Annotated in this window: 50 protein-coding genes and 1 tRNA gene (2 of these 51 running past the window's edge); 31 read left to right on the forward strand and 20 right to left on the reverse strand. The window is 32.2% G+C overall.

What is annotated here, in order from left to right:
• Both H2650_RS03890 and H2650_RS03895 read left to right on the forward strand, forming a co-directional pair.
• Positions 1–670, forward strand: partial view of a Y-family DNA polymerase gene (locus H2650_RS03890; RefSeq protein ID WP_188049436.1) — the 3' portion only. The gene continues 605 nt to the left of window position 1, outside the view; the window shows 670 of its 1,275 coding nt (coding positions 606–1,275); its start codon lies off the left edge, out of view; the stop codon is at positions 668–670.
• Positions 661–1,101 (forward strand): LexA family transcriptional regulator, encoded by a 441-nt coding sequence (locus H2650_RS03895; RefSeq protein ID WP_188049437.1) that lies wholly within the window; start codon positions 661–663, stop codon positions 1,099–1,101. The genes H2650_RS03890 and H2650_RS03895 overlap by 10 nt, the downstream gene beginning before the upstream one ends.
• Positions 1,102–1,197: 96 nt before the next feature.
• On the opposite strand, the gene H2650_RS03900 is transcribed toward H2650_RS03895, so the two are convergent.
• From H2650_RS03900 to H2650_RS03930, 7 genes are all read right to left on the reverse strand, one after another.
• Positions 1,198–1,521, reverse strand: a complete 324-nt coding sequence (locus tag H2650_RS03900) for a hypothetical protein (protein WP_188049438.1) — start codon at positions 1,519–1,521, stop codon at positions 1,198–1,200.
• On the reverse strand, positions 1,509–1,706 hold the full coding sequence (locus H2650_RS03905) for a hypothetical protein (RefSeq protein WP_188049439.1): 198 nt from the start codon (positions 1,704–1,706) through the stop codon (positions 1,509–1,511). The genes H2650_RS03900 and H2650_RS03905 overlap by 13 nt, the downstream gene beginning before the upstream one ends.
• 172 nt (positions 1,707–1,878) lie before the next feature.
• On the reverse strand, positions 1,879–5,055 hold the full coding sequence (locus H2650_RS03910) for an efflux RND transporter permease subunit (RefSeq protein ID WP_188049440.1): 3,177 nt from the start codon (positions 5,053–5,055) through the stop codon (positions 1,879–1,881).
• 45 nt (positions 5,056–5,100) lie between these two features.
• Entirely contained in the window at positions 5,101–6,168 is a 1,068-nt protein-coding gene (locus H2650_RS03915; protein ID WP_188049441.1) for an efflux RND transporter periplasmic adaptor subunit, read from the reverse strand.
• 4 nt (positions 6,169–6,172) lie between these two features.
• Complete coding sequence (locus H2650_RS03920) at positions 6,173–7,537, reverse strand: TolC family protein (protein WP_188049442.1); 1,365 nt, start codon at positions 7,535–7,537, stop codon at positions 6,173–6,175.
• Entirely contained in the window at positions 7,537–8,133 is a 597-nt protein-coding gene (locus tag H2650_RS03925) for a TetR/AcrR family transcriptional regulator (RefSeq protein WP_188049443.1), read from the reverse strand. The genes H2650_RS03920 and H2650_RS03925 overlap by 1 nt, the downstream gene beginning before the upstream one ends.
• 132 nt (positions 8,134–8,265) lie before the next feature.
• Positions 8,266–8,787 carry a YceI family protein gene (locus H2650_RS03930; RefSeq protein WP_188049444.1) on the reverse strand — a complete coding sequence of 174 codons (522 nt, stop codon included), beginning with the start codon at positions 8,785–8,787 and terminating at the stop codon, positions 8,266–8,268.
• Between the two features lie 265 nt (positions 8,788–9,052).
• On the opposite strand from H2650_RS03930, the gene H2650_RS03935 reads away from it, so the two are divergent.
• Positions 9,053–10,027: a polyprenyl synthetase family protein gene (locus H2650_RS03935; protein WP_188049445.1), complete on the forward strand. Its 975-nt coding sequence runs from the start codon at positions 9,053–9,055 to the stop codon at positions 10,025–10,027.
• An 88-nt stretch (positions 10,028–10,115) separates the two neighbouring features.
• Positions 10,116–10,469 (forward strand): hypothetical protein, encoded by a 354-nt coding sequence (locus H2650_RS03940; protein ID WP_188049446.1) that lies wholly within the window; start codon positions 10,116–10,118, stop codon positions 10,467–10,469.
• A 56-nt stretch (positions 10,470–10,525) separates the two neighbouring features.
• Here the strand turns inward: H2650_RS03940 and H2650_RS03945 are convergent, their stop codons facing one another.
• Positions 10,526–11,068 (reverse strand): hypothetical protein, encoded by a 543-nt coding sequence (locus H2650_RS03945; RefSeq protein WP_188049447.1) that lies wholly within the window; start codon positions 11,066–11,068, stop codon positions 10,526–10,528.
• 118 nt (positions 11,069–11,186) lie between these two features.
• Here H2650_RS03945 and H2650_RS03950 point away from each other — a divergent pair, with 118 nt between their 5' ends.
• Together H2650_RS03950 and odhB are read left to right on the forward strand one after the other, a co-directional pair.
• Entirely contained in the window at positions 11,187–13,961 is a 2,775-nt protein-coding gene (locus H2650_RS03950) for a 2-oxoglutarate dehydrogenase E1 component (protein WP_188049448.1), read from the forward strand.
• Positions 13,962–14,121: 160 nt separating this feature from the next.
• The gene (gene odhB, locus H2650_RS03955) at positions 14,122–15,351 is read left to right on the forward strand and encodes a 2-oxoglutarate dehydrogenase complex dihydrolipoyllysine-residue succinyltransferase (protein ID WP_188049449.1); all 1,230 of its coding nucleotides are present in this window, start codon (positions 14,122–14,124) and stop codon (positions 15,349–15,351) included.
• A 60-nt stretch (positions 15,352–15,411) separates the two neighbouring features.
• Here the strand turns inward: odhB and H2650_RS03960 are convergent, their stop codons facing one another.
• The 6 genes from H2650_RS03960 to H2650_RS03985 all read right to left on the reverse strand — a co-directional run bounded on the left by H2650_RS03960 (position 15,412) and on the right by H2650_RS03985 (position 23,530).
• Positions 15,412–15,852, reverse strand: coding sequence for a retropepsin-like aspartic protease (locus H2650_RS03960; RefSeq protein ID WP_188049450.1), 441 nt, complete (start codon positions 15,850–15,852; stop codon positions 15,412–15,414).
• A gap of 336 nt (positions 15,853–16,188) precedes the next feature.
• Positions 16,189–18,720 carry a CHAT domain-containing protein gene (locus tag H2650_RS03965; protein ID WP_255462789.1) on the reverse strand — a complete coding sequence of 844 codons (2,532 nt, stop codon included), beginning with the start codon at positions 18,718–18,720 and terminating at the stop codon, positions 16,189–16,191.
• Between the two features lie 176 nt (positions 18,721–18,896).
• Entirely contained in the window at positions 18,897–20,849 is a 1,953-nt protein-coding gene (locus H2650_RS03970; RefSeq protein ID WP_188049452.1) for a PKD domain-containing protein, read from the reverse strand.
• 230 nt (positions 20,850–21,079) lie between these two features.
• On the reverse strand, positions 21,080–22,060 hold the full coding sequence (locus H2650_RS03975) for a hypothetical protein (protein ID WP_188049453.1): 981 nt from the start codon (positions 22,058–22,060) through the stop codon (positions 21,080–21,082).
• A 101-nt stretch (positions 22,061–22,161) separates the two neighbouring features.
• Entirely contained in the window at positions 22,162–23,208 is a 1,047-nt protein-coding gene (locus H2650_RS03980) for a hypothetical protein (RefSeq protein ID WP_188049454.1), read from the reverse strand.
• Between the two features lie 16 nt (positions 23,209–23,224).
• Entirely contained in the window at positions 23,225–23,530 is a 306-nt protein-coding gene (locus H2650_RS03985) for a hypothetical protein (RefSeq protein WP_188049455.1), read from the reverse strand.
• Positions 23,531–23,702: 172 nt separating this feature from the next.
• On the opposite strand from H2650_RS03985, the gene H2650_RS03990 reads away from it, so the two are divergent.
• From H2650_RS03990 to H2650_RS04020, 7 genes are all read left to right on the forward strand, one after another.
• The gene (locus H2650_RS03990) at positions 23,703–24,287 is read left to right on the forward strand and encodes an RNA polymerase sigma factor (RefSeq protein ID WP_188049456.1); all 585 of its coding nucleotides are present in this window, start codon (positions 23,703–23,705) and stop codon (positions 24,285–24,287) included.
• A gap of 2 nt (positions 24,288–24,289) precedes the next feature.
• A complete protein-coding gene (locus H2650_RS03995; protein ID WP_188049457.1) occupies positions 24,290–25,012 on the forward strand; it encodes a tol-pal system YbgF family protein in 723 nt (240 codons plus the stop codon).
• A gap of 170 nt (positions 25,013–25,182) precedes the next feature.
• Positions 25,183–25,950 carry a TatD family hydrolase gene (locus H2650_RS04000; protein WP_188049458.1) on the forward strand — a complete coding sequence of 256 codons (768 nt, stop codon included), beginning with the start codon at positions 25,183–25,185 and terminating at the stop codon, positions 25,948–25,950.
• Between the two features lie 65 nt (positions 25,951–26,015).
• Positions 26,016–27,152, forward strand: coding sequence for a 1-acyl-sn-glycerol-3-phosphate acyltransferase (locus tag H2650_RS04005; protein ID WP_188049459.1), 1,137 nt, complete (start codon positions 26,016–26,018; stop codon positions 27,150–27,152).
• On the forward strand, positions 27,142–28,170 hold the full coding sequence (locus H2650_RS04010; protein WP_188049460.1) for an asparaginase: 1,029 nt from the start codon (positions 27,142–27,144) through the stop codon (positions 28,168–28,170). The genes H2650_RS04005 and H2650_RS04010 overlap by 11 nt, the downstream gene beginning before the upstream one ends.
• A gap of 60 nt (positions 28,171–28,230) precedes the next feature.
• Positions 28,231–28,315 (forward strand) — tRNA-Ser (locus H2650_RS04015).
• Between the two features lie 389 nt (positions 28,316–28,704).
• Positions 28,705–29,406, forward strand: a complete 702-nt coding sequence (locus tag H2650_RS04020) for a porin family protein (RefSeq protein ID WP_188049461.1) — start codon at positions 28,705–28,707, stop codon at positions 29,404–29,406.
• Here the strand turns inward: H2650_RS04020 and H2650_RS04025 are convergent.
• On the reverse strand, positions 29,401–30,006 hold the full coding sequence (locus H2650_RS04025; protein ID WP_188049462.1) for a hypothetical protein: 606 nt from the start codon (positions 30,004–30,006) through the stop codon (positions 29,401–29,403). The genes H2650_RS04020 and H2650_RS04025 overlap by 6 nt on opposite strands.
• A 222-nt stretch (positions 30,007–30,228) precedes the next feature.
• Between H2650_RS04025 and H2650_RS04030 the strand changes: the two genes are divergently transcribed.
• The 7 genes from H2650_RS04030 (at position 30,229) to H2650_RS04060 (ending at position 40,078) form a co-directional block, all read left to right on the forward strand.
• Entirely contained in the window at positions 30,229–32,673 is a 2,445-nt protein-coding gene (locus H2650_RS04030) for a bifunctional UDP-N-acetylmuramoyl-tripeptide:D-alanyl-D-alanine ligase/alanine racemase (RefSeq protein WP_188049463.1), read from the forward strand.
• 94 nt (positions 32,674–32,767) lie between these two features.
• Entirely contained in the window at positions 32,768–33,184 is a 417-nt protein-coding gene (gene mscL / locus H2650_RS04035) for a large conductance mechanosensitive channel protein MscL (RefSeq protein WP_188049464.1), read from the forward strand.
• Positions 33,185–33,383: 199 nt separating this feature from the next.
• Positions 33,384–34,379: an aspartate-semialdehyde dehydrogenase gene (locus H2650_RS04040; RefSeq protein WP_188049465.1), complete on the forward strand. Its 996-nt coding sequence runs from the start codon at positions 33,384–33,386 to the stop codon at positions 34,377–34,379.
• 77 nt (positions 34,380–34,456) lie between these two features.
• Complete coding sequence (locus H2650_RS04045) at positions 34,457–34,804, forward strand: hypothetical protein (protein WP_188049466.1); 348 nt, start codon at positions 34,457–34,459, stop codon at positions 34,802–34,804.
• Between the two features lie 127 nt (positions 34,805–34,931).
• Entirely contained in the window at positions 34,932–37,139 is a 2,208-nt protein-coding gene (locus H2650_RS04050; protein ID WP_188049467.1) for a TonB-dependent receptor, read from the forward strand.
• 138 nt (positions 37,140–37,277) lie between these two features.
• A complete protein-coding gene (locus H2650_RS04055) occupies positions 37,278–39,380 on the forward strand; it encodes a prolyl oligopeptidase family protein (RefSeq protein WP_370566803.1) in 2,103 nt (700 codons plus the stop codon).
• Between the two features lie 383 nt (positions 39,381–39,763).
• Positions 39,764–40,078, forward strand: coding sequence for an HPF/RaiA family ribosome-associated protein (locus tag H2650_RS04060; RefSeq protein WP_188049469.1), 315 nt, complete (start codon positions 39,764–39,766; stop codon positions 40,076–40,078).
• Positions 40,079–40,223: 145 nt separating this feature from the next.
• Here the strand turns inward: H2650_RS04060 and H2650_RS04065 are convergent, their stop codons facing one another.
• Complete coding sequence (locus H2650_RS04065) at positions 40,224–41,813, reverse strand: murein L,D-transpeptidase (RefSeq protein ID WP_188049470.1); 1,590 nt, start codon at positions 41,811–41,813, stop codon at positions 40,224–40,226.
• A 516-nt stretch (positions 41,814–42,329) separates the two neighbouring features.
• On the opposite strand from H2650_RS04065, the gene H2650_RS04070 reads away from it, so the two are divergent.
• From H2650_RS04070 to H2650_RS04105, 8 genes are all read left to right on the forward strand, one after another.
• The gene (locus tag H2650_RS04070; RefSeq protein ID WP_188049471.1) at positions 42,330–44,786 is read left to right on the forward strand and encodes an AsmA family protein; all 2,457 of its coding nucleotides are present in this window, start codon (positions 42,330–42,332) and stop codon (positions 44,784–44,786) included.
• A 14-nt stretch (positions 44,787–44,800) separates the two neighbouring features.
• The gene (locus H2650_RS04075; RefSeq protein ID WP_188049472.1) at positions 44,801–45,313 is read left to right on the forward strand and encodes a nuclear transport factor 2 family protein; all 513 of its coding nucleotides are present in this window, start codon (positions 44,801–44,803) and stop codon (positions 45,311–45,313) included.
• Between the two features lie 118 nt (positions 45,314–45,431).
• Positions 45,432–46,109: a tRNA (guanosine(46)-N7)-methyltransferase TrmB gene (trmB, locus tag H2650_RS04080; protein WP_188049473.1), complete on the forward strand. Its 678-nt coding sequence runs from the start codon at positions 45,432–45,434 to the stop codon at positions 46,107–46,109.
• A gap of 46 nt (positions 46,110–46,155) precedes the next feature.
• Positions 46,156–46,791: a LysE family transporter gene (locus tag H2650_RS04085; protein ID WP_188049474.1), complete on the forward strand. Its 636-nt coding sequence runs from the start codon at positions 46,156–46,158 to the stop codon at positions 46,789–46,791.
• A gap of 41 nt (positions 46,792–46,832) precedes the next feature.
• Positions 46,833–47,159: an MGMT family protein gene (locus tag H2650_RS04090; protein ID WP_188049475.1), complete on the forward strand. Its 327-nt coding sequence runs from the start codon at positions 46,833–46,835 to the stop codon at positions 47,157–47,159.
• A 344-nt stretch (positions 47,160–47,503) separates the two neighbouring features.
• Positions 47,504–48,640: an Mrp/NBP35 family ATP-binding protein gene (locus H2650_RS04095; protein WP_188049476.1), complete on the forward strand. Its 1,137-nt coding sequence runs from the start codon at positions 47,504–47,506 to the stop codon at positions 48,638–48,640.
• Between the two features lie 39 nt (positions 48,641–48,679).
• Positions 48,680–48,919: a NifU family protein gene (locus H2650_RS04100; protein ID WP_188049477.1), complete on the forward strand. Its 240-nt coding sequence runs from the start codon at positions 48,680–48,682 to the stop codon at positions 48,917–48,919.
• 56 nt (positions 48,920–48,975) lie between these two features.
• Positions 48,976–49,293: a 2Fe-2S iron-sulfur cluster-binding protein gene (locus H2650_RS04105; RefSeq protein ID WP_035668621.1), complete on the forward strand. Its 318-nt coding sequence runs from the start codon at positions 48,976–48,978 to the stop codon at positions 49,291–49,293.
• A gap of 71 nt (positions 49,294–49,364) precedes the next feature.
• Here H2650_RS04105 and H2650_RS04110 read toward each other — a convergent pair whose 3' ends face one another.
• On the reverse strand, positions 49,365–50,543 hold the full coding sequence (locus H2650_RS04110) for an acyl-CoA dehydrogenase family protein (protein WP_188049478.1): 1,179 nt from the start codon (positions 50,541–50,543) through the stop codon (positions 49,365–49,367).
• Positions 50,544–51,044: 501 nt separating this feature from the next.
• Here H2650_RS04110 and H2650_RS04115 point away from each other — a divergent pair.
• Positions 51,045–52,667: an AraC family transcriptional regulator gene (locus H2650_RS04115; protein WP_188049479.1), complete on the forward strand. Its 1,623-nt coding sequence runs from the start codon at positions 51,045–51,047 to the stop codon at positions 52,665–52,667.
• A gap of 799 nt (positions 52,668–53,466) precedes the next feature.
• Positions 53,467–55,044 carry a vitamin K epoxide reductase family protein gene (locus H2650_RS04120; RefSeq protein ID WP_188049480.1) on the forward strand — a complete coding sequence of 526 codons (1,578 nt, stop codon included), beginning with the start codon at positions 53,467–53,469 and terminating at the stop codon, positions 55,042–55,044.
• 72 nt (positions 55,045–55,116) lie between these two features.
• Here the strand turns inward: H2650_RS04120 and H2650_RS04125 are convergent, their stop codons facing one another.
• The 3 genes from H2650_RS04125 to H2650_RS04135 all read right to left on the reverse strand — a co-directional run bounded on the left by H2650_RS04125 (position 55,117) and on the right by H2650_RS04135 (position 57,033).
• Positions 55,117–55,824 (reverse strand): tRNA1(Val) (adenine(37)-N6)-methyltransferase, encoded by a 708-nt coding sequence (locus H2650_RS04125; RefSeq protein ID WP_223151065.1) that lies wholly within the window; start codon positions 55,822–55,824, stop codon positions 55,117–55,119.
• 111 nt (positions 55,825–55,935) lie between these two features.
• On the reverse strand, positions 55,936–56,460 hold the full coding sequence (rimM, locus tag H2650_RS04130) for a ribosome maturation factor RimM (RefSeq protein ID WP_188049481.1): 525 nt from the start codon (positions 56,458–56,460) through the stop codon (positions 55,936–55,938).
• Between the two features lie 15 nt (positions 56,461–56,475).
• Positions 56,476–57,033: a 30S ribosomal protein S16 gene (locus tag H2650_RS04135; protein WP_188049482.1), complete on the reverse strand. Its 558-nt coding sequence runs from the start codon at positions 57,031–57,033 to the stop codon at positions 56,476–56,478.
• A gap of 473 nt (positions 57,034–57,506) precedes the next feature.
• Here H2650_RS04135 and H2650_RS04140 point away from each other — a divergent pair, with 473 nt between their 5' ends.
• Positions 57,507–57,671: the 5' portion of an RNA-binding protein gene (locus tag H2650_RS04140; RefSeq protein WP_121924530.1), read on the forward strand. Its footprint extends 198 nt past the window's final position; only the first 165 of its 363 coding nucleotides appear in the window; the start codon lies at positions 57,507–57,509; the stop codon falls past the right edge of the window.

Raw genomic sequence — 57,671 nt, forward strand, 5'->3', positions numbered from 1 at the left:
CTTAGATTTTATTCAACCCCAACATGAAGCTTGGATTAAAAAGGAAATGGGTGTCATTGGATTGCGTTTAAAATGCGAATTAGAAGGCAAATCAGTTCTGGATTTAGAACCTGTAGTGGACCAAAAGAAAAGTATTGCTACCACTCGAAGTTTTCCCAAACAAATTACTGATTTTGATTTATTACGCGAACGGGTTGCTACTTTTGCCTCTGTTTGTGCAGAGAAATTACGCAAACAAAATTCCTGTTGCTATACCATTATTGTTTTGCTGGTAATTGATAAGCACACGGTCGAAACGGCGAAATATTATTTTAATAGTGCCATTACATTACCTTTTGCTACCAGTTCAACCTTAACGATTTCGAATACTGCAATCGAGTTGTTAAAGAAATTACACCAAGGAAATGAGCATCTTAAATTTAAAAAAGCAGGCGTAATTGTGACCGAATTAATTGATGAGAATCAAAAACAATTTCAGCTTTTTGATGAGGAAAATCCAAAACATTTAGCTTTAATGAAAGCAATGGATCGTTTGAATACAAAAATTGGAACTAAAAAAGTAAAAATGGCTACTCAGAATTTGAGTTTGACTTGGAATATGAATCAGAACCATTTATCACCAAAATACACTACTAATTTTAAAGATATTCTCGAAATAAAATGTCAATAAATAAAAATCAAAAAATATCTTTTTTCAAACCTGATTTTGAAAGTGAGCTAAGAATTCCTTATATAAACGAAGGAGTTTCGGCAGGATTTCCCTCGCCCGCTGCTGATTTTATGGAAACGAATATTGACTTGAATAAGGAGTTAAGTGAAAATCCACTAGCTACTTTTTACATCAAAGTCAAAGGGAATTCTATGATCGATGCGGGAATCAATGACAAAGATGTTCTGGTTGTAGATCGAAGTTTAGAACCTCAAAATAATAAAATTGCGATTTGTTTTATCGATGGTGAATTTACCGTAAAACGCATTCAATTAGAAAAAGATTGTTTGTACTTAATGCCTGAAAACCCCAATTATTCTCCAATAAAAGTGACTGAAGAAAATCAATTAATTATCTGGGGAATCGTAACGTATGTGATTAAGAAAGTTTAAATTTTAAGACGAAGTAGCTTGTATACTGTAACGCTACCGAGGGATTTGTTAATAGTAAACTTAAAAAAGATAATAAGTTCCTCTGCTCTAACAAAATTATAATTTTCCAGCAGTTGGTGAGTGATTGTTCGTAATGTAAGTTACTAAATAATCATTATTGTGGTTTTCAAAAAACACAAACCAAGTTGTTCGGTTATTACTTTTATAAAACAAGTATTTAGAACCTAAATGATTTAACTCTAGAGGAGTATTCTTGTACGGAAATTGAGCAATATTATTTTCGATAAAATCAATTATTTTATCTTTGTAGTCGATTGCATTCTCTAAATAACTAAAATATTTTTCCTTGTAAACAGCATAAATCAAATCATTGATGTAGTCTGAAACTTCTGATTTGTAGTAAATACTTATTTTTTCCAATCTAGCGATTTTAAAAAATGCGTAGTACGTTTTTTTAATTCTTCACCTGAAATTGCCGTTTTCAATTCATTTTCAAATTGAACTTGCTTTTGTTTTTTGAACTGATTTATTTGCTCCAAAATGAAAGGGTCTTCTATGCTAGAAATCCATTTTATTAATTCCGATTTTTGTGAAATAACACTCATCTTTATTCAATTTAGTATACAAATATACAAATTTTTGTACTTTAAAAAGGAATTTCAATTTATGCTTAGTGATTGTAAAAGACGCAAGATAATATGCTGCGAAAATCAATTATAAACAAAACGACCTGCTCAAACTGATGAACAGGTCGTTTTTATTTTTATAAGAAGAAATTTACACCGTATGTTTCGGATTAAATCCATCTTCACTTAATTCTTGATGGTCATAATCAGCAATCATTTCAGCTTCATAATCTACTTTTTCATCTTTAGAGAACTTGGCAATAATTTTCTCCATGATTTCATAAATTACAGGCACAATGATAAGTGTTAGGAATAATGAGGAGATTAATCCACCAATAATTACCCAAGCTAATCCATTTTTCCATTCTGCTCCAGCTCCAGAAGCTAAGGCAATTGGCACCATTCCAAAAACCATTGCAATAGTAGTCATCAAAATAGGACGTAACCTCGCATGATTCGCTTGGATTAATGCCGTTCTGATTGTCTCGCCAGCTTTACGTCTTTGGTTGGTATAATCGACAAGCATAATCGCATTTTTACAAACCAGACCAATTAGCATGATGATACCTAAAATAGTAAAGATATTCAATGTATTATTGGTCAAAGCCAAAGCTAACATTGCTCCAATAAACGAAAGTGGAATTGCAAACAATACTACGAATGGATGCACAAAACTATCATATAACGATACCATAACTAGATAAACTAATATAATTGCAGCTAATAAAGCGACTCCAAGTGTTCCAAAACCTTCGGTTTCGTTTTCTTTTTGTCCACCCCAAATGTAGTTTACACCTGTTGGTTTGTTCAATTTTTCAATTTTTTGCTCCCATTGCGATACAATAGTTCCTGATGGTACTCCAACATTTTGAGATTTTACGGTTACAGAAGCTGATTTGTCTCTTCGCTCTAATTGACTTGGGCCTGAACCTTCGTTTACAGAGGCAAATTGACTTAACTTAATTTGCTGACCTTGGTCATTTATGAAAATTAAATTACTTACATCTGCAATACTTTTTCTGTCGAAAGCATTGTACTTGATGTTAATATCATATTCGTATTCACCTGCTCTATATCTTCCATCGGTGTTTCCGCTAAAAGCAGTTTGCATCGTCATACCTACGCTTTGTAAACTTAAACCTAGTGCAGCCATTTTATCACGGTCTACTTTTACGTTTACTTCAGGATTTCCATCTTCTACAGATAATTCGATTTCTGTAGCACCCGGAATAGTACGTAATTCTTTTTCGGCTGCTTTTGCAAATTTCATAGCGCTCTCTACATCAGGACCTGTCACGATCAGACCAATAGTAGCATCTTCTGCCGTTCCTAAAATACCTACTGGAACCGTTTTAACTTTGGCACCAACTAGTATTTTCTCTAGTTTACGTTTTGTTTTGGCTGCATACACATTTGCAGCTTCGCTACGTTTGTCTAAATCAACCATTTTAACGTTAATCTCAGATTTGTAAGCGGTAGCTTGAGCAGCTCCAAGTCCACCACTAGTTTGACCTACAGTTGCAATTTGACTGAATACATATTCTTCCTTGCTCAAAAACTCTTCTGCTTTTTGAGTCATGAAATTGGTTTGTTCTAATGAGGCGTCTTTTGGCATTTCAATTTGAACTAAAAACTCACCACTATCTGATGCTGCAAAGAACTCACCACCAATAAAACCACCACCTAATAATCCTACGGTCGAAGTAAAGAAAATTACTAGAACCACTAAGATCGTTTTAATATAATGATCTAAACACCACGTTAACAATCCAGAAATCCAGTTGGTAAAACGAGTTAAATAACTTTCGAAACCAAGAATAATACGTCCAAAAAGATTTTTTCCTTGAATATGTTCTAATTTACCATATCGAGACGACAACCAAGGAATGATGGTAAACGAAGCAAGTAATGATAATAAAGTAGATATAATTACAGTAACACAAAATTGTGTAATAATGTTCGAAACTAATCCTGTACTCATTGCGATAGGCAAGAATACCACCACAATTACTAAGGTAATAGATACCACGGTTCCACCAATTTCGGCTGTTCCGTCATACGCAGCACGAACTTTGTTCTTACCCATTTCCATGTGCCTGTAGATATTTTCAAGTACCACAATGGCATCATCGACCAGAATACCAACCACGAGCGATAGTCCTAATAAACTCATTAAGTTTAAGGTATACCCCATCAAGTAAATACCGATAAAAGTAGCAATTAACGAAGCTGGAATCGTAACCATTACGATTAACGAGTTTCTAATACTATGCAAGAAAAACAACATTACTAAAGCTACTAGAAGCACTGCTATAAGTAAATCGTGTACAACGGCATCAGCAGCCATTAACGTAAAAACAGAACTGTCTTTTGCTACTTGTAGTTTTAAACTACTCGTTTTATAATCGTTTTCTAGTTTAGCAATGGTTTTGATTACTTCTTCACTTACTGCAACCGCATTCGCATCCGATTGTTTGATGATTTGTAAAACAATTGCACTTTTTTGGTTTACACGAGCTATTTTCTCTGTAATTTTCTGAGTATCTTGTACATCAGCAATGTCTTTTAGACGGATTTGAATTCCGTTTTTAGACGATACAATTAGGTTTCTTAATTCGTCAACACTTTTGTATTTCCCTGCCAAACGAATTAATATTTTTTGTTCACGCGTTTGGATGTTTCCTGTTGGGAAATCCAAGTTAGAAGATAAAATATTTTGTTGCACTTGCGGAATAGAAAGTCCGTAAGCTTGCATTTTCGTCGCATCAAGATTAACTTGAATTTCTCTTTCTTGACCACCAATGATGTTTACTTGAGCAACACCTTGAACACGAGAAAGAACCGGAACTAACTTTTTATCAATCAAATCGTAAAAGGCAACTTCATCCATTTTTGCATAAGCACCTAAAGTCATAATAGGTAAATCACTCAGAGAGAATTTACTTAAAGAGGGTGTTTCAGCATCGTCTGGTAAATCACTAATAATGGCATTTATTTTACGTTGTGCATCGTTCATCGATATGTTAACATCGGCTGTAGAAGTCAATGTAATGGCAACCGTAGATAAGCTTTCGTACGATTTAGAATCTATTTTTTTAATATTTTCTAATGAAGCGATTGCATCCTCTATTTTCTTAGTCACGGAATTTTCTACCTCATTTGGCGAAGCACCCGGATAAATTGTTGCAATCGAAATTACGTTAGTTTCAAATTTCGGAATCAATTCGTAACCTAAATTACTATAACTGTAAAGCCCACCAAGTGTCAAAATTGTAAATAATACAATGATCAGCGACGGACGTTTTATGGATATTTCTGCTAATTTCATATTTATATTTTTTATGTAGCTAACTAATAGCTCAAAGCCAATAGCTTATTTTATAACTTCCACTTTTGTTCCGTCCTGAAGGTTAATTTGACCTGTGATAATTACAGTTTCACCATCATTTAATCCTTCTAGAATTTCGACTTGATCACCAAGAATTCTACCAGCAGTAACTGTTTTTAATTTTGCTGTTCCGTTTTCGATAACAAAAATCTGGTTGCTACTTACACTTCCTACAAAGGCATTTCTTGGAACAATTTTTAAAGATTGTTTTTGTCTGCTTGATGAAAATTCTGCCGTTCCATACATACCTGCTTTTAAGTCAGCAGATGCATTATTGGTAATTTCAATTTCAACTGGGAAGTTTAAACTCTCGTCTGCTTTTGCTGCAATAAAAGTAATTTTACCTGAAAATGTTTTATCAGGATAAACGCTTGCTTTTACATTAGTGGCGCTTCCTACTTTTAAACTTGCTACTTGGCTTTCGCTTACATTTACTTTTAGTTTTAATTTAGAAACATTTACAATATCAAATAATTGAGTAGCAGGCATTCCTGTTACAATTGATCCTATTTCTATATATTTAGCATTAATATAACCACTTATTGGTGCTTTAATTCGGGTATCACCAACGTTAATGTTAGCTTGAGTCAATTGAGATTTAGCATTTACCATCGCTAGTTTAGCTTGGTCTAATTGTTGTTTAGTAACACCGCCTGTTTTGAAAGCATTCTCAAATCGGCTGTAATCTGAAGCTGCATTTTGATATACTGCATTTGCATTTTGAGCACTTACATTTATAGCGTCGCTTCTAACAATGGCAAGCGTTTGTCCTACAGAAACATAATCTCCTTCTTTTACAAGAACATTTGTAATTTTACCTGATTTCTCAGCAGAAAATTTTAATTCTTGTACAGGTTCAAAATTTCCATTTGATGTAAAATCTAATGAAACTTCTTCCGTTTTTACGGTAGCAGTTCTAACCGATACTGTTGTGTTTTTCTCTGCAACAACAGCAATTTTAGCTTCGTTTTCTTTCTTGTTATTGGTCAAAACTAATGCGATTGCTCCTAGTGATACTGCAATTATTAGTACGGTTATTATAATTTTTTTCATGTTACTAGTTATTTAATAATGATTTTAATTCTCCTTTTGATTTGATTAATTGAATTTCTGCCAGCTTGTAATCTAATATTGCTGAGGTATAATTGTTCTGTGCTTCTGTTAATGAATTTTCTGCATCTAGTAAATCAGTTAACGAGGCAAGACCTTGTAAATAGTTATTTCTAGTGTTGTCTAAAACTTCTTTCGCTAACTGTGCATTATCTTTTTGATTGGTAATTGTGATTAAGCTATTATCAATTTGCGTTTTAGCATTAGCAAAAGCCAAATCTAGCGCAAGTTTTGTATCATCAAGACCTACTTTAACCGATTTTAGTTCTACATCAGCTTGTCTTACTTTGGCACGAGTGCTAAAACCTGTAAAGATAGGAACTCTAAGATTCAAACCAATAGACGAGAAATCAGACCAATATACGCCATCAGATGGTTTAGCACCAATTGGCATTTTAGGTCCTTGACCAATATAATTATAGCCTGCACTCAAGGATAATGTTGGATAGTAAGCCGCTTCGATAGATTTTTTCTGAAAGTTTAAAAGCTCTTCTTGTTTTTTCAAAAGTAAATACTCTGTTCTATTGGCTGTGTTAGGAACTTCAGATAGTGATTGTGGACTTACTTCAAAAGCAGTTTGTGGAATCTCAATTTGAGTTTCTATAGGCATACCCATGTAAAATTTCAATGCGTTTTCCTGAATTTGTACTGCATTCAATACTTGCTGACGCATCGTATTGATGTTTGATATTTTTACTAAAATTCGGTCTAAATCAATTTTCTTAGCTAAACCATTATCAAATTGTCCTTTTATAATGTCTTTTACTTTAGTAGTGTTTTTAAAAGTACTATCGATAACAATTAATTTTTGACGCTGCACATAGACTTGATAATAATTGTTTGCAACGCGCTCAATTACTTGTTCCTCTGTCAATTGATTATTAATTTGATAAAACTCTCTAGTCGATTTTGCTGCCTTCAAACCTGTAAAAACAGATTGATCAAAGATGGCTTGTGTTAATGAAACTCCTGCAGTCGAACTCCATTTTTGTCCAAAAGCGGCTTGTATAACGGTTCCTGGTTGTCCAAATCCAGCACCATCAATTACAGTAGTTTGAATCACAGGATTGTAAGTCAAACTTCCATTTGCGGATATTTGAGGTAGCGCTCTAGAACGTACTTCCTGAATTTGATATTCGCTGTTTTCTACCTGAAGTTTAGATTTTTTAGCTTCCGCTTTATTTTCTAAAGCGTAGTGAATCGCTTCCTTTAACGTTAGCGTCTTTACAAGACCAGTTTCAGCAGGAGTCACAGTTTGAGACTGAGCTGAAATTGCAAAAGTTAGTATGGTTATTAAAATTATTCTCTTCATTATATAGTATAGTTTAGTAATTGATTTTCTAATTCGATTAATCCGGCAGCGGTTGCCATTGCTCTTGTATGGTATTCTAAAATTTCTAATTCGATTTTCTGACTTTCTTTTTCAGAGCTTATGTTTTCTCTAATAGTAAAAACAAGATGGTAATAAAATTGAATGTAGTTTTTGATATTAATGCTTTCTCTATACAACCCTTGTTGAATTCCTTTTATTATATTTTTTTCAAAAGTAGTGTTACATTCTCTAATTTCACGATCCATTACTGTTGTGTATACTTCTGGATAATGTTTTTTTAATTGATAAATAGGTGAGTTGTCTGAGGATTGAAACATCTCCTTAAACATTTTTCTAATTTCAAAATTCTCCTCGATTGCATTGTAATTTTTTGAAATAATGGTGTCAATGATCTCATGAATTTGTTTGTGTACTGTTTCGGTACTTTCGGCGATGAGTATTTCTTTGTTGCAAAAATATTTATAAATTGTTTTTTTAGAAATACACATTTCGCCAGCAATATCATCCATGGTAACGCTTTTAAAACCTAATTTTAAAAACATTTCGCTAGCTTTAGATATAATTTTTTCTTTCATTTTTAGATGCTGAAATAATTTCAGTATTTTTTAATTGAGTTAAAATCTTTGGCAAATGTAAGAAGGAAACTTTGAAAACTAAAATAGTTTCCGTAAAATTTACAATTATTTAACATTTGATCGTCTGCTATTTTAAACTGTAAATTCAAGATTTGCAATAAGCTTAATATCTTGACCTAAAGCTATTCCGCCAGTTTGGTTGAAAGAATTGAAGGTAAGACCAAAATCTTTTCGGTTTATTTTTCCTGTTATTTCAAATGCTGCTTTTTCGTCGCCATTGTAGGCATTGATTCCCATAAATTCAGCATCAAGTTCTACTGTTCGAGTAATGTTTTTTATAGTTAAGTTGCCTTTTAAAAAATTAATATTCTTATTTATTTTTTCAAATGAAGTCGATTTAAAACTAATAATAGGATATTCATTGACATCAAACAAATCATTCATTTTCAAGTGAGTGTCAATCTGCTCCAATTTCGTGTCTTTATTATTAACATCTAACGAAAATTCTAGAGAAGCATCTTCTATCTCATTATTATCAATGTCGATATGACCGTTAAATTTGTTAATATTACCTGCTAAGTAAGCTATTATTGAGTGTCTCATTTTGATTAAAACATCAGATTGGCTGGAATCAATTGTCCATTTCGTTTTCATAATTTCATTATTATATTTTAGCATATAATTGATCACTCTTTCATTTAGGTAAATCGCAAGTCGGTCAATTGTTAATTTTCGTGCAAATGTAAAACGGAAACTTTGAATACCCAACAAGTTTCCTGTGTATTTTTATTTTTTTTAACATTTGCAAAATTTTAAAGTTTCAAGTTTGAAGTTTTTTGAGTTTCTTTGCGGTAAATAGAGTAAAAATGAAGTAGCATTTGCTGATTTTTTTATACTGTAAACTTTAAACAAAAAAATAATGCATACTATTTATCAGTATCAAGAATTTCTTTCTGATTATTTACAATCTCAGTACGAATCTAAAGAACCTAAAAATTTATACGAACCCATACATTATATTTTAGACCTTGGTGGAAAAAGAATCCGACCAGTTCTTACCTTAATGGCTGCCGAAGTATTTGATACTGATTATAAAAAAGCACTTCCTGCGGCTCTAGCAGTAGAAGTTTTTCATAACTTTTCCTTAGTTCATGATGATATCATGGATGACGCACCTTTGCGAAGAGGTCAGGAAACAGTACATGAAAAATGGGATTTGAATACTGGGATTTTATCTGGTGATGCAATGCTAATATTAGCGTATCAGTATTTTGAGCAATACGAGCCAGTTGTTTTTAGAGATTTAGCAAAATTGTTCAGTAAAACTGCACTGGAAGTTTGTGAGGGACAACAATGGGACGTTGATTTTGAAAGTCGTAATGATGTTACCATTCCAGAATATCTAAAAATGATTCAATACAAAACTGCTGTTCTTGTTGCTGCGGCTATGAAAATGGGGGCTATTATAGCAGAAACCTCAGAAGAAAATGCCAATTTAATATATGATTTTGGTTTAAATTTAGGTTTGGCTTTTCAATTGCAAGATGATTATTTAGATGCGTTTGGTAATCCAGAAACCTTTGGTAAACAAGTAGGTGGAGATATTATCGAAAATAAAAAAACTTATTTGTACCTCAAAGCAATGGCTTTTTCAAATGAAGAAGATGCTGCCGAATTAAGTCGTTTGTTTTCTATTCATCCCGAAGATAGCTCAGATAAAATAGCTGTTGTAAAAGCGCTTTTTAATACTTCTGGAGCTTCTCAGTCCACTCAAGATGCAATTCACGATTTTACTTTTAAAGCTTTTCAAACCTTGGATAAAATGAACATTAGTGCTGACAAAAAAGAGATGTTAAAAGCGTTTGGTGAAAATTTAATGGGAAGAAAAGTGTAAATAAAACAACAGCAAAATCAATTTTAATTAGGATTGTGAATTTTGTAAATCAAAAAACTAAAAACTGCGATCTTAAATCAAAAATTACATGTATATAGCTCCAATCAATACGGATTCCTTATTATCAGAAGCAGAAAAAGAAACTTTATATCTTAAGTTAGTCGAACAACTTAATAAAGATTTTAATTTGGCGAACGAAGCGATAGATTTTCCTTTAAGTATTACGCCTAGTGAGTTGAAAATTCAATTGCACGAAAAAGTGTATCGACTTATTCAATATAAATTTGCTGAATACCTTAATTTACTTTATATAATTGATGTTTCTGAAGAAGAAATAAAAAAACTAGACGGATCTGATTTAGTAGTTTTAGCTGAGCAAGTTGCTTTTTTAATTTTAAAAAGAGAATGGCAAAAAGTATGGTTTAGAAATAAATACCGTTAAAGCATAAACCTTTAATGGTCTATTTTCCTTTGTTTTTACTAATCGGTAAGATGCTATTAAAAATAAACCCTCACAAAAGGCATAAAGGCACTGCCGTAAATCCCGTTTTTATCATTCAAAACGTTGTAGCGTGCCCCAATTGTTGCGCTTCCAGAGCGGTAACCCGCACCAACAAATAAACCAGTATTCCAATAATCCAATGAGTTGCTATTGGAACCCTCTAGATTTACGTTGACTCTTAGTTGTTCTAATTCAGCCGATAACTGAATTTCCCTAATAGGATTTAGCAAGGCAATCAAACTCCCGCCATACAAATGAGAAGCATAATAATCTTTTTGTTTTAAGTATTTGTATTGAGCACCAATACCTAAAGCAACATATTCATTAAAGTTATAAATTGCACTTGGCGCTACAGAAATATCGGTGTAACCAGATCCAAAACCTAAGCCTAAACCACCACCAAATTGAACGTTTTTCCAAAACTGATTTTCCATTATGGGAGATGTATTATTTTGTTGTGCAAAAACACAACTGGAAAAAAACAGTACTAATAGCACTAATAAAGACTTGGAATTCTCTAAAATGTATCTCTTTTTCATGAGTTTTAAATTTTTAACAACATTCAATGTAAAAGTATCTTAAAAAAAAGTATAAACTTATTGTATTATTGTACTTTTGCCAAACTATTTTAACAATAAAGTATATTCACTCAATATTATGGATAGGTTTTCATTTTTAAACGCAGCACACACCGAATTTTTCGCTCAATTATACGATCAATATTTAGAAAATCCAGATAGCGTTGAGCCTAGTTGGAGAAGTTTTTTTCAAGGTTTCGACTTTGGAATGACAACTTATAATGACGAAAACAAAGTAGAGCAGATTGCAAATTTTGCCGCAAGCAATACCGATTGCAGTTTGGTTTCTGATAAACTTCAAAAAGAATTTAATGTATTAAAATTAATTGATGGCTATCGTTCCCGTGGACATTTGTTTACTAAAACAAATCCCGTAAGAGAGAGACGTTCAGCATCGCCAACACTTGATATTGCTAATTTTGGACTTTCATCAACAGATTTAAACACAGTTTTTGATGCCGCTAAAGCGATTAATATTTCCCCTTGTACTCTTCAGGAAATTATAAATCATTTAGACTCTATTTATTGTCAGCACATTGGTGTCGAGTATATGTATATTCGTAATCCAGAAGTGGTGTCATGGATTCAAAAGAAAATAGGCGTTAATGATAACCAACCTAAATTTTCTAACGAAGAAAAAAAATCTATTCTTTACAAATTAAATGAAGCGGTTTCTTTTGAAAACTTCTTGCATACTAAATATGTAGGACAAAAACGTTTTTCTTTGGAAGGTGGAGAATCTATCATTCCTGCACTAGATGCTTTGATTGAAAAAGCAGCTGAAAAAGGAGTTGAGAAATTTGTTATGGGAATGGCACACCGTGGTCGTTTAAATGTGTTAGCAAATATCTTCGGAAAATCTACTCAAGATATTTTTGGAGAATTTGATGGTAAAGATTACGATCAAGAGTATTTTGATGGTGATGTAAAATACCACTTAGGATTAACTGCTGAAAAAGTAACTAAATCTGGAAAAACTATAAACATTAATCTAGCGCCAAATCCTTCACATCTAGAAACTGTAGGGGCTGTTATTGAGGGTATTACTAGAGCAAAACAAGATAAATATTTCCCTAATGACTTTTCTAAAGTATTGCCTATTGCCGTTCACGGTGATGCTGCAATTGCTGGACAAGGAATTTTATACGAAATTGTGCAAATGGCACAGTTAGATGGATATAAAACTGGAGGAACAATACATATTGTAATTAATAACCAAGTTGGTTTTACTACTAATTATTTAGACGCAAGATCGTCTAAATATTGTACGGATGTGGCTAAAGTTACCCTTTCGCCAGTGCTACACGTTAATGCAGATGATGCAGAAGCGGTTGTACACGCCATGTCTTTTGCTTTAGATTACAGAATGCAATTTGGTAGCGACGTATTTATCGATTTATTAGGATATAGAAAATACGGACACAATGAAGGTGATGAACCTCGTTTTACCCAACCCGTACTTTATAAATTAATTGCTAAGCATGAAAATCCAAGAGATATTTATGCGGATAAATTATTAGCTGAAGGAGTAATTGATTCTACTTTTGTAAAAGGATTAGAGGTAGAATATAAATCTAATCTTGAAGTGAATCTTGAAGAATCACGTAAAAAAGATTTAACGATTATCACTCCATTTATGCAAAATGAATGGGAAGGTTTTACAAGAGTTTCTAATGTAGAAATGCTTCAAAAAGTAGATACTTCATTTACTAAAGAAGGACTTACAACTGTTGCCAATGCAGTTTGTAATTTGCCAACAGATAAAAAATTCATAAACAAAATCCAGAAACTAATTAACGATCGAAAAACAATGTTTTTTGACACCAATAAATTAGACTGGGGAATGGCAGAACACTTAGCTTACGGATCATTGTTACAGGAAGGATACGACGTTCGTATTTCTGGACAAGATGTAGAAAGAGGAACTTTTTCTCACCGCCATGCTGTTGTAAAAGTTGAAGATTCTGAAGAAGAAGTAATTCTTATCAATAATCTAGAAGGTAAAAAAGGAAAATTCAATGTCTTTAATTCCTTATTGTCAGAATACGGAGTATTAGGTTTTGATTATGGTTATGCATTAACGAATCCAAATACATTAACAATTTGGGAAGCACAATTTGGAGATTTCTCTAACGGAGCCCAAATTATGATTGACCAATATATTTCTTGTGGAGAAGATAAATGGAACAACCAAAACGGAATTGTTTTATTATTGCCTCACGGATACGAAGGGCAAGGAGCAGAGCACTCTTCAGCAAGAATGGAAAGATACTTGCAACTTTGTGCTAGACACAATATGTATGTAGCAGATTGTACTACGCCAGCCAACTTCTTTCACTTGTTAAGAAGACAAATGAAAACAACTTTCCGTAAACCACTTGTTGTATTTACACCAAAGAGTTTGTTGCGTGATCCAAGATGTGTCTCTCCAATAGAAGATTTTACTAACGGATCGTTCCAAGAAACTTTTGATGACGAAACCGTAAATAAAGCGGACGTGAAAACATTAGTTTTCTGTACCGGTAAATTTTATTATGACATCACCGCTGAAAGAGAAAATAACGGGCGCAAAGATGTGGCTGTAGTAAGAATCGAACAATTGTTCCCACTTCCAGTAGAGCAATTAAAAGAGATTATTGCACGCTATCCAAATGCTGATGATTACGTTTGGGCACAAGAGGAGCCTAAAAATATGGGAGCTTATAGCTTTATGTTAATGAATTTCGACCTTGTAAAATGGAGATTAGCTTCGTTAAAAGCGTATGCTGCTCCTGCTTCAGGAAGTTATACCCGTGCAAAACGTCGTCATGCAGATGCCATTCAAATGGTATTTGATAAAGATTTATTTAGATAATATAAGGAGCTGTTTCCTGCTATCCGCTGTATCTTTTTCTTTTTAAGGAAAAAGAAAAAGGATGCCGCTACTATCAGGGCTAAAAAAGTATAAAGAGTAAATACACGTTGTTTTACAACAGTTACATAAAATTAAAATTCATAATTTAAAATAATAGAACATGATTTTAGAAATGAAAGTCCCATCACCAGGGGAATCAATCAAAGAAGTTGAAATTGCAACTTGGTTAGTAAAAGACGGAGACTATGTTGAGAAAGACCAAGCAATTGCTGAGGTTGATTCAGACAAAGCAACACTAGAATTGCCAGCAGAAGCTAGCGGAATTATTACGTTAAAAGCAGAAGAAGGTGATGCTGTTGCAGTAGGAGCAGTAGTATGTCACATCGATACAGCAGCTGCAAAACCATCAGGTGATGCACCAGCAGCTGAAGTTGCAAAAGCGGTAGAAACACCAAAAGCAGAAGTGAAAGCAGAAGCGCCAAAAGCAGCTCCAGCAGCCACTACAACTTATGCTTCTGGAACTCCATCTCCAGCTGCAAGAAAAATATTAGACGAGAAAAATATAGCTCCAGCTTCTATAACAGGAACTGGTAAAGACGGAAGAATTACTAAAGATGATGCTGTAAATGCAGTACCATCAATGGGAACTCCTACTGGTGGATCTCGTGGTTCAGAAAGAACTAAATTATCAATGTTGCGTCGTAAAGTTGCCGAAAGATTAGTGGCTGCTAAAAACGAAACGGCTATGTTAACTACTTTCAACGAAGTGAACATGACGCCAATCAACTTGATTCGTAATGAATATAAAGATGCCTTCAAGGCAAAACATAATGGTGTAGGTCTAGGATATATGTCTTTCTTTACAAAAGCAGTTACTAGAGCCTTACAATTATATCCAGACGTAAACTCAATGATGGATGGCGATCATAAGATTGCTTTCGATTTTTGCGATATTTCTATTGCGGTTTCAGGACCAAAAGGATTAATGGTTCCTGTTGTTCGCAACGCTGAGAATTTGACTTTCCGTGGTGTAGAAGCTGATATCAAAAGATTAGCGATTAAAGCACGTGACGGACAAATTACAGTGGATGATATGACAGGTGGAACGTTTACAATCACTAATGGTGGTGTATTTGGTTCTATGTTATCTACTCCAATTATCAATCCTCCACAATCCGGAATCCTTGGAATGCACAACATTATCGAGCGTCCTATTGCTGTAAATGGTAAAGTAGAAATTCACCCAATGATGTACGTAGCACTTTCTTATGACCACAGAATTATTGACGGTCGTGAGTCAGTTGGTTTCTTAGTAGCAGTAAAAGAAGCTCTAGAAAACCCAATGGAATTGTTATTGGATAACAATCCTAAAAAAGCATTCGAATTGTAGTAATTGTTTTTTTATAATTTTAAAATCCCATTTGACAAAAATTGTTAAATGGGATTTTTTTTATTTCAACAAATACAAATAATGGTTGTAGTAATCTACAATTGCTTTTCCTTTCATTAGAATATCAGCGCCAATAATGCCATGAACTGGTTTTGCTTTATACTGCATAAGTGCTTCATTAACATGTGACAAGTCAAATATGACGAGATCAAAAGAAGTATCTTTCCACTGGCCTAATTGCAAATGGTTTCCTGTGGCCATTTGGGTAAACATTCCTGTTGCTCCAGCACCAGCAGCTTTTGTTTTTGATTTTTTAGCTTCCAATATGAAGAAATCTACACTTTCAAATCCGATGCAACTATTAGAGGCTCCGGTGTCTAAAATAAAATTGCCTAAAACACCATTTATTTTAGCTTTTATCAAAAGATGTTGGGTCTTGGTAATCTTAAATTTAACTTTTTTATAGTTTTCCTTTTTGAGGATATCGTGTAGGTTTTTCATTTGTGGTATTATTATTTTTCTATGGGTATGAATTCACTAAAGGTTTTAGGCCAATCAAAAGTTGAATTTCATGTCAAAGCTTATGAGGTTTCAAAAATTCATAGATTTAATCGGTTCATTACTAAGTTTTGTTTTTTACCCTAAATTCACATTATTCACTAAATATATTTTTTCCTGGAAGGTCTTTTTCCGAGCTTGTAGGTATTTCTTTTAAAATAGACCTAAAAGATTTTTGAAACCTTACCCAAAAATAAAAATGCCCTATGATTTTAACTAGCTTATCAACAAAGATACTTTAAGAAAATAGTGTTTTTGTCTATTTTAACTTAGTCTTTTCTATTTTTTTTCTTGTTTTCGAAAGAAATAGATTGACCCAAAAAGTAATCCAATTCCGCTTAGAAATAACAGCGAATACAATAAGTAATTATTGTTTTCTGAACTCTCAATAGTACCATAATAAACAAATGCACTCCAATAATAAGGTGATTTTTTAGCGTTTGAAATTGAAGTGTTTTGTAAAAATTCTCTTTTAGCATTGGCATTCGCTTCTAGATAAGATTGCTTGTTTTTGATGTTTTTATAAAACAAATCCATGAAGACTGAAGTAGTGTAATCGTTTACTTTCCATAAGGAAAACAATAAATTTTGTGCTCCAGCCAATTGAAATCCTCTTGCAACGCTCATGGCTCCTTCCGATTTAAATAATTTTCCAATTCCAGTTTCACAAGCACTTAAAACCACTAAATCGGGATGAATATTTAAATAGTATAACTCTGAGTAAAGGATTTCTTGATCGTAAAACTTAATACTAGCGGGAGTTTCGAGATCGCCGGAAGAGGCGTGCGTAGAAAGATGAATAATCGAATAGTTATTTGCATTTTTTTTGAAATTAGCAAATGTAGCTTTGCTGTTTTCCAAATAATTTCCTTCAAATTTTTTTTGAATGTATTGCATTTCGTCCTTGGAGTAAGTTAAGGCATAAGATGTTTTGTCAAATACGGGAAAGATACCTAGAACACTTTCTTGCTTTTTTTTCGTGCTTGAAGCTAAATAGAACTGTGCTGAATTTTGATAACAGATGTTGTAGTCCAGAAGCAAATAATTCATTTTAGCGAAATTGGTGGTTGCGGAAGGTTTTGTAATTAAAGCTTCAAAAGGTAAAAAATACAATAGACCATCAGGAATTATTAATAAATTTTTATATTCAGAATTTTTCGGTAATTTCAATAATTCATAAGCAATATTACCAGTAGCATTATATTTATTTGGTGCATTTGCAATAGCATTTGCCTCATTGAAAAAGTCGATGAACTGCGTGATTTTGGCAGAAGTATTGGCGTTGTTACTAAAAGAATTGAAGTGTATTTTTTTATCTTCTATCGTAAAAGAATACATTTTTTCAATTCCAGAAAAATATTCAACCAATATGGTTTTGTCTTTCTCTAGCTTATTATACAAATCAGCTAATAATAGCTTTGGGTTTACTTTTTTTTCTGCTTCTGGTGCCGTTTGTTTTAGTTGCAACATCCATTTATTTTGTTTTTTAATGGCTTCGTTAATTTTTGTAATATCAGCTAAATTGCCTTTTTGTTGTTCCTTTAAGATGAAGTTGTTTCCTATCTGCAGTTTTTCAGAAATATGTTTTTGAATCGCTGATTGGTTTTTAAAAGTGACTAAACTTTGCCTTAAAACAGCAGATTTTGTCTCTTCAGTTAGTAAAAACGCATTTTCTAGGTGAATTAATTTGGTGTCTTTTTTAAATAAAGATTCATAAATAGCAAGGCATTTTTCAGTACGATTCCGATTTCGTATTTGGCTAATTATTTTAGAGTTTTCATAAATAAGTAAGGACTGAAAGAGTTCCTCTATATAAAAAGCGAGTTTATAACTTTGAAGTGCTTTTTCAGGTTGGTTTTCTGTTTCGTAAATTGCTGCTTGTAAATCTAAAGCATCCAGTAAAACGGTTTCTGTATAAAGAGATTTTTGTTGCGGTAATTGATTGACATGATTAGAATAATTAGGAATTAAATTTCTAAAAATTTCTGAAATTAACGCGCTAGCATACTTTATATTCCCAGTTCTAAAAAGAAGATTGGCTTGGTCGTAATAAAGTTGCGCTTTTTTTCTTGGATTGTCATTGCGAATTTTTTCAAAGGTATTTTTAGCCTTCTCAAAATATGCTAAAGCTGTTTTAGTATCGTTGTGTTGTAATTTTAAGTTTGATAAATTACGATAGGTATTCACCAAAGACTCATTGTTAGTTTTATCTTTTTCTAATAACGAAAGTGCTTTTAAAAAGGCTTTTTCAGCATTGTTATTACTTTCAGAACTTGTAGGACTATATTTTTGTAATAAATAATTAGAGCCTAAATTATTATATAAATTTCCTTTCTGATTGTCACTTAGTTTTTGTGAATGAATCGTTTTTTCAAGCAAATCAATTGCCTCATTTATTCTTCCTGTATTTTGATAAACATTTGACAGATTGAGTACTGCCGCATATTGCTGTTGTTCATTATGGCTTTTTGTCGCAATATAATAATATTGTTTTATTGTGTTTTCAGCATTATCATAATCACCAATAGTAGTGTATAAATTTCCAAGTGGCTTTAAACAGAATTCAACTATTTCATAATTTTTTAAATTATTGGTTTGATACATTCGCCACGCTTTTTCATAGCTGTAAATTGCTTTGTTTATTTTGCCAAATTGGTTCTCATAATAGCCTTTGTTGCAATTTAAAATAACGAAAGACAGTAATTCGTCTTTGTTTTTTAAGTCCAATTTTGGAAAAATATTTTGAGAAAAAAGTGCTAATTCATTTAAATTTTCTTCAGTAGGATTTGTTACAAAGCTATCTACGGCCAAGTATATTTTATCTTCTTGAAAAACCGATTTTTGTGCTGAAATTGAAAATGAAATAAGAAATAGGAAAACACTAAAAATGGATTGGCAGTAAGTTTTAATGCTAGTATAGTAAAAATACCATTTATTGAAAAACCTCCTTATTAGGAATGACAAATCTTTGTTATGCTTTAAGAATGTTAGAATTTCCATATTCCATAAAACTGAAAATAGTTAAAGTTTTCTTTGAAATTTACCACATATCTCGCTCCTAAACTAGGGCCTATTCTTGCTGCGCCAAGTGTTAAGTCAAAAAGCAATCCTGTTTTGAAATTGCCAAATGTAGTAGAATTTGAAGCCGAATCATTTTTTGTATTGATCAAAAAATTACCCTTGACACTTTCAAAAGTCTCTATAGTTATTTCTTGTTTTTGTTTTTCTGATGCATTTGTATTTACTTGTACACCAGCTCCAATTCCTATATAATTATTGATGTTGTAACGTATTAAAACTGGAATTTCCCAATTTATATTACTATAACTATTTTGTGTTGTGGTGCGCTGTAGCTGTCTTGTTCCATTAGGATTGTCTAAAAAATCTTCGGCTATTTTTATTTTACTATCATAAGTATGCAAACTGTTAACAAACTCTGCTTGCCAATAGAAACGGTACGATTTAAAAGGAGAAATGGTGGCGCCAGCAAAATAGCTTTTAGAATTTTTTAATCTAGGGTATAAATTGTAACCTGCTTTTGCACCAATAGAAATTCCAGGAAGGAAGCGCGTCGTGGCGTAATTAGTAATGATTGGTTCGTTTTTATCAAAGATAATCGCTGTTCGACTCTTTGTCTTTATTTTGTGGAAATCCTCATTGAATTTCATTGAATATTTTACAAATCCTTTGGTGCTGTCTTTTTCTTTTACATTTTTTTGCTCGCTTCCAGGCAAATAGATATTCTTGAAAGTAAATATGATTTGTTTTTGTTTAATAATAGTGTCTAAACAACTTGTAGTGGGAATTTCATCTTTTGGACAAATAGGACATTTGGGGTACATATCCTCAATTTGAAATGTTTTTTTATCAAACATATCAGGTATGTCAGTTTCTAAACGTATTAGTCGAGCGGGACCTTCTCCGTTGTTTTGAAAACGAGTTTTAAAATTAACTCTTTTAAAACGGACCAATCTATAATTCATAAAACTGCCATTAGAGCCCATTTTATTTGGATCGTGTGAAGTGACAATTTCCATTTCTAAGTTTTTTATTTTGTGGTTTTTAAAACTTCGATTGGGGATAAATATACCGCGCATGGTTACCGTGGCACTAGTATCTTTTATCATTTCGGGCGTTGTTCGGAATGTATAAAAAATATTTCGCGTTTCTAATGGGTTGCAGTCGTCAAATTCTAATATAGAAACATCTGTAAAGTTTTCGTATGCCGTTTTTAAAGTGGTCTCTAGATCTTCTTCCGTAGCTGTGTAGTTGTGTTTTTTGGCTGGAGCCGAATTTTCGCTAGAAGCTAAATAAGAACCAGAATTTTCAAGATCGTTTATCGCTGCAATGTTGTTTTCTTTGATTTCTCTCTCGCCAGCATGTGCTCTAAAATCGACTAATTCGAAATTTTTATTCTTAAATTGCTTTTCGTTGTAAAACAAATATAATTTACCATTACTAACATAGTTTTCGAGATTTTGATAACTTAAGATTACAACTATTTCTTGCTCTGGAATGGGATCGCAATTTTTTTGAATGGAAAATCCGTTTTGTTCCGCTATCGAAGCGATGTCTTTATATTCTGTACTAGAAATCTCGTTGATAACTACTTTTTTAGGTCGTGTTGCAGGTGGTTTCCCATTGTCGTAATTGTTAGTTACGGTGAGTCTGGCGTTATAAGTTCCTTTGTTTTTATAAACGTGTTTGGGTTCGGCTTCTTTGCTATAATGTCCATCTCCAAGTTCCCATAAATAAGAAAAGCTGGGTTTTGGCGCTCCAGCAATGGGTATTAATGGTGGTGTTTCTGGTTTGTATGAAACCCTATTTCCGTTTTGATTGTAAAGAATAGTGGCGCGTCGGGTGATGGTGTCTTTTACTTTAGTTTGCGAAAAACTTGTATGAGTGCAAAAGCAGATTAAAATTACTAAAAATGTTCTCATAATCGGATGTTTTTTTAGCCCTGATAGCAGTGAAAATCCTTTTTAGTAACATTACAGTGCCGGTTTCGGTACTGTAATGTTACTAAAAAGATTGTAACGAATAGCAGGAATAGCTCCAGATAATTAGCTTATTTATTCATTAGAATTAATTTGTATTGATTTGAAAATCATTTAAATATAGAAAAAAGTGGTGAGCAAATCACCACTTTACAAAAAAATGTTAGTGTAAGTTATTGTATTGCATTGATTGCGGCTATTAGTTGAGCTTCACTTCCTACGGTAGTCTCGGATAAAGTAAAGGTGTAAATGTCATTTGCTTGTACAGTTACGGCTTTGATAGCATATCTCCATTGTCCGTTATCTTCGGTAGCAAAAATAACGTGACAAGCTAAACCTATTGGAATTTGACCATAATGTTCGCTAAACAACCCTGCGGTTGTAAAGGTGTCTAGGTGTGCTAAAGCATTTTGACCTTCGCCATCATAAGAAAGATAAATGGCACTATTTGTATTGTCGTATCCTTGTGGTGCAGCTACTAAAATTGTAGTTTTTGGTCTAGGATCACTATAAAAACGATCCACATTAGTCCAACCAAAGTGACCAAAACTTACGAAGTAATTATTTCCTTCGCCTTTTACTCCTCCTTGTCCGCCATTTGCTCCTGTAGCATCAACTGCATTTTTCCATGCTAAATTACCGTTAGCATCTATAATTCCGTTCCATAATATCATGGCATTATCCAGTCCACCAGTTAAATTTGTGGGAACTTGTAATGACATATTACAGCCTGTGGCTAAATCTACTCCGCCTTGAGTTGCTTTGATGAAGAATTCTCCGCCTGAGATTAGTAGCGCTCTGTCGCCATTTGGCATAATTCCCATCGTAGGTTTGTTAGTCACTAACATATTTCCTTTTTTGAAGATTTCTACATATTCGATGTCAACTATTCCTGTCACGGGATTTCCGTTTTTGGTTAAGCAATTTCCGTTTATATTTATTTTTACTCCATTAGCCGAAGTTAGTGTAGTCACGCCAGATCCTGCTGTAATTGTAAATTTCTGGGTCATTTTATCTAATGCTGCTTTACGCACAGTAGCAAATTTTGTTGCGGTTGGTACTGTCGTTAAAGTGTCATTGTTATCTTCATTACAGCTTACCGATAGAATAGTAGCTAAGATTAACAGACTGATGTTTTTTAAATTTGATTTCATAATTTCTAGTTTTTAGGTTGTTTTACGGAGTACTCTTAGGACTCTCATTTTTGAATTATATAGGTATATCAATAGCATTGTGTTTTTGTTACCCCTATTTTTTATTTTTTTAGTGTTAGTCCTAATTCTACAAAGGTTGTAGGAGTAGTGCTTAACAAAGTTGGAGTTCCAGAAACATCTATTTTGCTGATTTGTCCGTTTGGATAGCCAGAGATTCCTTGTAATGTAGAAACATAAAATATTTTGTTACAGTCGTCATAAACGGTACTATAGAATTCAGAATTTATATTAAATGCAAAGCTATAAATAGGTGTTTTTGAGATTAGTAATGGGTTTGAAACATTTAGTTCATACAATTTTGAGTTCGAAACTCCGGCGTCTTCCATTATGGCATAAAGGATGTTTGTTTGTTTGAACTCTAAAGAAATAAAGGATAATCCGCTACTTCCACCAGCTGGTAAGGCTATCGCAGCCGAAACGATTGCAGTTGATATATTTGAATTGTTGTAAGTAATGATTCGGTTTCCTAATAAAAAATAAATCGCATTTACACCATCTGTTGCCGCCGTAAAGGTTTGCAAATTATAACCCGCTAATGTGTTTTGAGGAATTGGAGTTGAAGAACTTGGAATAATATTAAAATTAGCATCTACCAAGGAGAAGATTTGATTTGTAAAATCGTAGCAACCATAATAGAGAACGCCGCCAACAATTACGGGTGCATTAACCACTCGATACAATAAGGTAGTGTTTGAATATAAAGGAATAGCAGTTGCGCTAGAAGTATTTGTTGCAGTGTTCACTTTTGTTAGTATTCCTTTTTCACCAGAAATTAATAGGTATTCATTTGTCATAGGATTAAAAACGGCATTATTTGTTCCCGAAGATTGAAAGGTTACGGGTTGTGTAACCGCGGCAAGTACTGTGAAATTTGGTACAGCTAAAGAATTTAGTGAAGAACCAAAATTGCCAGTTTGAGATCCTTGTTCTATATTGTAACCTAATATTTCGACATCGGCACATCCGGCAGGTTTTTCATCTTGTGTATCACAACTGAAAAAGAAAATAGATACAATAAGCGAAAAGAAAAGGCGAGTAGAATTTTTACGAATTTGTAAAAGATTCCTAGTGTAGTTGTTTTTTTTCATGATTTCTAATTTTAAATTATTTTTTTAAGAGTAAGCATCTGTCTTCAAAAACATTTCCATCTTCATCGAGTGCCATCAAGATTTGTTTTTTTTGCCTGTAGTTGATTATTAAATAGATCCAGACAAAAAACCAAATTCCCATCGTGATGCAGGAAAGAAAAAGATGAAAGGAATGATCAATGTTTTTTGTCTCTTTAGCTAAAACCACGTATGGCAATTTGTTGTTTTGTTCTATGATTTTAAAACCAGAATGTAGTTTGTCAGAAAGCCTTTTGTGAAACTTAACAAAATCAGCTTCTGAATTTAATTGTTGACTTTTCATTTCTATTTTTTTTTTAGAAGGTTTGCTACTCTTTGTTATTACCATATCAATAAGGTTTAAAAATTGTTACCCCATTTTTTAAAAAAAAAAATATAATACAACTGTATTTCAGATTGTTGCTATTGATTTGTTTCATATTCTTTTTTTACATTAGCCAATAAAATTTTTCTGTATGGCGAATAACATAATTCATAGCGATCAGATGTATATAGATGGGCTTGCGAGTAATAACTCGGCAATTATTCAATCTATTTATAAAAAATTTGTTCCAAAAGTGGTTTCTTATATTAGGAATAATTCAGGAGATGAAGATCAAGCCCAAGATGTGATACAAGAAGTTCTTATTGTGATTTTTAATCAAGCTAAGGCTAATAAACTGCAACTAACTTGTCCGTTTGATGCGTATTTTTTTTTATTGTGTAAAAGAAAATGGCTGAATGAACTGAAAAAATCTTCTAATAAAGGGGTAACAATTAGTGATGAATTTATATCTACTAACGAACCTGTCGAGGAATTACTCGCCCAAACTGAAATCTTTCAAGAAAAACAGCAACTTTTTGATCTAATGTTCGAGAAGCTTGGTGCCAAATGCCAAGAAGTTTTAAAGTTGAGTTTTACATTAAAATCGATGGAAGAAGTAGCTGAAAAATTGCAAGTTACTTATGGTTATGTTCGCAAGAAAAAATCATTATGTACTGGACAATTAACACAATGGATTCGGGAAAACAGTCTTTTTAAATCATTTAAAATCACCTAATTATGAAGGAGGAAAACTATATTGTATTTGATCATTATCTTCAGAATGAAATGACACTTACGGAAAAAATAGCTTTTGAAAAGCAGCTTTCTGAAGAACCAGAAGTTGCTGCAGATTTTCAAAATTTTAAAGAAGTACAAGCTCAATTAGAAAATAAATTTACAGTTGATGCAGAACGCAACACCTTTAAAGAAAATGTGAATTCAATTGCGGGAACGCATTTTAAACCGAATAAAAAGGTAATTAAGCTAAAACCGTGGTTGTATTTAGTTGCGGCTTCTGTAGTTCTTTTGTTAGGAATGTTTGTTTTTAAAGCCAATTCAAATCCAAATTTTGAAGATTACAATCATTTTGAAACTGCTCATTTTGTAGAAAGAGGTCATGAAACTACATCTTTGAAACAAGCTGAAGAAGCATACAATGCCAAAGATTATTTAAGAGCAATACCGATTTTCGAATCGATTTTAAAACAGAATAAAACTGCTGAAATTCAATATTTTTATGGGATTTCATTATTGCAAACTAATAAAATTCAGGAAGCTGAAGGCGTGTTCAATGAGCTAAAATTAGGAAGTTCGGTGTTTAAAAATAAAGCACTTTGGGGTTTGGCATTAATACAATTAAAACAAAAAGAATTTAAAGTTTGTAAAGCAATCTTGTTGACAATTCCGTCGGATTATGAGAATTATGAGCAAGTACAAGACTTATTAAACAAGTTAGATTAATTTTTTAAGATAGAAGGATAATTATTTAAGATACAAAAGGCACTCTTTATTTAAAAAGGAGTGCCTTTTGTATTCGGTATAAATTATAAACCAACAGTATTTGCCTTTAATTACATTGGGAAATTTTAGCTAATAGTTGTATTTTTGTAAGCTAATATTTTTGATACCTAATGATAATAACCGATACACATACGCATCTTTACAGCGAAGAATTTGATCAAGATAGAGACGAAATGATGCAAAGAGCATTTTCAGCCGACGTTTCCCGTTTCTTTATTCCAGCTATAGATTCTACTTGCACCGAAAGTATGTACGAATTAGAAAAAAACTATCCTGAGAATGTCTTTTTGATGATGGGTTTGCACCCAACCTATGTTAAGGAAAATTACCTGAAAGAGTTATTGCATGTAGAATCTGAATTAGAGAAAAGAAAGTTTTATGCTATCGGAGAAATTGGTATTGATTTGTTTTGGGATAAAACGCATCTTGAAGAACAAAAAATCGCTTTTAGAAGTCAAATTCGATTAGCAAAAAAATACAAACTTCCTATTGTTATTCATTGTAGGGAAGCATTTGATGAAATTTTTCAAATTTTAGAAGATGAAAAGTCTGAGGAACTATTTGGTATTTTTCACTGTTTTACAGGAACACACGAACAAGCATTAAAAGCAATTTCCTATAATATGAAATTAGGAATTGGTGGTGTGGTGACTTTTAAAAACGGTAAAATAGACCAATTCCTGGATCAAATTGATATAAAACATATTGTTCTAGAAACAGATTCTCCTTATCTGGCTCCCATTCCCTATCGAGGAAAAAGAAATGAAAGCAGTTATATAACAGCTGTAGTTGAAAAGTTGGCGCAAATATACAGCCTTTCGGCTAATGAAATTGCGTTGCAAACTACTGAGAATTCCAAAGCTGTTTTTGGGATTTAAAGTAGAATTGACATTATTTAGATATTTTTTTTGTTCATTTGCCAATTAAATAATTGAGAACCAAAATGCAGAGATTTGACGCTATTCGGCCTTTTTATGATTCCGAAATAAACGAAGCACTTCAAAAAGTTAGTAATCATCCAATGATGAAAGCCTTGATGAATTTTACTTTTCCCGAGGTTGCAGATGAAGTATGGAAAGAACAACTTCATAAAACGCATTCTATCCGCGATTTTCAGTGTAATGTTATCTATCAATCCGTGCAAAGAGTTTTAGAAAAAAGCTCGGATGGACTAACTACTTCCGGTTTTGAAAACCTTCAACCCAACACTTCCTATTTGTTTATTTCGAACCATCGCGATATTCTTTTGGATACCACTTTATTGAATACGGCTTTATTTGAGAATAAATTGGTGATGACCGCATCAGCAATTGGAGATAATTTAGTTAAAATGTCATTCTTGAATACATTAGCTAAATTAAACAGAAATTTTTTAGTACAACGAGGCTTAACGCCAAGGGAAATGCTACAAAGTTCAAAACTTTTATCAGAATATATAGGGCATTTGTTGCAACACGAAAACCGTTCTGTTTGGATCGCACAACGTGAAGGAAGAACAAAAGATGGAAATGATGAAACTAATCCTGGTATTTTAAAAATGCTTGGAATGGGATCTGATGAGAAAAACTTGATGGATTATTTTAAGAAAATTAAGATCGTTCCTGTCTCTATTTCCTATGAATATGATCCTACAGATGCTTTAAAAATGCCTCAGTTAATGGCAGAAGCAAATAATGAAGTTTATGTAAAGGAGAAAAATGAAGACTTTATGACCATTTTGAGCGGTGCTCTGGGCCAAAAGAAAAGAATTCATATTCACATTGGAACTGTTTTAGATAAGGAAATTGAAGAAATAAAAGCTATTGGCGAAAGTTCAAATAAGCAAATAGTTACTTTGGCTCAAGTGATTGATGATGCTATATTAAGCAATTATAAATTATGGCCTACTAATTTTATCGCTTATGACATTGTAAATAAAACCAATAAATACGCACATCTATACACTGAAAATGAAAAATCTCTGTTCGAACGCCGACTAGAAATGCGAATCGATCATGATAATCGAGTGGCTTTAGAAGGTTTTCTAGCAATGTATGCGAATCCTGTTGTGAATAAATTGAAATACCACGATGTCGTATAAATCTAAGATACTTTTAATCTATACCGGTGGAACAATTGGTATGAGGAAAGATTTTGAAACCGGTGCATTAAAAGCCTTTAATTTTAGTAAATTATTGCAACGCATACCAGAATTGAAACAATTAGACTGTGAGATCGAAACGCTTTCTTTCAAACATCCTATTGATTCCTCGAATATGAATCCTAAAGAATGGGCTAAAATTGCCACTATTATAGAGGACAATTATAGTTCATTTGATGGTTTTGTGGTGCTTCACGGTTCTGATACCATGTCTTATTCAGCATCTGCATTGAGTTTTATGCTAGAGAATTTGGCAAAACCAGTAATTTTTACGGGTTCGCAATTGCCTATTGGTGATTTACGTACCGATGCTAAAGAAAATCTAATAACGGCAATTCAAATTGCTTCCTTAAGAAAAGACGACAAGCCTGTTGTTAGTGAAGTTTGTCTTTATTTTGAATACAAATTATACCGAGGAAATAGAACTACAAAGATAAATGCAGAACATTTTAAAGCGTTTACCTCGCCTAATTATCCCGATTTAGTTGAATCTGGGGTACATTTAAAACTGAATTCAGAACTATTTTTACCTTGTAATAAAATAAGTGAACTTAGAGTGCATAAGGTTTTAGACAGCAATGTAGCTGTTGTCAAAATGTTTCCTGGGATTACCACTGCTGTATTGTCAGCTATTTTAAATATTCCAAGTCTTAAAGGGATTGTTTTAGAAACTTATGGATCAGGAAATGCTCCTACCGAAGATTGGTTTTTAAATCTTTTGAAAAAAGCAATAGCGGCTGGTTTGTATGTGGTAAATGTTACGCAATGTGCTGCAGGAAGTGTGAGTATGGGACAATATGAAACGAGTACAGGAATGAAAGAAATAGGAGTGATTTCTGGTAAAGACATTACTACCGAAGCTGCAATTACAAAATTAATGTTTTTATTAAGTCAGAACATAGCAGTAAAAGACTTCAAAACTGTTTTTGAAACTTCGTTAAGAGGTGAAATGATATAATAATTAGATTTTACTTTTCTAACTCATTTTTTTTCGTGTTCTTTGCAGCCGTAATAAAATAGAGAGGTGGCCGAGTGGCTGAAGGCGCACGCTTGGAAAGCGTGTATATGGCAACATATCGAGGGTTCGAATCCCTTCCTCTCTGCAAAGATAAAATGCTTCCTGATAGGGAAGCATTTTTTGTTTTAGAACGTGTCAAACTTTTTATTTTAGCAAAACTATAAGACTAAAAAGGTTTGAGTATCGAATGCTACGTTTTATTTATTGGGTATAGAATACTTTGTGGTATTAACGCTGTAATCCTTTTAAAGCTTTTCCTTTTTAAAGTTGAATAAATGCTTTAACCTAAGTCAAAAATCATGAATTTTCAATTTTAAATACCAAATCTACTGAACTGCCGTTTTCTAAATAATGCTTCAATCTTAGTAAGTTTTATATATTTAATTTAAAACCATTTAAAAACTCCAATATCTTATATTTGTACTCTTCTAAAGGAATTATAAAGAGAATCAATCATTTTAAAAACATAAACATATGCGGTTATTTATAAGTTGTTTTCTTTTTCTCTCTTTTTTTTCTGTCTTTGCGCAAGAAAATTCAGCTCCTGAACTGGTTCCGATTGTCAAAGTAGATTCCTTGTATAGAGAGGATCAGTTTTATTTTGCAGTTACTTATAACACGCTAGCTAATAAACCATCGGGTTTGTCTAAAAGTAAATTCTCCTCTGGGTTTTCTGGCGGATTTTTGAGAGACATGCCAATCAATAAGTCAAGAACGGTAGCTATTGCTTCTGGAATAGGGCTTTCTTATTCCAATTATAATCAGAATTTATCGATTACTTCTTCTTCAGATACTCGTTTATATTCCATCATAGACAGTGATGTAAATTACTCTAAAAATAAATTTTCGCTACTTACTTTTGATGTTCCTGTAGAATTTAGATGGCGAACATCTACTTTTGAAAGTCATAAATTTTGGCGAATTTATACAGGGATAAAGTTTAGTTATCTTTTGTACGACAAGTCGGTTTTTAACGGTAGTGGTGGTAAAGACAAAATTACTGGAAATAGCGATTTTGATAAATTGCAGTATGGAGCGTACATTTCATCAGGATATAACACAATAAATCTTTACGTGTATTATGGTTTAAATCCCCTGTTTAAATCAGCCCAAATAGATGGTGAAGATCTTAAAATGAAGGCACTTAATTTTGGGATTATTTTCTATATTTTATAACCAAAGGAGCAATAACAATAATTGCGGTACAGCGCCAATGCAAAATCCTACAACTAGTTCTTTGTGCGTATGTGCATTCATCTCTAGCCTAGATGAAGCTATAATGCCATTGAGTAAAATTAATAAGGCGATAAAAATTATACTTTGAACTTGAAAGTGCATGCTCAATCCAATTACAAAAACGGTTAGAGAACTTATGGCTATCATGTGCAGGCTGGCTTTACTTTTTAGAAATAATAAGATTAGAGCTAAAAGAGTACTCATCAATCCTCCTAATAGGAAAAAATGCAATTCGGGATAGCGATCAATAGTAATACTTTTTCGTACTAATAATATAATCAAGAAGCAATGCACAATTAAAGGAATCTTTCTTTGAGATATTTTGGCAATCATAATTGTATCAATGTTTCCTGTGGCTCGCAAAAGTAAAAATACTAGTGCTGGAATAATAAGGGTAACAATTGTGACCTGAAAAAAAACAAATATTTTTTCTTGTATTACAAAATTAGCATCATTGTAAAAAAGATAAAATAGCGTTGCCAAAGCCGGTATGAATATCGGATGGAAAATATAAGAAAATGAGGGAAGTATTTTTTTCAAGCGTTTCGTTTCTTTAACTAGCAAATATAAGTAATCTGTCAAAAAAATCACAATTTGTGAGTCTTCTTTAGAGTTGTTAAATAAGGTTTTGCAACGGTAATTCTATGAAATGTAAGTCTTGGTTTTAAAAAGAAGTCTTATTTTTGATAAAGTTTTAAGTTGATCTCAAAAGAGGGATTTTTTTTCTCTTGTAAAATAAACACACACCAATCTCATAGTGTAATGAATTCAAAAATTCTTAATAGCATTCAAAAAATAGCAACAACATTTGTAGACAATCAGTTTGATACTAGTTTAGAGACCGTTTCTATTGATAGCCGCTCTTTACAAAATGGCTCCCAAACTTTATTTTTTGCTTTAGTTGGTTCACATACAAACGCACACGTATATGTAAATGATTTAATAAAAAACGGAGTTCGTAACTTTGTTGTTAATCATATTCCGGAAGGATGCGAAAAAAAGGCCAATTTTTATCTTGTCGCAGATACCCTGATCGCTTTGCAAGAGTTTGCTGCTCAATACCGCGCTTTGTTTGATTTCCCGATTATTGGAGTTACAGGAAGCAACGGTAAAACTATCGTAAAAGAATGGCTTAATTTCCTGTTGAGCCCAGATTACAATGTGATTAGGAGCCCCAAGAGTTACAATTCCCAAGTGGGAGTTCCGCTATCTGTTATTGCAATAAATGAACAACACAATTTAGGAATTTTTGAGGCTGGAATTTCTACTACTTCAGAAATGAGTCGTTTAGAAAAAATAATTCAACCTACCATAGGATTATTAACTAATGTAGGTTCTGCTCATGATGAAGGTTTTCTCAATTTAGAGGAGAAGAGAAAAGAGAAAATGTTGCTTTTCAAAAACTCAGAGGTTGTCATATATCAAATTAAACAGAATGATGTTTCGGTTATCCTTTCAAAACAAAATGTATTCACTTGGAGTTTTGAAAAGAATCAGGCTAGCGTTTATATCGAAAAAATAAAGAGTAATGACAAAACCGAATTAAAAGTTTATTATGGTAATGTATATTTTGATTTACTCATCCCATTTCAAGAGGAAGCTTCTATAGAAAATGCCATTTCTTGTTTAATGGTTTTATTGTATTTTAAGTACGATCCGGTTACGATTCAAAATAGAATGCAGCTTTTATATCCTGTAGAAATGCGACTGAAAGTAAAAAACGGAATTAACAATTGTAATATTATTGATGATAGTTACAGCTCTGATTTTCAATCACTAAAAATCGCTTTAGATTTTCTAGAAAGCCAAAAACAGTCCGATAATAAAACAGTTATTTTATCAGATATTTTTCAGAGTGGTCTTTATAAAGAAGAGTTGTATTCAAAAGTCGCCGATTTGATTGTTTCTAATAATATAACTCGTGTTATAGGAATAGGAGAAACAATTTCAGAGTTTAAAGACAAATTTGCCAATTGTATTACCTATAAGAACTCGGCAGATTTTATAGCGGACTATGATAATTTAGATTTTAATAATGAAACTATTTTAATAAAAGGCGCGCGATCTTTTGAATTTGAAGCAATCGTTTCGCTATTAGAAGAGAAAACACATGAAACCGTATTAGAGATAAACTTAAATGCAATAAGTTATAACTTAAATTTTTTTAAAGCAAAACTGCAACCAAATGTAAAAATTATGGTAATGGTAAAAGCTTTTGGTTATGGTAATGGTGGATTTGAAATTGCGAAATTGCTAGAGCATCATAAAGTTGATTATCTTGGAGTGGCTTTTGCCGATGAAGGTATCGCGCTAAAATCGATGGGAATACAAATGCCCATTATGGTTTTGAATCCTGAAAACACTAGTTTTAGTGCAATCATTCAGCATCAATTAGAACCCGAAATTTACAGTCTAAAAGGACTTCGTGCTTTTCTTAAAATGGCTGCTCAAAAAGAGTTGAAAGAATTTCCAATTCACATAAAAATAGATACGGGTATGCATCGTTTGGGTTTTGAAGCCAATACTATCGATGAGTTAATAACTACTTTAAAAGGAAATGCAACCGTTAAAGTAAAAAGTATTTTATCTCACTTGGCCACAAGCGATGATTTTTCACAAAAAGACTTTACGCAATCACAAATTGATTTGTTTGAAAAGTTATCTTCTAAATTAATGTCGGAATTAAAAATTAAGCCCATTCTTCACATCTTAAATACCTCTGGAATTAGTAATTTTTCTAATTCCCAGTATGATATGGTTCGACTAGGAATTGGTATTTACGGAGTTTCTAATGATCCAGAAGAGCAAAAAAAACTGGAGAATGTAGGGACTTTAAAATCTATTATTTCTCAAATCAGAATTGTTTCTGAAGGAGAAAGCGTGGGTTATGGTCGGAAATATAGAGCTCAAAAATCTACCAAAATAGCCACTATTCCTATTGGTTATGCCGATGGGATTTCAAGAGCTTGGGGTAATGAAGTTGGGTTTGTGACTATTAAAAGCAAAAAAGCTACCATTGTTGGAAGCATTTGTATGGATATGTTGATGGTCGATTGTACAGATATAGATTGTAAAGAAGGAGATTCAGTTATTATTTTCGGACAAAATCCTTCAGTGAATTTTATGGCTCAACAATTAAATACCATTCCTTATGAAATTCTGACAAGTATTTCTCAACGAGTTAAGCGAATATTTTACAGGGAGTAGGTTTTTTTTAGATATAAAATAATCAAATGTTAAATTTTTAACTATTTTTGTTTTTACGCAAAGTAAATTTAGGTATAACAAAAAAAAGAAAAGTATGGGATTTTTTAGCGATTTTAAAGCATCTTTAATGAAAGGTGACGTTTTAAGTTTAGCAACTGCTGTAGTAATGGGTGGTGCATTTGGTAAAATTGTAGGATCTGCTGTAGATGATGTTATTATGCCAATTGTTGGTTTGTTAACAGGAGGAATTGATTTTACACAAAAATTTATTACTCTTGACGGAAATTCTTATCCAGATTTAGCGGCTGCAAAAACGGCTGGAGCTGCAGTGATTACCTACGGAAATTTAGTGCAAGCAATTATCAATTTTGTAATTATTGCTTTCTTTATTTTTATTGTTTTAAGAGCTGCTGAAAAAGCAAGAAAAAAAGAAGTTGTGGTAGTTGTTCCTCCAGCTGGACCTACACAAGAAGAATTGCTTATTCAAATTAGAGATTTGTTAAAAAAATAATTTTTTTTTAAACTAAATAGCATTAGTAAAGCCATCTCAACGAGATGGCTTTACTTTTTTAAATAAGTAAGAGAAACTGTATTTAAATCCAGTTGTTACATTTTAAACAATTTGTTATTTTTTGTTAACCGCCTTGTTTTGATTTTAATATTACTTACTTTTGTTTTTTTAAATTGATGTTCAAAATTAAAAAGATACTATGAAAATAGCTGTTGTTGGTGCTACCGGTATGGTTGGCGAAGTAATGTTAAAAGTCCTGGCCGAAAGAAATTTTATTTCCGATAATGATGATTTAATTCTTGTTGCTTCTGAAAGATCAGTAGGAAAAGAAATAGAATTTAATGGGAAAAAAATCAAAGTGGTGGGTTTACAAACTGCTGTAGATCTCAAAGCAGATATTGCTTTATTTTCAGCAGGTGGTGAAACCTCATTAGAATGGGCTCCAAAATTTGCAGCTGCAGGAACAACCGTTATTGACAATTCATCTGCATGGAGAATGGATCCTACCAAAAAGTTGATAGTTCCAGAAATCAACGCTAGTGAATTGACAAAAGAAGATAAAATTATTGCAAATCCAAACTGTTCTACCATCCAAATGGTTTTAGTTCTGGCTCCTTTGCACAAAAAATACAAAATCAAACGCGTTATCGTTTCTACCTACCAATCCATTACAGGAACTGGTGTAAAAGCGGTGCAACAATTAGAAAATGAATATGCAGGTGTTAAAGGCGAAATGGCTTATAAATACCCAATTCACAGAAACGCAATTCCACAATGTGATTCATTTGAAGAAAATGGATATACAAAGGAGGAAATGAAATTAGTTCGTGAGACTAAAAAAATTCTAAGTGATAATACTATTGCTGTAACAGCAACCGCTGTTCGTGTGCCTATCGTTGGTGGTCATAGTGAGGCTGTAAATATAGAGTTTGCAAACGATTATGATTTAAGCGATGTCAGAAGTATTTTGCATCATACTGATGGGATTGTTGTTCAGGATAATAATGACACATTTACCTATCCAATGCCAATGTATGCTCAGGGTAAAGATGATGTATTTGTAGGTAGAATTCGCCGTGACGAAAGTCAGGAAAACACATTAAATATGTGGATTGTTGCTGATAATCTAAGAAAAGGTGCAGCTACGAATACCATACAAATTGCGGAATATTTAGTTGCAAACAAGTTAGTATAAAAGAGCGAGATTAAGAAAATATTAAAAAACTACAACTTTTACGGTTGTAGTTTTTTGTTTTACTACATTTGCCAAACATGAAAAAGAATAAACTCATAGTAAGTCTTTCTCTGGTTATTACAGTATTGTTCTCGATACTGTTTCAATCAGTGCATACCTATGAGCATATTGCAAAACAACTTTCAGAAAAGCATTGCGATCATAAATACAACGTTTCAGGTACAGAAATAACCCATCAGCATCATAACGCAGACCATTGTTATGTTTGTCATTTTGTTACAAGTAGCTATCTTACGCCCTTAGATTTTTCTTATAAATTATATTCTGTTGCTGGCGAAATACCTTATTTTAAAAGTAAGATAGAAACTGTCATTTCGTTCTCTGGTAGCAACTATTCCCTTCGTGGTCCTCCTGTAAATAGCTAAAATCATTTTATTTCTACACAAAATCATTACTCTGAATTTGTGGGATATTTTTATTATTTACTAAATCATTCCTACTTCGAAGATACATTTTGAATACTTCGATCGTAGGTAAATTACAATCATTTTAATGAAAAAATTTATTATAGCCTTATTTTTAGGGCTGTCTGCTATACTACAGGCTCAAAATTCTATTTCTGGAACCGTAACTGATTTGTCAAATCAACCCATAAAAGGAGTTTCAGTTTCATTGTCAGAATTGCATAAAGAGACGACTACTGATGAAAACGGAAAATATTTAATTTCGGATTTACCCAATAGAAATCTTAGGATCACTTTTGCCTTTTTGGGATTTGCAACGCAAAATAAAACAATAAGAACTGCTCTTAAAGAAAATGAACTAAATATAACACTTGAAGAAGCAATTTTTCAAATGGACGAGGTGATCGTTTCAACGGCTTTTAATAAGATTCAATCACAAAACGTGATGAAAGTGGAGCATGAAAGCATCAAAAACTTACAACGCAAAGGAACAGCAACTCTAATCGAAGGATTGGCTACCATTCCTGGAGTTTCTCAAGTTTCAACAGGAACTTCTATAGGTAAGCCTGTTATTCGAGGTTTAAGTGGAAACCGTGTACTTGTATATTCGCAAGGCGTTAGAATAGAAAATCAACAATTTGGAGATGAGCACGGTTTGGGTTTAAATGATTCGGGTATCGAAAGTGTTGAGGTAATCAAAGGTCCAGCTTCTTTACTTTATGGTTCTGATGCTTTGGGAGGTGTTTTATATTTTAACCCAGAAAAATTTGCCAATGCCAATACTTTTAAAGCCAACTTTAGTCAAAAATATTTTGCTAACACTCAAGGAAGTAATTCTTCTTTGGGACTAAAAACAAGTACCGATAATTGGAAATTTATGACACGCGGAAGTTATAATACGCATTCTGATTATAAAATTGCCAATGGCGACCGAGTAACTAATACACGATATAACGAAACTGATTTCAAGACAGGTGTAGGATATAATAACTCTAGTTTTTCTACAGTATTGCGATACAATTATAATAAGTTGGACTTAGGGATTCCGGAAGAGGGAATTGAAGAACAAACGACAAGTAAGAAAACAGAATTTCCAAAACAAGGAATCTTCAATCATTTGTTGAGTTTAAATTCAATACTTTATTTTAAAAATTCAAAGTTGGATCTTGACTTGGGTTACATTGCCAATGACAGAAGCGAGTTTGAGGACAGTAATGAAGCTGCCTTACACATGAAATTGAAAACCTTTAACTATAGTGCAAAATATCATTTACCAAAACTAGGAAGTATAGAAACGATTGTTGGGCTTCAAGGAATGCATCAAACCAATAGAAACTCCGGAGAAGAATATTTAATTCCTGATGCTGTTACCAATGATTTTGGAGTTTTTGGAACCGCGAATTACGAATGGAATACCAATGTCTTGCAAGCAGGATTACGTTTCGACAATAGAAAAATTACAACAGATGCTCAAGGAATTGCAGGAGAAGAGGGCTCTTTTGAAGCGATTAATAAAAGCTACGATAGTTTTAATGCTTCTTTAGGATACAAAACAAGTTTGACAGATGATTTGACTTTACGTTTAAATGTGGCTTCTGGATTTAGAGCGCCTAATTTAGCGGAGTTAACGTCTAATGGAGTTCATGAAGGAACCAATCGTTATGAAGTAGGAAATAGCGATTTAAAAACAGAACAAAACGTACAAACAGATGTGAATTTAGAATATAAAAACAGTCATTTTGAGTTTTTTGTAAATGGTTTTTACAATCACATCAATAATTACATTTATACCTCTCCAACAGGAGAAATTATCGATTCTAATTTAGTTTTTGATTACATACAAAATAACGCAAAATTGTACGGAGGTGAAATAGGTTTGCATTTTCATCCACATCCATTAGATTGGTTGCATTTCGAAACTAGTTTTGAAACCGTAACTGGAGAAAAAGAAAATGGAGAATACTTGCCATTAATACCCGCTAATAATTGGGATAATACCATTAGAACCGAATTTAAAATTAAGAATTGGTTGGAGGAAGGATTTGCTACGTTGAATGTTTCAAGTACTTTTAATCAAAAAAACGTGAGTGGTTTTGAAACGAAATCAAACGGTTACACTTTAGTAAATTTAGGCTTGGGCGGAACATTCAAATTAGGAAAAACACTATTTGATGTCAATATCAACGGTAATAATTTACTGGATAAAAAATACATTGCACACCTTTCTCGTCTTAAAACCGATGGAATTCCTAATATAGGACGCAACATCGTTTTGGGAATCAATTTTAATTTATAGAGTAATACAAAAAAAGCGCTTTTCAAAAGAAAGCGCTTTTTGGTTTTATTTAAGACTTTCACATACAAACCGCAGGCACAATTTTCCTATGTTTGTAACAACCTAAAACAGAATCTAATGAAAAAAACTTTTTTAATTATGGCTGTGTCTTCTACATTGGCAACTTTTGGTCAAGATCAAAAAGCAACTACAATGAAATATCCACAAACCACAAAAGGGACAACTGTCGACGTTTATTTTGATACTAAAGTAGCTGATCCCTATCGATGGCTAGAAGATGATAAATCTGCCGAAACGGGAGCTTGGGTAAAAGCTCAAAATGAAGTTACCTACGATTATTTGTCTAAAATTCCTTTCAGAGATGCGCTAAAATCACGCATGGAAAAATTATGGAATTATGAGAAAATAGGTGCACCATTCAAAGAAGGTGAATTTACGTATTACTATAAAAATAATGGTTTGCAAAACCAATCGGTTTTGTACAGAAAAGATGCCAAAGGAAACGAAACTATTTTCCTAGATCCAAATACTTTTTCTAAAGACGGAACTACTTCACTTGGAGGTTTAGACTTTTCTAAAGATGGATCTAAAGTAGCTTATGCAATTTCTGAAGGCGGTAGTGACTGGAGAAAAGTAATTATTATGGATGCAATCTCTCAAAAAATTATCGAAGATACTATTGTGGATGTAAAATTTAGCGGCGTTTCTTGGAAAGGGAATGAAGGATTTTATTACTCTAGTTATGATAAACCTAAAGGAAGCGAGCTATCGGCAAAAACAGATCAACACAAACTATATTTTCATAAATTAGGAACGGCACAAAAAACAGATAAGGTTATTTTTGGGGCAGATAAAAAACGCCGTTATGTTGGTGGAAGCGTTACAGAAGATGATCATTATTTGGTAATTACAGCAGCAAATTCTACTTATGGTAACGAATTGTACATTAAAGATTTAACAAAAGCCAATAGTCCTATTGTAACTATCGTTGATAACTTCAAAAGCAGTAATGCTATTATTGAAAACGAAGGCACAAAATTATTTATAGATACAGATTGGAATGCGCCTAACAAACGCATTGTAACGGTTGATGTAAATAATCCAAAACCAGCCAACTGGAAAAACTTTATCGCAGAAACAGAAAACGTATTAACGACTTCAACGGGTGCTGGTTATTTCTTTGCCAATTACATGCAAGATGCCGTTTCGGTAGTAAAACAATATGATTATTCAGGGAAACTAATTCGTCAAATCGAATTGCCAGGAGTAGGAACTACAGGAGGTTTTGGTGGTAAGAAAAAAGAGAATATACTTTATTATTCGTTTACCAATTACATTACGCCAGGTTCTACGTATTCATTTGATGCAAAAACAGGAATCTCTAGCATTTATCAACGACCAAAAGTAGATTTTAAGAGTGAACAATACGAATCAAAACAGGTGTTTTATACCTCTAAAGACGGAACCAAAATTCCAATGATTATCACTCATAAAAAAGGATTAAAACTGGATGGAAAAAACCCAACAATTTTATATGCTTATGGTGGTTTTAATATTAGCTTAACTCCAAGTTTTAGTATTGCCAATGCCGTTTGGATGGAAAACGGAGGGGTTTATGCAGTACCTAATTTACGCGGTGGTGGAGAATACGGAAAAAAATGGCACGATGCAGGAACTAAAATGCAAAAACAAAATGTATTTGATGATTTCATCGCAGCGGCAGAATACTTAATAGCTCAAAAATATACATCTTCTCAGTATCTTGCCATTCGTGGCGGATCAAATGGTGGCTTGCTTGTAGGGGCAACTATGACACAAAGACCAGATTTGATGAAAGTAGCTTTACCAGCAGTGGGCGTAATGGATATGTTGCGTTATCATACTTTTACCGCAGGAGCAGGATGGGCTTATGATTATGGAACAGCCCAAGACAGCAAAGAGATGTTTAATTATCTTAAAGGCTATTCTCCAGTTCACAATGTAAAAAAAGACATTCAATATCCAGCTACAATGGTAACTACTGGCGATCATGATGATAGAGTGGTACCAGCACACAGTTTTAAATTTGCAGCAGAATTACAAGATAAGCAAGCAGGAACAAATCCAGTTCTAATTCGTATTGATATCAATGCAGGACATGGAGCCGGAAAATCTGTTGCAGCAACTATTCAGGAAAACGTCGATATTCAGGCATTCACACTTTATAATATGGGCATTCAAAAATTGCCAGAGTCTAAATAATTCTCCTTAGTTTTACTTTTTTAAGGAGCTATTTCCTGCTGTACACTGTATCCCCGCTAAAAAGCGGGGGATGCCGTTTCCATCAGGGCTAGGGTATTTTGCTTAAAACAATTTTAGTTTTCAATAAAACGCTGTTAGTAAGAATGGCGTTTTTTGTTTTATGTAATATGGATATCTTATTTTGATTTAGCTATTTATAATTTTAAAATAGCTGAGGTATATTATCCAATTTACACTCTAAAACAAATACAATAATCATTGTTTTTTCATTTTCGGAAAAATCATTATTTTCTTTCAATTTTTTTCACAATGTTTTATTAATGCAGTCGTTTTTTGATAACCTTTTCGGTAAATTTGAGAGACAAACATTAAATAAATAGAACATGACAGTACAAATCAACACAGACAATAACGTAGAAGGACACGCACGTTTAAAAGCATATATTTCAGAAGAATTACAAACTGCTTTAGCTCGTTTTGAAGATAAAATAACTCGTTTAGAAGTACATCTTGGTGATGAGAATAGTGATAAATCAGGAACCAACGATAAGCGTTGCCTTATTGAAGCGCGTCCGATAAATATGCAGCCTGTTGCGGTTACAAATCATGCCGACACTACTGAAAAAGCATTTCATGGTGCATTGGATAAAATCAAAAAAGTATTAGAAACCACTTTTGAAAAAAAGAAAACGTATTAAATAGTACTGTTTTTGGTATAAAAAAAATGACACGATCTTACTTTTAGATCGTGTCATTTTTTTTATGGAATCAAGAAGTGATTAAACTTTAGATTTTAGAAAATAGATTTTTGATCACTATTTTTTCTTATTAATTGTAAAACTCTTATTTAACTTTATTTTCAAATAAAATGGAGGCTAGCTTATCATCTCTTTTATACACATCATCATAAAATCGGATAATGCCATCATCACCTACCCAAGATGTAAAATAACCAATATAAACTGGAATTTTGTTCTTAAGCGTATACCAATATTCGTCTCCACTATCCATTTTGGCATTAATTTTTTCTGCATTCCATTTGGTGTCGTATTTCATGATTGCAGCGGCAAGTTCTCTTGGCTTTGCCACTCGGATACATCCATGACTAAAGGCGCGAGTGTCTCTATTAAACAAACTTTTTGAGGGAGTATCGTGCAAATAAATATCATTCGAATTGGGAAATAGAAATTTCACTAATCCTAATGAATTTGATGTTCCCGGTTTTTGCCTCACAGAATTATTATTCCATTCCATATTATGTTGTGCCAAATAATTTGGATTTTTTTCGATAGCAGGAAGAATTTCTTTTTTCAAAATACTCGTTGGTACATTCCAGTAAGGTCTAAAAACAATGTATTTCATTGGAGCACTAAAAATAACGGTTTTATTCATAGTCTTGCCCACAACAACTCTAGAGTGTAATTCGGGTTTGCCATCTCTAAAAAAAGTTAATTCGAAGGCAGGAATATTAACCACGATTAATTCTTTCGATTTAGTAATATCATTCGAAATCCATCGGCAACGTTCCATATTTACCATAATCGTTTTGATGCGTTGGCTAATAGGAACATTCATGTATTTAATATGTTCTGGCAAAATCGTTTTATTTATAGCATTCCCGCTACTCTTTTTAAAGTTCAAAACGCCCGCTGCTAATTCTTCATCATAAACCATACTTTTAGAATCACTAGAAATGGCATCGGTAACAAATAAATATTTTCTTATTTGTGCAATTGCTGTTGCACTATCGCCTGGTACATACGATTTTACTTTAGGATTTAGCGTGATCGTGTCCCAGCCTCCTTTTTTTTCTATTTTTTGGTATTTTTGCAATACATCTTTTAAAAGATAATACTGTTTTAAAACGCCTTTCTCTTCCTTATTAATCAAAGATGGATCTACTAATAAAGAGTCTAAAAAATGAACATAACTTTGTTTTTTTCGAGGCAAAAACCATTCTAAATCATTAGTTTTTTGATTGTCGATACCAGAATAGACTTTTCGTGCGTAAAAAAAGTACAATGACGAACTTAATAACTCGGTATCTACATTGGCTTTTTTATTGTTTTCTGGATTGCTATAAATTGCATCAAATTTTTCTTTATAAGGAATCACAGTCTCTACGCCTTCTGAACTTAGATTGTTTACTTTGTTATAAAGCAAACCAGAAAATTCGTTAAGACCATCTTTATCAAACCAAATATAATGAGATTGATGCTTGCGATAAAGTTCTTCTACTTCTGCTTGATAGGAAATTAGATCCGGATATTTCTGGAAAAAAGTTTTAATTTGTGTGCTATCAAAAGCAACTTCAATGGTGTTAATAGTAGCTGGAACTATTGCAGGTTGACTCTCAATTTTCTTTTTACAAGAAACCAAAACAAATAAAAATGTAAAAGTAATCAGGAGTATAGGAGTAATTTTTTTCTTCATAAATCTAATTTTAATGTGTTTAGAATACACTAAATCAATAGCAAAAGTACATCAAATCTTGTGCTGAATTACTTGTTTAAAATAGTGCCAATTTTTGAACTTAAAAATTAATTTTTGAAGACCAATTAATCCGAATGTTTTTTTTGACTTAAGGAACTGGTTATCAATAATTACTTTAAAAATAAGCAAAGAAAATGATACGTTTAATAGCGCATTTAGGTTTTTAGAATCCAATAATTATGTAATGTCTGTTCCACATTATATAAAAAAAAATAACTCTCAAATGATTTAAACGGATTCCAGCATTTTTTTTAAAGATATAAAAATAGCAAAAACTTTGTCTTGTTTTAATTAATTGGTAATAAGTTATTTACTGTCATACTCATGATTTGTTTTTTGACATTAAATAATTAAAAAGCTTAGGTAAAAATAATTTTAGAAAACAGTTTCTAGCTCTCAAACGTCATAAGCTACTAAATTTAGCTACCTTGTATTCAAATTAGAGAACAAGCATCGATGAAACAATTTTGGAAGCATAGCTCAGTTTATAGTGAAGGAGCAAGTTTTAGAAAAATAATTAAATACACTGTATTGTTTTTTCTAGGATTGGTCCTCCTTTTTTTTCTATCTGCTATAGGTCTCGCTTTTTATTTTAATCATAATAAAGCAAAAATAGTTACACAAATTAATGCTAAGATTAACGATAATATCACTGGAACAATTCACATCAATGATATCAATTATAAATTTCTAAAAGGATTTCCAAATATGACTTTGGCTTTAAGTCAAGTAGAATTAAGAGATAGTTTGTATTTTTTACATAAACGCACTTTGCTGAAAGCAGATGAAATTGAGATTCGAATGAATGTATTGGGTTTGCTGCATAATGAAATTAGTATCGATAAAATTGAAATTCAAAGGGCGACAATCCATTTGTACAAGGGAAAAGACGGAATTGTAAATACAGCTATTTTTAGACCCAAAGCAAAAATTGATAAGTCTAAAAGCGCTGCTACTTCCACCTTTAACGAAATTGTGTTTGATGAGGTTCATTTCATTTCAGAAAACCAACTCGGAAATAAATTATTTGATTTTAATATCATTGCACTTCGCAGCAGAATAGATTTTGATAACGACAATTGGAACACCAATTTGTATTTAAAAACGCTTGCAAAAAGCATGGCATTCAATACTCAAAGAGGTAGTTTTATCAGGGATAAAATAGTTGAAGGCGTGCTAAAAGTTAGTTTTTCCGATGCTAAAAATAAAATTAGTGTGGCTACAGATAAACTTTTAATTGGTGAAGAAATCTTTAATATCAAAGCAAATTTTAGTTTACATAAAAACAAATCACCGTTTGATATTGCTATAAAAACGACCATTTTATGGCAGAATGCTTCTGCTTTATTAAGTGCAAATATCAGCGACAGAATTAATCAGTTTAATTTAAAAAAGCCAATTCTTGTTCTTTGTACTATTATTGGTGATATGAATGCTGTTGGAGATCCTGAAATTAAGGTAATAACAAAAATAAAAAATAATGAACTTAAAATTCCAGATGGTATAATTAACGACTGTAGTTTTGAGGCTAGCTTTACCAATCAATACGTAAAAACTACCGCTTGTAATGATGTAAATTCGACTATTACATTAACTAATTTTGAGGGGAAATACAAAACGATTCCTTTTAAAATTCCAATTGGGATTATTGCAAATTTTGAAAAGACAATTGTTGCGGGCACTTTTAAATCAGATTTTGAAGTTTCACGATTGAATGAAATTATTCCTAAAGATTTCATGCATTTTTCTGATGGTCAAGCCAATGTGAATCTGGATTTCAAATTTGGTGTTTCCAATTTAAGAATTCAAAAACCACTATTTACCGGAAATACAACCGTCAAAAATGCAGTGATATATTACGGACCAAGAAATCTAACTTTTGTAAAAACCAATATTGATCTTGATTTTACTGAAAAAGCACTTATAATAAAAAAAATAAATTTTAACGACCGTCGCAATGCGGTTTTTATGCATGGAAAAATAGATAACTTTCTAACTCTTTATTACGATAATCCTGAAAAAATGATTGTGAATTGGGATATTTATGCTCCATTTCTTGATGTAAAACAATTTGCTGGAGTAATTACGAATGCTAATCATAAAAAAATAATTACCAAAAAAGACAACAACAATTTTTCTGATAAAATGTATTCTGTAATTGATAAATGCCAAGTGCTATTAAACCTAAAAGCAGATAAAATGGTTTATAGCAAGTTAGAGGCTACGAATGCAAATGCGTTGGTTTTATTAGCTAATAATCAACTAATTGTAAAAAACGGTTCGGTAGCAAGTGCAGGCGGAACGATTACATTTGATGGAAAACTAACTCCTGATTCTGATACTTTTTTGTTGCAATCTAACGCACAAATCAATAAAGTAGATATCGCTAAATTTTTAGCTGCGTTTAATAATTTTGGAATTCAATCCTTTCAACCAAAAAATTTAAAAGGATTACTAAATGCCTCCGCTTCTGTTTCGGGCAGATTGCTTTCTGGCGGACAACTTAAGACAAATTCTCTTGGAGGAACAGCTAAGTTTGATGTAAAAAATGGTGCTTTAATTGATTTTAAGCCTTTAACAAATATAGGTAAATTCGCTTTTCCATTTAGAGAGGTAAACAACGTTGTTTTTAGCGATTTATTAGGAAATTTTAAGATTAATGGCGATTTAGTAACCGTAAAAGATTTGAAGGTAAGTTCTAATATTCTGAATTTGGATGTCGATGGAGTCTATTCTTTTGGATCAGGAACCAATTTAGCAATGACTATTCCTCTTAGAAATCCAAAAAAAGATGAACTCATTACCAGTAATATAGAAAAAGAGGAGAAACGATACAATGGTGTCGTACTGTATTTACTAGCTATTGATGAAGGAGGTAAAATTAAAATTAGATGGAATAAAAACCATAACTAAAAATTTATTGTATTATGAAGAAATTATGTATTGTTCTAGTCACTTTATTGGTATTAAGTTGCAAAAGTAAACAAGAAAATAAAGCAAATGCAGTAGTTGAAATTAACGAAACTATGGATGCTTGGCATAAAGCTGCAGCTAATGCAGATTACAATGGCTATTTCGAATTGATGGCCGATGATGCTGTTTTTATTGGAACAGATGCTACAGAAAATTGGAACAAACAAGAATTTCAGGCGTATGCTAAACCTCATTTTGATAAAGGAAAAGCATGGAGTTTTACGGCTTTAGAACGTCACGTTTTCTTTGATAATTCTGGTAAAACGGCCTGGTTTGATGAGTTGCTAAATACACAGATGAAAATTTGTCGTGGTTCAGGAATATTAGTCAAAATAGGGAAAAAATGGAAAATACAACAATATGTGCTCTCTATGACGATTCCTAATGCTACGAGCCGTGAAGTTATAAAGATCAAAGAAGGTATAGAAGAACAATTGATAAAAGAATTAGAAAAGAAAAAGCTATAGTTTTTTGGGTATAAAACTGCCTTTATAGTTGTTAAGTATTATGAGTCGGAATTAAATTTTGCTTACTAATCGTTCAGTCATATATAATTCCTTAATTTTGCCGAAATATTATAAAAAAGTGGGAAGCAAAAATAAATTAAAGAGATTCAAAGAAAACGAGACGTTCACTAATGTTTTTCAACCTACAAGAGAGGAAGTAGTGGGAGACTTATTTCCGTTAAAAGGAAAATGGAATTCTGAATTCTTTAAAAATGAAAATCCATTAGTCCTAGAATTAGGATGTGGAAAAGGAGAATATTCAGTAGGACTTGCCGAAAGGTATCCTAATAAAAACTTTGTTGGTATTGATATCAAAGGAGCTCGTTTTTGGCGTGGTGCAAAAACTGCTGTAGAAACAGGTTTACACAACGTTGCTTTTATTCGTACCCAAATCGAATTGATCAATCATATTTTTGCAGAAAATGAAGTAGACGAAATCTGGATTACTTTTCCAGATCCTCAAATCAAATACAAACGTACCAAACATAGGATGACAAACTCTGAGTTTTTACAATTGTATAAAAAAATCCTTAAAAAAGACGGCGTTGTTAATTTAAAAACAGACAGTGAGTTTATGCATGGTTATACTTTAGGGTTGCTGCATGGAGAAGGTCACGAAGTTTTATACGCCAATCATAATGTTTATGTTAATGAAGGAAGTCCAGAAGAAGTAACTGCTTTTCAAACTTTTTACGAAAAACAATATTTGGAAGTTAACAAAGCAATTACGTATATTCGATTCAAAATCAAACAATAATTTTTTTTGAAGAGCATATCTTCGTTATGACATCCGCATTTTGACTATGAATTTAATCACTTCTTTGTTCTTGGGTTTTGTTACTGCTGTTATAGGGATTACGCCTCCAGGTTTGATCAATATGACGGCTACCAAAGTGAATTTAAAAGAAGGTAAAAAAAGTGCATATTGGTTTGTTTTAGGTGCAATTTTGGTGATTTTTTTTCAAGCTACATTGGCTATTTTTTTCGCACAATATATCAAAAGCCGTCCAGAGGTAATTGTTTTATTGAGAGAAGTAGGATTGGGTATATTTTTGGCATTAACTATTTACTTTTTGTTTATTGCTAAAAAGCCCAAAAAGAAAAAAGGTAAAATAAAGAAAAGAAGTACCTCTACACGTTTTTTTCTAGGGATGTTGCTCTCGGTTTTAAACTTTTTCCCCATTCCCTATTACGTTTTTGTTAGCGTAACCTTAGCTTCTTACAATTTATTTTATTTTGATATTACCTCTATTTTTGTTTTTGTTACGGGTGTAGTATTGGGTTCTTTTTTAGTGTTTTATTTTTACATCACCTTCTTTCAAAAAATCCAACACAAAACCGATTATTTTATGCGCAATATGAATACTATTATAGGAAGCATAACCGGTTTAATATCAGCACTTACCTTATTTAATATTATAAAGTATTATTGGAGTTAATTTCTAAAATAAACTTTCAATATATTTTTAATCCTCAAACCATGACAAACGACAACTTTTTTGAAAGGGTTTACGAAGTCGTTAGACAAATTCCTTATGGTAAAGTGACGTCTTATGGTGCTATTGCCAAAGCATTAGGAACTGCACGTTCAGCAAGAATGGTAGGTTGGGCAATGAACGCTTCCCATAATCTAGACGATGTTCCAGCACATAGAGTTGTTAATAGAAACGGATTGTTAACAGGCAAACTTCACTTTGACGGTACCAATTTGATGCAACAATTGCTTGAAAATGAAGGAATAGTAATTGTCAACAATCAGATCGTGGATTTCGATAAGGTGCTTTGGATTCCAGAAGTGCGATTGTAATACATTAATTGTTTTTTAGATGTTTTTGGAATCCTTGTACTCTGAAGTAGTTTTTTATATTTATAAATTAGGCATAGGTTTTAAATAAGGGTTTTAATGCCAATTCATGAACATTCAAAATTTAAATGTATTAAAATTCAGTAGTTTTTCTTTTTGATTTTCTAAAATTACTAACTGTTATTTTTCTTGTGAAAAATCAAATAAATACGCGCAATTCTATCATCAATAAATCCGATGTAATTCCTTTATTTTAAGAACTTAATCTGTTATCTTTGTAATCTGAAATCAGTTTAAATAAAGATAATATTTTGGTGTAAAATACCAACAGAAAAAGTAAATTCAAAATGAAATTAGATAGAAAAGACATCCTAAAAGCTTTAGAAACAATTACTGTAGCTGGAGAAGGAAAAAATATGGTAGAAAGCGGAGCAGTTGCAAATGTGATCACTTTTGGAGATGAAGTAGTGGTAGATTTAGTGTTACACACGCCAGCAATGCACATTAAGAAAAGAGCAGAAGAAGATATCAAGAAAACCATCCATGATTTAGTTTCTCCTGATGCTAAAGTTAAGGTTAATACTAAAGTAGAAGCTGCAGTTGCTGAAAATCCAAATCAGATTAAAGGAAAAGCAATTCCAGGAATAAAAAATATTATCGGAGTAGCTTCTGGTAAAGGAGGAGTTGGAAAATCTACTGTTACAGCAAACCTTGCGGTTTCATTAGCAAAAATGGGATTCTCAGTAGGGATTCTTGACGCTGATATTTATGGTCCATCGATGCCAATTATGTTTGATGTAGAAAGCGAAAAACCAGTTTCTGTAACTATTGATGGGAAATCAAAAATGAAACCGGTGGAAAGCTATGAAGTAAAAATTCTTTCTATTGGATTTTTTACTTCACCAAGTCAAGCTGTTATTTGGAGAGGTCCGATGGCTTCTAAAGCCTTAAATCAAATGATTTTTGATGCAGACTGGGGAGAATTAGATTTTATGCTAGTAGATTTACCTCCAGGAACGGGCGATATTCACCTTTCAATTGTACAAGCCTTACCGATTACAGGAGTTGTAATTGTAAGCACACCACAAGCAGTGGCATTAGCAGATGCTAAAAAAGGAGTTTCGATGTTCATGTCTGATGCGATTAATGTTCCAGTTTTGGGAATCATCGAAAACATGGCTTATTTCACACCCGAGGAATTACCAGAAAACAAATATTACATATTCGGACAAGAAGGAGCTAAGAATCTTGCTGAAGATCTTGAGGTTCCTTTCCTAGGAGAAGTACCAATTGTGCAGTCTATTCGTGAAGCTGGTGATTATGGTCGCCCAGCAGCCATGCAAACAGGTTCAGTTACAGCTACTGTTTTTGAAGAAATTACGCGAAATGTAGTGCGCGAAGTGATTAGCAGAAATGAAAATTTACCAGCCACTGAAGCTGTAAAAATAACAACTATGGCGGGTTGCTCATCAGTTAAAAAGTAATCGATTAACGGCTCTGCAATTAGCAATAATAAAATTAATATGACAACAGAAGAATTAACAATTGAAGTTCAAAAAGCATTAGAAGAAATTAGACCTTTTTTGGTTTCTGACGGTGGTGATATTACATTAATCTCTATTGAGGACGGCAAGCATGTAAAAGTGCGTCTTGAAGGGGCTTGTACTAGTTGTAGTGTAAATCAAATGACACTAAGAGCTGGAGTAGAAACTACTATTAAAAAGTTTGCGCCACAAATAGAAACGGTTGTAAATATTTTATAATTTGTTTATTTGAATTTTATACATTAAAAAATAAAACTTTAAACGCACAACCATTGATGGATGTATTAATAAAAATTAAAGATAGAGAAGGAGTTGTTCATGAATTACAAGCGCCTACAGATATGGCGATGAATATCATGGAGTTGTGTAAAGCATACGAGTTACCAGTTGAAGGAACTTGTGGCGGAATGGCAATGTGTGCTTCTTGTCAGTGTTATGTTTTAAACGATGTAGCATTACCAGAAATGGGTGATGATGAAGAGGCGATGCTCTCTGAAGCATTTTATGTAAAATCAAATAGTCGTTTGGGTTGTCAAATCCCGATTACTGAAAGTCTAGAAGGTTTAGAGTTAGAACTAGCTCCAGAAAATTAAATAAAAAATCCCGATATTTATCGGGATTTTTTTTGCTTTATTAATAAGCATAGTATCTAATATTGAATGACTTATTTGAATGCTGGAATTCCAGTTATATCCATTCCAGTAATCAATAAGTGAATATCATGTGTTCCTTCGTAAGTAATTACAGACTCTAAGTTCATCATGTGACGCATAATCGAGTATTCTCCTGTAATTCCCATTCCGCCTAACATTTGTCTTGCTTCACGAGCGATATGAATTGCCATATCTACATTGTTTCTTTTAGCCATTGAAATTTGTGCTGTTGTAGCTCTTCCTTCATTTCTTAACACTCCTAATCTCCAAGTTAGCAATTGTGCTTTTGTGATTTCAGTAATCATTTCGGCTAATTTCTTTTGTTGTAATTGTGTTCCTGCGATAGGCTTATCAAACTGAATTCTTTCTTTTGCATAACGCAAAGCAGTATCATAACAATCCATAGCAGCACCAATAGCACCCCAAGCAATTCCGTAACGAGCAGAATCAAGACAACCTAGAGGGGCTCCTAATCCCGATTTGTTTGGTAACAAATTCTCTTTTGGTACTTTGACATTGTCAAAAATTAATTCTCCTGTTGAGGAAGCACGAAGCGACCATTTATTATGTGTTTCTGGAGTAGAAAATCCTTCCATTCCTCTTTCTACAATCAAACCGTGTATTCTACCTTCTTCATTTTTAGCCCAAACTATGGCAATATCTGCGAAAGGTGCATTAGAAATCCACATTTTGGCACCATTTAGCAAATAATGATCACCCATATCTTTAAAATTGGTAATCATGCTTCCTGGATCAGAACCATAATTAGGTTCTGTTAATCCAAAACATCCCATGAATTCGCCCGTAGCTAATTTGGGTAAATATTTCATTCTTTGTTCTTCATTTCCGTATTTCCAAATAGGATACATGACCAATGAAGATTGTACAGAAGAGGTAGAACGAACACCAGAATCTCCGCGTTCAATTTCTTGCATGATCAATCCGTATGATATTTGGTCTAATCCAGCTCCTCCATATTCTTCAGGAATATAAGGGCCAAATCCGCCAATTTCGCCCAAACCTTTTATAATTTGTTTCGGAAATTCTGCTCTTTGAGCAAAATCTTCTATAATAGGCGATACTTCTTTCTTAACCCAAGCACGCGCAGAATCACGAACTAATTTGTGCTCTTCTGTTAGTAAATCGTCTAGGTTGTAATAATCAGGGGATTGAAATAAATCTGGTTTCATGTTAGCTAATTTTAAAAGAACAAATCTACACAAAGAAATATAACAAATGCATTAACAAATGTTATATTTTTTCTATTTTGTGAAAAACATAGCTTTTTTAAGCTTGTACGAAGCTATTTGAAAATTGCTATATATAAATGTAGTGAATTTTAAATTTTAAAAAATCTTCTCCTAATAAAAAAATAGAAGTTGTTTTTAATTATAGTGGTTGAATAATTTCATTATTGGATTTCTAGAGTAAGCGATTGATGCTAAAAAAATAAATTATTCTTTAATTTTATATAATAGATTATTGCTATTGCTGACATTTTTAAAAATATTGAAATTTTTATTCTCAATTGTTCATCTATTAATTTTACATTTGGGTTTTAATTTTTTTAAACCAAACCTGAAATGCGTTATCTATTTTATTGTTTTTTTTTAATGATAACGGTATCGTATTCCCAAAGCAAATCTAATTTGTCAGAGCAGGAATATACGATTTTTAAAAATAAAATTAGATTGTTATCAAGTTCTAATATTGATAGCGCTTTTATTTATACCGATAAATTAGAAACTTCTAATAATCATTTGCATCAAGCTTTTGCTCAAGGAACCAAATCCTACTTGTATCAAATTAAAGGTGATGTTCAGAACTCAAAATTCTCATTGGATAGAGCCTATGAAAGTTTAAAAAAGATTTCTTCTTCTAAAGATAAAATAGAAATGAATGCCTATTTGCTAAATTGTGGCGGTTTAAGTTCTTGGAAAAGAGGTGATTTTAGCCATGCATTAGATCAGTTTCAAGAAGGGAGAAAATTGTCTATCAGTATCAATGATCGTGTACAAGCACTCAAATTTAATATAAACATAGGCTTAATAAATAATGAGGTAGGAAATTATAAAGAAGCTATTTCTATTTCTAAACAATCAGACCTGATGATTGATAAAATGCGATATCTATTTTCAGATGAGCAATTTAATATGTATAAAAGTGCAATAAATTTGAATTTAGGTAAATATTATGAGGATTTCTACAAAAGTAAAATAGATAAAACCGAATATTTAGATTCTGCTCAATTTTATTATGTTAAAGCTATTATTTATTCTAAATCTTTAGATTATAATAAAATGTTAGCTCAGATGAATTTAGCAAATATTTATTACCTCAAGAAAAATTTTTCAGAAGCCGAAAAAGGATATCAAAGTATTTTGAATAGCTCAAAAGAAAATGGTTTTTTTCTTGAATATTCTAAGATCATATATAATCTAGGAGATTTGTATTATTATAAAAAAGAATACAAACAATCTCTAGTGTATTTTAAAAAAGTAGATTCAATTTATTATGCCGATAAAGCGAATCCCATAGAATTCCTAAAATCTAATTATTATCAAGCTAAAATATACCAAGCTCTTAAAAATCAAGAAGAGGCGGCTAAATATTCGGAAATATATTTAGAAAACTATGAAAAAAATGAATTTAAGCTGAATAAAGAAATAGCTGAAGTTAATTTTAAAAAGAGTAAGGAACAATTAAAAACGGAAATGAAAATCATTCAAGAAGACTATAAATACAAAAAGAATCTTACTATTTTGGTTGTTTTAGTTTTATGTGTTTTAGTTGTTTTTTTAGGATTTCTTGCAGTAAGAGGTTTTAAAAAGAAAAAAATAGCGGAACGTAAAGTAGCTGATTTGATTGAGGAATACAGAATGAATAGAATTAATTCAGAGAAAGAAATTATAATCAATCAAGAAATTGTCAAAAACACTTCTTCTGTAATTAGTATTGAAAAAGAAAATGAAATTTTAGAAAAATTAAAATTTTTAGAAAAAAAATTAGAATATTTAAAACCTGATTTTACCCAACAATCTGCCGCAAAAAAAATCAAAACTAACACCTCTTATCTTTCTAGCGTAGTTAATAATCATTATAATAAAACGTTTAGTGAGTATTTAAATGAACTTAGAATAAATTATGTAATTGAGGAAATGATTTCTAATGCAACTTATAGAAAATATTCTACTCAAGCAATTGCGGAAAGTGTAGGATTTAAAAATGCCGTTTCATTTACAAAATCCTTTAATAAACGAACAGGAGTTACACCGATTCAATTTATTAAAGGACTTGAGAAAGAAATTGTTTAATTCCTTATAAATTAGTTAGATTTAATCAAGATTTCATACTCTAAAAGTTTTTACTTGTAATGAATACTTTTAGTTTTCCATCAGTAATTTTAAAAATAATAATATTACAGAAAACACATAATAATGACATTCAGAACCGACAAAAAAATAAAGGGTTTTGCGTTTCCATTTTTTTGCTCTTGAATATTAATTTTGAAAACTTTCTTTTATTACATTCTCTTTAAAATTTAGTTTCCTCCTATTAATATTTTAAAAATAAATCATATGATTGGTTTTGTTATTTTGAATTCCATAATTATTTGACATTATCACCGTAATCTACATTAACATTATATTTCATGATGTTAATACAATAAATAACAACTTCATTTTGAGTTTCATTTTTTAAGTTTTGATTTGTTTTTTACAAGTATTCTCATGATGTTGCCAAAATTTATATTTATAAATTGGTTTAATCAACTTCATAATAATTGTATTAGAGTTTTAATTTTCATAGTACCTTTTGAACTTAATCTTCTATTTTTATTACTGTTTTTTAATGAAAAAATAGAAAGATTATTAAATTTTTTCAAATTACTGGTTTTAAAGACTGCTTTCTTTTTTATTATTTTTATCTACTATGTTTTTACCCGCAAGTAATTGTATTTTAAATATTTAATAGTATTATTGCAGTATGATAATTTATAAATTGTAAGTGTGAAATTGTTGAATTATTGGCATAAATAGATTTAGCAAAACAAAAAAACTTCATATTTGTAAAAAGCATTGTATCAATCTATTTTTTTTGACAGAGAATAATATGATAAATTTAGTTGAAAAGTATTTAGAAAGAAATAATTATTCGCAAGAGAAATTAGAATTTGAGGATTTATTTCAGTCTCATCCTAATTTTCCAAGTTTGTTTGCGATAACGGATTCATTAGCCTTGCTTTCTATCCCCAATAAAGTAGATACTATCCCTAAAGAAAACTTTAATGAATTACCTGATTCTTTTTTGGCTGTATTCAAACAAAGTTTAGTTTTAGTTTCTAAAACTTTAAGTAGCCTTGTTTTTCTTAATGTTAAGGGAGAAAAAAAGCATTTGACCTTCGATGAATTTAAAGAGGGCTGGAGCGGTTTAGTTATTGTCATTGAGCCTAACGAGATTATTTTAAACCAAAAATCTAATGTTCATGTCAAGTTACTCCAATGTATTGTTCCCGTTTTATTAATAATTGCAATTTCTTTTTTCTACAATAAATATACTTTTTATGATTACTTTCTACTTTCAACAAGTATTGTAGGACTGTTTTTCAGCACTCTTATCACTCAAGAAAAATTGGGATACCAAAATGAGTTGATCTCTAAATTTTGTAATGAAAGTTCGAATACTTCGTGTACATCCCCTATCAAGTCTAAAAACAGAACGATAAGAAAGTGGCTAAATTACTCTGATTTGCCAATGCTTTTTTTTAGTATAAACCTTTTGTCAATAGTTTTAGAACCCACAAATTCATGTGTTTTAATTGGAGCACTTAGTCTCTTTGCTATTCCATTAATAGTTTATAGATTATGGATAAGAAGAGTAATATTAGAAAAATGGTGTGTTTTGTGTTTAGTTGTGGCGTCTATTATTTTAATCCAAGGTTTAGCTTGGTTTTTTGTAACGGAAGCTTTTAATTTAGAGACTATTTTGTTTCCTTTTGCCTATATTATTTCCTTAATATTTATTTCCTCTTTTTGGATAGTTATTAAACCAATTTTAGAAAATATTATTGAAGGTAAAAAATCTATAAAGGAGCTTAAAAAATTTAAGCGGAATTATATGATATTTGATTTTTTACTACAAGATGTAACAACATTAAAAGGATTTGAAGTTTTGCAAGGATTAACTTTTGGTAATAAGGAGGCCTCTGTTCAACTTAATTTGATTCTTAGCCCTAATTCTAGCCTTTGTCATGCAGCCTTTAAAGATGGGTTTGATTTAGTAAAGAAATATCCCAAAAAGATCTTTTTAAATGTTTTGTTCAATGTTAATCCGTTTAATAACGATAATCCCTATACTGTTGTTGTCGAGAGTTTGCTCGCTATTAATGATGTTAATCCGGATAGGATACATGAAGCGATTACCGATTGGCATTTGAAACAAATTGGATTAAAAGAATGGAAAATTAAATGGGGAGTAGAAACTATAACCACAAAATTTAAAGATGAAATCCAAAAGCAGTACGATTGGTGTCTTCAAAATAAATTTAATTATACCCCAGTCAAAATTGTAAATAATAAATTATTGCCTTCTGGTTATGAAATAAATGAATTGAAGTATTTTTTTAATGATTTTGAAATGGAAAGAGAGTTTTATCAATTGGCTAATTTAACTCAAGAAGTCAGAGCGTAGTATTATAATTTTAAAGTATTTGAGATTGTTAGAAAGAATATTATATCAGTTTAAAGATATTTTTAAGGCGAATTAAAATTTCAAATAAAAATCCTTAGTTAGTTCAATATATTCTGGCGTGTAAGCGTGTCTAGCAGTTTCAATAATTAATTCATCAATAGCGAAATCTAAAATTTCTTTACGGCTAAATGCCAATAAAGTACGCTTGGTTTCTGAAGTTGGTGTTCCTTTTACACGCGTAATTTTGAAAGGATATAATTCATATTCTTTGGCTAAAGCCAAAAAACTACGCTCTTCTTTAAAGGGTATAATTACTGAAAAAACTCCATTTTCAGATAATAATAAATCCGCAGCCTCCAGTAAATCGTCAAAAGGCATCGCATCTGCAAACCGCGCTAAATCTCTTTGTTCATTATCCGTTTTGTAGTCTTCGGTGTAAAAAGGAGGATTCGATACAATTAAATCGTATTCATCTTCTGGTTCTTCTACAAATTCATCTAAACCTGCATGATAGCAAAATATACGATCACTCCAAGGGGAATTTTCAAAGTTATCTACAGATTGCTCATAAGCATTTTCGTCAATTTCTAAGGCGTCAATTTGATCTGCATGGCTTCTTTGTGCAAGCATTAGAGCGATAACTCCTGTTCCTGTTCCAATATCTAAAATACTATAAGGATTGTTGCTTATTGGTGTCCAAGCACCAAGCAAAACACCATCAGTCCCGATTTTCATCGCGCAGCGGTCTTGATTTACAGAAAATTGTTTGAATTGAAACAAAATGATTGAAGATTGAGGATTAATAGATAGTGACCCGAGCGTTAGCGAACTGGCAAAGCATTTTAGATTTTATAAAACAAATTGCTACTAACGATCCACTTGTCATTTTCTCTAAAGATACATTTCAATAAGTCCCTCAGGTAAATCCATGATTACTTTTTTGTTTTCTCGGTCAATTTTCACCAAGAAATGATCAATCATAGGGATAAGAATTTCAACTTCACCATTTAAAACTTCAAAAAGAGGTTGGGCTGTAGTGTCATTAATAGATTCGATTTTGCCAACTACACCAAGGCGTTTGTCTTCGACTTCAAAACCTATTACTTCGTGAAAGTAGAACTTGTTACCTGAAAGTTTAGGCAACATTTTTAATGGAAGATACAAGTCGTTGCCTATTACAGCATCAGCGTCTTCTTCGGTATTCATATCCTCAAATCGGATTCTGAGGAAATCATTCTTGTGCAAAGAGCTACTTTCAATAAAAAATGGAACCAAGTGTTTGTTGCATTCAACAAACACTGATTCCAAATTTTGATATAACTCAGGTTCGTCCGTATCTAAATAGGCAAGAACTTCCCCTTTGAAACTAAATTTTTTAGCGATTTTACCTAAATAGAAACAATCTTCTTTACGCATTTTTCGCTATTAAAATTATGCTTCAGTTGTTTCGTTATTTTCTTCTGTAGCAGGAGTTTCTTCAGCCGCAGCTTCAACTTCTTCTTCTACAGCTGGAGTTGCAGCAGCAATAGCATCTGCTTCAGCTTGTGCAGCTGCAGCTAAACGTTTTGCGTTTACATCTTGTTCTGCTTTAAAAGCTTTTGCTTTAACATCAGCTTGTGCTTTAGTTAAACCATCTTTCTTAGCATCAACTTTTCCAGATTTTGCGTCTAACCAAGTCGCCAATTTTGCGTCAGCTTGTTCTTGAGTTAAAGCTCCTTTACGGATACCACCATCAAGGTGATGTTTCAATAAAGCTCCTTTGTAAGAAAGAATCGCTTTTGCAGTATCAGTTGGTTGAGCACCATTGTGCAACCATTTTACTGCAGCATCAAGGTTCAAGTCGATAGTTGCTGGGTTTGTATTTGGATTGTAAGTACCAATTTTTTCTAGGTATTTACCATCTCTTTTTGAGCGTGCATCTGCAGCTACAACCCAGTAAAAAGGTTTTCCTTTTTTACCGTGTCTTTGTAATCTAATTTTTACTGACATAATCTTGTGATTAAATTTTGAGGTACTCGACCTCGATTAATTAAGGGTGCAAAGATACATTTTTTATTGATATCTACTAATTCGTGCTGTGTTTTAATTATGAAGGGCTGATTAGTAAAGATCAAGTATTGTTTTTATATTACTTTTTATTTTTAACTACTCTTACTTTATTTACAGAAGTCTTTTTTGGATTTAGATTTTTTAAATCGTTTTGATAAATGCTACACGTTTAATTTTAAATTGATCTATTTAATAAATGCGATCTTAAATTTAGAACTTGGTTACGCTAAATTATACTTTCAATATATAAAATTCATCAATAGTTCTTTTTTAACGGTTATAGTTTTTCTAAATTTTTTGTTAAAGATGCTGTATTTTTCGCATGAATTTAAATAAAAATCATAAATAAGCTAATATATAGTAGATTACGAATTAAATGCACTACATTTGTTGTATTATTTAAATAAGTACATATGAATATTTTTGTTGGAAGCCTTCCATTCAGTATTGAGGAAGCAGATTTAAGAGAGTCTTTCGAGGCATACGGAGCAGTTGATTCAGTTAAAATTATTACTGATAAATTTACAGGAAGAAGTAAAGGATTCGGTTTTGTTGAAATGGCAAATGATGACGAAGCT

The organism is Flavobacterium sp. GP15 (assembly GCF_014281985.1).
Classification (GTDB): domain Bacteria; phylum Bacteroidota; class Bacteroidia; order Flavobacteriales; family Flavobacteriaceae; genus Flavobacterium; species Flavobacterium pygoscelis.

What these genes read in the sequence shown, in the direction of transcription:
- H2650_RS03895 (WP_188049437.1), top strand. Translation starts at nt 661, where the DNA reads ATGTCAATAAATAAAAATCAAAAAATATCTTTTTTCAAACCTGATTTT.
- H2650_RS03905 (WP_188049439.1), bottom strand. Translation starts at nt 1,706, where the DNA reads ATGAGTGTTATTTCACAAAAATCGGAATTAATAAAATGGATTTCTAGC.
- H2650_RS03910 (WP_188049440.1), bottom strand. Translation starts at nt 5,055, where the DNA reads ATGAAATTAGCAGAAATATCCATAAAACGTCCGTCGCTGATCATTGTA.
- H2650_RS03915 (WP_188049441.1), bottom strand. Translation starts at nt 6,168, where the DNA reads ATGAAAAAAATTATAATAACCGTACTAATAATTGCAGTATCACTAGGA.
- H2650_RS03920 (WP_188049442.1), bottom strand. Translation starts at nt 7,537, where the DNA reads ATGAAGAGAATAATTTTAATAACCATACTAACTTTTGCAATTTCAGCT.
- H2650_RS03925 (WP_188049443.1), bottom strand. Translation starts at nt 8,133, where the DNA reads ATGAAAGAAAAAATTATATCTAAAGCTAGCGAAATGTTTTTAAAATTA.
- H2650_RS03930 (WP_188049444.1), bottom strand. Translation starts at nt 8,787, where the DNA reads ATGAAAACGAAATGGACAATTGATTCCAGCCAATCTGATGTTTTAATC.
- H2650_RS03935 (WP_188049445.1), top strand. Translation starts at nt 9,053, where the DNA reads ATGCATACTATTTATCAGTATCAAGAATTTCTTTCTGATTATTTACAA.
- H2650_RS03940 (WP_188049446.1), top strand. Translation starts at nt 10,116, where the DNA reads ATGTATATAGCTCCAATCAATACGGATTCCTTATTATCAGAAGCAGAA.
- H2650_RS03945 (WP_188049447.1), bottom strand. Translation starts at nt 11,068, where the DNA reads ATGAAAAAGAGATACATTTTAGAGAATTCCAAGTCTTTATTAGTGCTA.
- H2650_RS03950 (WP_188049448.1), top strand. Translation starts at nt 11,187, where the DNA reads ATGGATAGGTTTTCATTTTTAAACGCAGCACACACCGAATTTTTCGCT.
- odhB (WP_188049449.1), top strand. Translation starts at nt 14,122, where the DNA reads ATGATTTTAGAAATGAAAGTCCCATCACCAGGGGAATCAATCAAAGAA.
- H2650_RS03960 (WP_188049450.1), bottom strand. Translation starts at nt 15,852, where the DNA reads ATGAAAAACCTACACGATATCCTCAAAAAGGAAAACTATAAAAAAGTT.
- H2650_RS03970 (WP_188049452.1), bottom strand. Translation starts at nt 20,849, where the DNA reads ATGAGAACATTTTTAGTAATTTTAATCTGCTTTTGCACTCATACAAGT.
- H2650_RS03975 (WP_188049453.1), bottom strand. Translation starts at nt 22,060, where the DNA reads ATGAAATCAAATTTAAAAAACATCAGTCTGTTAATCTTAGCTACTATT.
- H2650_RS03980 (WP_188049454.1), bottom strand. Translation starts at nt 23,208, where the DNA reads ATGAAAAAAAACAACTACACTAGGAATCTTTTACAAATTCGTAAAAAT.
- H2650_RS03985 (WP_188049455.1), bottom strand. Translation starts at nt 23,530, where the DNA reads ATGAAAAGTCAACAATTAAATTCAGAAGCTGATTTTGTTAAGTTTCAC.
- H2650_RS03990 (WP_188049456.1), top strand. Translation starts at nt 23,703, where the DNA reads ATGGCGAATAACATAATTCATAGCGATCAGATGTATATAGATGGGCTT.
- H2650_RS03995 (WP_188049457.1), top strand. Translation starts at nt 24,290, where the DNA reads ATGAAGGAGGAAAACTATATTGTATTTGATCATTATCTTCAGAATGAA.
- H2650_RS04000 (WP_188049458.1), top strand. Translation starts at nt 25,183, where the DNA reads ATGATAATAACCGATACACATACGCATCTTTACAGCGAAGAATTTGAT.
- H2650_RS04005 (WP_188049459.1), top strand. Translation starts at nt 26,016, where the DNA reads ATGCAGAGATTTGACGCTATTCGGCCTTTTTATGATTCCGAAATAAAC.
- H2650_RS04010 (WP_188049460.1), top strand. Translation starts at nt 27,142, where the DNA reads ATGTCGTATAAATCTAAGATACTTTTAATCTATACCGGTGGAACAATT.
- H2650_RS04020 (WP_188049461.1), top strand. Translation starts at nt 28,705, where the DNA reads ATGCGGTTATTTATAAGTTGTTTTCTTTTTCTCTCTTTTTTTTCTGTC.
- H2650_RS04030 (WP_188049463.1), top strand. Translation starts at nt 30,229, where the DNA reads ATGAATTCAAAAATTCTTAATAGCATTCAAAAAATAGCAACAACATTT.
- mscL (WP_188049464.1), top strand. Translation starts at nt 32,768, where the DNA reads ATGGGATTTTTTAGCGATTTTAAAGCATCTTTAATGAAAGGTGACGTT.
- H2650_RS04040 (WP_188049465.1), top strand. Translation starts at nt 33,384, where the DNA reads ATGAAAATAGCTGTTGTTGGTGCTACCGGTATGGTTGGCGAAGTAATG.
- H2650_RS04045 (WP_188049466.1), top strand. Translation starts at nt 34,457, where the DNA reads ATGAAAAAGAATAAACTCATAGTAAGTCTTTCTCTGGTTATTACAGTA.
- H2650_RS04050 (WP_188049467.1), top strand. Translation starts at nt 34,932, where the DNA reads ATGAAAAAATTTATTATAGCCTTATTTTTAGGGCTGTCTGCTATACTA.
- H2650_RS04055 (WP_370566803.1), top strand. Translation starts at nt 37,278, where the DNA reads ATGGCTGTGTCTTCTACATTGGCAACTTTTGGTCAAGATCAAAAAGCA.
- H2650_RS04060 (WP_188049469.1), top strand. Translation starts at nt 39,764, where the DNA reads ATGACAGTACAAATCAACACAGACAATAACGTAGAAGGACACGCACGT.
- H2650_RS04065 (WP_188049470.1), bottom strand. Translation starts at nt 41,813, where the DNA reads ATGAAGAAAAAAATTACTCCTATACTCCTGATTACTTTTACATTTTTA.
- H2650_RS04070 (WP_188049471.1), top strand. Translation starts at nt 42,330, where the DNA reads ATGAAACAATTTTGGAAGCATAGCTCAGTTTATAGTGAAGGAGCAAGT.
- H2650_RS04075 (WP_188049472.1), top strand. Translation starts at nt 44,801, where the DNA reads ATGAAGAAATTATGTATTGTTCTAGTCACTTTATTGGTATTAAGTTGC.
- H2650_RS04085 (WP_188049474.1), top strand. Translation starts at nt 46,156, where the DNA reads ATGAATTTAATCACTTCTTTGTTCTTGGGTTTTGTTACTGCTGTTATA.
- H2650_RS04090 (WP_188049475.1), top strand. Translation starts at nt 46,833, where the DNA reads ATGACAAACGACAACTTTTTTGAAAGGGTTTACGAAGTCGTTAGACAA.
- H2650_RS04095 (WP_188049476.1), top strand. Translation starts at nt 47,504, where the DNA reads ATGAAATTAGATAGAAAAGACATCCTAAAAGCTTTAGAAACAATTACT.
- H2650_RS04100 (WP_188049477.1), top strand. Translation starts at nt 48,680, where the DNA reads ATGACAACAGAAGAATTAACAATTGAAGTTCAAAAAGCATTAGAAGAA.
- H2650_RS04105 (WP_035668621.1), top strand. Translation starts at nt 48,976, where the DNA reads ATGGATGTATTAATAAAAATTAAAGATAGAGAAGGAGTTGTTCATGAA.
- H2650_RS04110 (WP_188049478.1), bottom strand. Translation starts at nt 50,543, where the DNA reads ATGAAACCAGATTTATTTCAATCCCCTGATTATTACAACCTAGACGAT.
- H2650_RS04120 (WP_188049480.1), top strand. Translation starts at nt 53,467, where the DNA reads ATGATAAATTTAGTTGAAAAGTATTTAGAAAGAAATAATTATTCGCAA.
- rimM (WP_188049481.1), bottom strand. Translation starts at nt 56,460, where the DNA reads ATGCGTAAAGAAGATTGTTTCTATTTAGGTAAAATCGCTAAAAAATTT.
- H2650_RS04135 (WP_188049482.1), bottom strand. Translation starts at nt 57,033, where the DNA reads ATGTCAGTAAAAATTAGATTACAAAGACACGGTAAAAAAGGAAAACCT.